52 protein-coding genes and 3 tRNA genes (2 of these 55 running past the window's edge) are annotated in these 57,671 nt (G+C 40.5%); 38 read left to right on the top strand and 17 right to left on the bottom strand.

The window, feature by feature from the left end; all coding sequences use genetic code 11:
* The 14 genes from HNW13_RS13930 to glnS all read left to right on the top strand — a co-directional run.
* Positions 1–82 carry the 3' end of a TonB-dependent receptor gene (locus HNW13_RS13930; RefSeq protein ID WP_124730302.1) on the top strand. The gene continues 2,525 nt to the left of window position 1, outside the view, so 82 of the gene's 2,607 nt are visible here — the last part of the coding sequence; its start codon lies off the left edge, out of view; its stop codon occupies positions 80–82.
* 100 nt (positions 83–182) lie between these two features.
* On the top strand, positions 183–1,169 hold the full coding sequence (locus HNW13_RS13925; protein ID WP_192116008.1) for a class I SAM-dependent methyltransferase: 987 nt from the start codon (positions 183–185) through the stop codon (positions 1,167–1,169).
* 357 nt (positions 1,170–1,526) lie between these two features.
* On the top strand, positions 1,527–2,309 hold the full coding sequence (locus HNW13_RS13920) for a DUF3450 domain-containing protein (protein ID WP_124730304.1): 783 nt from the start codon (positions 1,527–1,529) through the stop codon (positions 2,307–2,309).
* On the top strand, positions 2,309–3,664 hold the full coding sequence (locus HNW13_RS13915; protein WP_192116007.1) for a MotA/TolQ/ExbB proton channel family protein: 1,356 nt from the start codon (positions 2,309–2,311) through the stop codon (positions 3,662–3,664). The genes HNW13_RS13920 and HNW13_RS13915 overlap by 1 nt, the downstream gene beginning before the upstream one ends.
* Entirely contained in the window at positions 3,664–4,191 is a 528-nt protein-coding gene (locus tag HNW13_RS13910; protein ID WP_011638074.1) for a MotA/TolQ/ExbB proton channel family protein, read from the top strand. The genes HNW13_RS13915 and HNW13_RS13910 overlap by 1 nt, the downstream gene beginning before the upstream one ends.
* Before the next feature lie 13 nt (positions 4,192–4,204).
* Positions 4,205–4,609 (top strand): biopolymer transporter ExbD, encoded by a 405-nt coding sequence (locus HNW13_RS13905; protein WP_011638073.1) that lies wholly within the window; start codon positions 4,205–4,207, stop codon positions 4,607–4,609.
* A gap of 1 nt (position 4,610) precedes the next feature.
* Positions 4,611–5,231, top strand: a complete 621-nt coding sequence (locus HNW13_RS13900; protein ID WP_101087814.1) for an energy transducer TonB — start codon at positions 4,611–4,613, stop codon at positions 5,229–5,231.
* Positions 5,231–6,478 (top strand): tetratricopeptide repeat protein, encoded by a 1,248-nt coding sequence (locus HNW13_RS13895; RefSeq protein ID WP_162022715.1) that lies wholly within the window; start codon positions 5,231–5,233, stop codon positions 6,476–6,478. The genes HNW13_RS13900 and HNW13_RS13895 overlap by 1 nt, the downstream gene beginning before the upstream one ends.
* A 789-nt stretch (positions 6,479–7,267) precedes the next feature.
* The gene (locus HNW13_RS13890; protein WP_192116006.1) at positions 7,268–9,097 is read left to right on the top strand and encodes a DUF885 domain-containing protein; all 1,830 of its coding nucleotides are present in this window, start codon (positions 7,268–7,270) and stop codon (positions 9,095–9,097) included.
* A 95-nt stretch (positions 9,098–9,192) separates the two neighbouring features.
* Positions 9,193–9,471 carry a peptidylprolyl isomerase gene (locus HNW13_RS13885; protein WP_101087820.1) on the top strand — a complete coding sequence of 93 codons (279 nt, stop codon included), beginning with the start codon at positions 9,193–9,195 and terminating at the stop codon, positions 9,469–9,471.
* 70 nt (positions 9,472–9,541) lie between these two features.
* Positions 9,542–10,078 (top strand): GNAT family protein, encoded by a 537-nt coding sequence (locus HNW13_RS13880; RefSeq protein ID WP_162022717.1) that lies wholly within the window; start codon positions 9,542–9,544, stop codon positions 10,076–10,078.
* 199 nt (positions 10,079–10,277) lie between these two features.
* Positions 10,278–10,517, top strand: a complete 240-nt coding sequence (locus HNW13_RS13875; RefSeq protein ID WP_011638067.1) for a FeoA family protein — start codon at positions 10,278–10,280, stop codon at positions 10,515–10,517.
* On the top strand, positions 10,510–12,822 hold the full coding sequence (feoB, locus tag HNW13_RS13870; RefSeq protein WP_192116005.1) for a Fe(2+) transporter permease subunit FeoB: 2,313 nt from the start codon (positions 10,510–10,512) through the stop codon (positions 12,820–12,822). The genes HNW13_RS13875 and feoB overlap by 8 nt, the downstream gene beginning before the upstream one ends.
* Before the next feature lie 159 nt (positions 12,823–12,981).
* Positions 12,982–14,652 carry a glutamine--tRNA ligase gene (glnS, locus tag HNW13_RS13865; protein WP_192116004.1) on the top strand — a complete coding sequence of 557 codons (1,671 nt, stop codon included), beginning with the start codon at positions 12,982–12,984 and terminating at the stop codon, positions 14,650–14,652.
* 76 nt (positions 14,653–14,728) lie between these two features.
* On the opposite strand, the gene HNW13_RS13860 is transcribed toward glnS, so the two are convergent.
* Positions 14,729–15,325, bottom strand: a complete 597-nt coding sequence (locus HNW13_RS13860) for a Yip1 family protein (protein WP_011638064.1) — start codon at positions 15,323–15,325, stop codon at positions 14,729–14,731.
* A gap of 359 nt (positions 15,326–15,684) precedes the next feature.
* Here HNW13_RS13860 and miaE point away from each other — a divergent pair, with 359 nt between their 5' ends.
* The gene (gene miaE, locus HNW13_RS13855; protein ID WP_192116003.1) at positions 15,685–16,452 is read left to right on the top strand and encodes a tRNA isopentenyl-2-thiomethyl-A-37 hydroxylase MiaE; all 768 of its coding nucleotides are present in this window, start codon (positions 15,685–15,687) and stop codon (positions 16,450–16,452) included.
* A gap of 65 nt (positions 16,453–16,517) precedes the next feature.
* On the opposite strand, the gene HNW13_RS13850 is transcribed toward miaE, so the two are convergent.
* On the bottom strand, positions 16,518–17,243 hold the full coding sequence (locus HNW13_RS13850; protein ID WP_192116002.1) for a UDP-2,3-diacylglucosamine diphosphatase: 726 nt from the start codon (positions 17,241–17,243) through the stop codon (positions 16,518–16,520).
* A gap of 2 nt (positions 17,244–17,245) precedes the next feature.
* Positions 17,246–17,740 (bottom strand): peptidylprolyl isomerase, encoded by a 495-nt coding sequence (locus HNW13_RS13845; protein ID WP_011638050.1) that lies wholly within the window; start codon positions 17,738–17,740, stop codon positions 17,246–17,248.
* Positions 17,741–17,883: 143 nt separating this feature from the next.
* Between HNW13_RS13845 and cysS the strand changes: the two genes are divergently transcribed.
* A complete protein-coding gene (gene cysS / locus HNW13_RS13840; protein WP_192116001.1) occupies positions 17,884–19,266 on the top strand; it encodes a cysteine--tRNA ligase in 1,383 nt (460 codons plus the stop codon).
* A 98-nt stretch (positions 19,267–19,364) separates the two neighbouring features.
* Here cysS and folD read toward each other — a convergent pair whose 3' ends face one another.
* The gene (gene folD / locus HNW13_RS13835; RefSeq protein ID WP_101087834.1) at positions 19,365–20,219 is read right to left on the bottom strand and encodes a bifunctional methylenetetrahydrofolate dehydrogenase/methenyltetrahydrofolate cyclohydrolase FolD; all 855 of its coding nucleotides are present in this window, start codon (positions 20,217–20,219) and stop codon (positions 19,365–19,367) included.
* 291 nt (positions 20,220–20,510) lie between these two features.
* Between folD and HNW13_RS13830 the strand changes: the two genes are divergently transcribed.
* The 11 genes from HNW13_RS13830 (at position 20,511) to HNW13_RS13780 (ending at position 31,490) form a co-directional block, all read left to right on the top strand.
* A tRNA-Pro gene (locus tag HNW13_RS13830) sits at positions 20,511–20,587 on the top strand.
* Between the two features lie 85 nt (positions 20,588–20,672).
* Positions 20,673–20,749 (top strand) — tRNA-Arg (locus HNW13_RS13825).
* 8 nt (positions 20,750–20,757) lie between these two features.
* Positions 20,758–20,833: transfer RNA gene (locus HNW13_RS13820), tRNA-His, on the top strand.
* 394 nt (positions 20,834–21,227) lie between these two features.
* Entirely contained in the window at positions 21,228–22,532 is a 1,305-nt protein-coding gene (tig, locus tag HNW13_RS13815) for a trigger factor (RefSeq protein WP_101087836.1), read from the top strand.
* Between the two features lie 92 nt (positions 22,533–22,624).
* Positions 22,625–23,236, top strand: coding sequence for an ATP-dependent Clp endopeptidase proteolytic subunit ClpP (clpP, locus tag HNW13_RS13810; RefSeq protein ID WP_101087838.1), 612 nt, complete (start codon positions 22,625–22,627; stop codon positions 23,234–23,236).
* 130 nt (positions 23,237–23,366) lie between these two features.
* Positions 23,367–24,647, top strand: a complete 1,281-nt coding sequence (gene clpX / locus HNW13_RS13805; RefSeq protein WP_101087840.1) for an ATP-dependent protease ATP-binding subunit ClpX — start codon at positions 23,367–23,369, stop codon at positions 24,645–24,647.
* 131 nt (positions 24,648–24,778) lie between these two features.
* Complete coding sequence (gene lon / locus HNW13_RS13800; RefSeq protein ID WP_192116000.1) at positions 24,779–27,130, top strand: endopeptidase La; 2,352 nt, start codon at positions 24,779–24,781, stop codon at positions 27,128–27,130.
* Between the two features lie 261 nt (positions 27,131–27,391).
* Positions 27,392–27,664 carry a nucleoid-associated protein HU-beta gene (gene hupB / locus HNW13_RS13795; protein ID WP_059745462.1) on the top strand — a complete coding sequence of 91 codons (273 nt, stop codon included), beginning with the start codon at positions 27,392–27,394 and terminating at the stop codon, positions 27,662–27,664.
* A 220-nt stretch (positions 27,665–27,884) separates the two neighbouring features.
* Entirely contained in the window at positions 27,885–29,762 is a 1,878-nt protein-coding gene (locus HNW13_RS13790) for a SurA N-terminal domain-containing protein (RefSeq protein WP_192115999.1), read from the top strand.
* Between the two features lie 77 nt (positions 29,763–29,839).
* Positions 29,840–30,463 carry a pentapeptide repeat-containing protein gene (locus HNW13_RS13785; RefSeq protein WP_182743732.1) on the top strand — a complete coding sequence of 208 codons (624 nt, stop codon included), beginning with the start codon at positions 29,840–29,842 and terminating at the stop codon, positions 30,461–30,463.
* Positions 30,464–30,584: 121 nt separating this feature from the next.
* Positions 30,585–31,490, top strand: a complete 906-nt coding sequence (locus HNW13_RS13780) for a GyrI-like domain-containing protein (RefSeq protein ID WP_192115998.1) — start codon at positions 30,585–30,587, stop codon at positions 31,488–31,490.
* A gap of 118 nt (positions 31,491–31,608) precedes the next feature.
* On the opposite strand, the gene HNW13_RS13775 is transcribed toward HNW13_RS13780, so the two are convergent.
* The 3 genes from HNW13_RS13775 to HNW13_RS13765 all read right to left on the bottom strand — a co-directional run bounded on the left by HNW13_RS13775 (position 31,609) and on the right by HNW13_RS13765 (position 35,074).
* The gene (locus HNW13_RS13775; protein WP_101087850.1) at positions 31,609–32,841 is read right to left on the bottom strand and encodes a DUF819 family protein; all 1,233 of its coding nucleotides are present in this window, start codon (positions 32,839–32,841) and stop codon (positions 31,609–31,611) included.
* 77 nt (positions 32,842–32,918) lie between these two features.
* The gene (locus HNW13_RS13770; RefSeq protein WP_101087852.1) at positions 32,919–33,818 is read right to left on the bottom strand and encodes a LysR substrate-binding domain-containing protein; all 900 of its coding nucleotides are present in this window, start codon (positions 33,816–33,818) and stop codon (positions 32,919–32,921) included.
* A 200-nt stretch (positions 33,819–34,018) separates the two neighbouring features.
* Positions 34,019–35,074, bottom strand: a complete 1,056-nt coding sequence (locus HNW13_RS13765; protein ID WP_192115997.1) for a porin — start codon at positions 35,072–35,074, stop codon at positions 34,019–34,021.
* A 270-nt stretch (positions 35,075–35,344) separates the two neighbouring features.
* On the opposite strand from HNW13_RS13765, the gene HNW13_RS13760 reads away from it, so the two are divergent.
* Positions 35,345–37,114 carry a flavocytochrome c gene (locus HNW13_RS13760; RefSeq protein ID WP_192115996.1) on the top strand — a complete coding sequence of 590 codons (1,770 nt, stop codon included), beginning with the start codon at positions 35,345–35,347 and terminating at the stop codon, positions 37,112–37,114.
* 238 nt (positions 37,115–37,352) lie between these two features.
* On the opposite strand, the gene fabV is transcribed toward HNW13_RS13760, so the two are convergent.
* The 7 genes from fabV to pspF all read right to left on the bottom strand — a co-directional run bounded on the left by fabV (position 37,353) and on the right by pspF (position 45,135).
* A complete protein-coding gene (fabV, locus tag HNW13_RS13755; protein ID WP_182743734.1) occupies positions 37,353–38,555 on the bottom strand; it encodes an enoyl-ACP reductase FabV in 1,203 nt (400 codons plus the stop codon).
* 105 nt (positions 38,556–38,660) lie between these two features.
* A complete protein-coding gene (locus HNW13_RS13750) occupies positions 38,661–39,446 on the bottom strand; it encodes an ABC transporter ATP-binding protein (RefSeq protein ID WP_011638034.1) in 786 nt (261 codons plus the stop codon).
* Positions 39,427–40,434: an oligopeptide/dipeptide ABC transporter ATP-binding protein gene (locus tag HNW13_RS13745; RefSeq protein WP_101087861.1), complete on the bottom strand. Its 1,008-nt coding sequence runs from the start codon at positions 40,432–40,434 to the stop codon at positions 39,427–39,429. The genes HNW13_RS13750 and HNW13_RS13745 overlap by 20 nt, the downstream gene beginning before the upstream one ends.
* Positions 40,435–40,437: 3 nt before the next feature.
* The gene (locus HNW13_RS13740) at positions 40,438–41,328 is read right to left on the bottom strand and encodes an ABC transporter permease subunit (RefSeq protein WP_101087863.1); all 891 of its coding nucleotides are present in this window, start codon (positions 41,326–41,328) and stop codon (positions 40,438–40,440) included.
* The gene (locus tag HNW13_RS13735; protein WP_101087865.1) at positions 41,315–42,346 is read right to left on the bottom strand and encodes an ABC transporter permease subunit; all 1,032 of its coding nucleotides are present in this window, start codon (positions 42,344–42,346) and stop codon (positions 41,315–41,317) included. Before HNW13_RS13735 ends, HNW13_RS13740 begins: the two co-directional genes overlap by 14 nt.
* Positions 42,347–43,972: an ABC transporter substrate-binding protein gene (locus HNW13_RS13730; protein WP_192115995.1), complete on the bottom strand. Its 1,626-nt coding sequence runs from the start codon at positions 43,970–43,972 to the stop codon at positions 42,347–42,349. It abuts the gene before it with no gap.
* A gap of 83 nt (positions 43,973–44,055) precedes the next feature.
* The gene (pspF, locus tag HNW13_RS13725; protein ID WP_101087869.1) at positions 44,056–45,135 is read right to left on the bottom strand and encodes a phage shock protein operon transcriptional activator; all 1,080 of its coding nucleotides are present in this window, start codon (positions 45,133–45,135) and stop codon (positions 44,056–44,058) included.
* Between the two features lie 192 nt (positions 45,136–45,327).
* On the opposite strand from pspF, the gene pspA reads away from it, so the two are divergent.
* The 6 genes from pspA (at position 45,328) to HNW13_RS13695 (ending at position 49,751) form a co-directional block, all read left to right on the top strand.
* A complete protein-coding gene (pspA, locus tag HNW13_RS13720) occupies positions 45,328–46,011 on the top strand; it encodes a phage shock protein PspA (protein ID WP_162022729.1) in 684 nt (227 codons plus the stop codon).
* A gap of 19 nt (positions 46,012–46,030) precedes the next feature.
* Entirely contained in the window at positions 46,031–46,270 is a 240-nt protein-coding gene (gene pspB / locus HNW13_RS13715) for an envelope stress response membrane protein PspB (protein WP_086019761.1), read from the top strand.
* Positions 46,257–46,652, top strand: a complete 396-nt coding sequence (gene pspC, locus HNW13_RS13710; protein WP_101087871.1) for an envelope stress response membrane protein PspC — start codon at positions 46,257–46,259, stop codon at positions 46,650–46,652. Before pspB ends, pspC begins: the two co-directional genes overlap by 14 nt.
* Positions 46,653–46,705: 53 nt before the next feature.
* Positions 46,706–48,148, top strand: coding sequence for a YcjX family protein (locus HNW13_RS13705; protein WP_192115994.1), 1,443 nt, complete (start codon positions 46,706–46,708; stop codon positions 48,146–48,148).
* 35 nt (positions 48,149–48,183) lie between these two features.
* Positions 48,184–49,275 (top strand): TIGR01620 family protein, encoded by a 1,092-nt coding sequence (locus HNW13_RS13700; protein ID WP_192115993.1) that lies wholly within the window; start codon positions 48,184–48,186, stop codon positions 49,273–49,275.
* Positions 49,276–49,415: 140 nt separating this feature from the next.
* On the top strand, positions 49,416–49,751 hold the full coding sequence (locus tag HNW13_RS13695) for a helix-hairpin-helix domain-containing protein (RefSeq protein ID WP_101087875.1): 336 nt from the start codon (positions 49,416–49,418) through the stop codon (positions 49,749–49,751).
* A gap of 103 nt (positions 49,752–49,854) precedes the next feature.
* Here the strand turns inward: HNW13_RS13695 and HNW13_RS13690 are convergent, their stop codons facing one another.
* Positions 49,855–50,592, bottom strand: coding sequence for a YciK family oxidoreductase (locus HNW13_RS13690; protein WP_011638022.1), 738 nt, complete (start codon positions 50,590–50,592; stop codon positions 49,855–49,857).
* Between the two features lie 259 nt (positions 50,593–50,851).
* Between HNW13_RS13690 and HNW13_RS13685 the strand changes: the two genes are divergently transcribed.
* Both HNW13_RS13685 and sohB read left to right on the top strand, forming a co-directional pair.
* Complete coding sequence (locus tag HNW13_RS13685) at positions 50,852–53,341, top strand: VolA/Pla-1 family phospholipase (protein ID WP_182743736.1); 2,490 nt, start codon at positions 50,852–50,854, stop codon at positions 53,339–53,341.
* Positions 53,342–53,463: 122 nt separating this feature from the next.
* Positions 53,464–54,474: a protease SohB gene (sohB, locus tag HNW13_RS13680; RefSeq protein WP_162022732.1), complete on the top strand. Its 1,011-nt coding sequence runs from the start codon at positions 53,464–53,466 to the stop codon at positions 54,472–54,474.
* Between the two features lie 87 nt (positions 54,475–54,561).
* Here the strand turns inward: sohB and HNW13_RS13675 are convergent, their stop codons facing one another.
* Positions 54,562–55,629, bottom strand: a complete 1,068-nt coding sequence (locus HNW13_RS13675; RefSeq protein WP_101087882.1) for a DUF3083 family protein — start codon at positions 55,627–55,629, stop codon at positions 54,562–54,564.
* Between the two features lie 175 nt (positions 55,630–55,804).
* Complete coding sequence (locus tag HNW13_RS13670; protein WP_162022733.1) at positions 55,805–56,362, bottom strand: arylesterase; 558 nt, start codon at positions 56,360–56,362, stop codon at positions 55,805–55,807.
* A 61-nt stretch (positions 56,363–56,423) separates the two neighbouring features.
* Between HNW13_RS13670 and HNW13_RS13665 the strand changes: the two genes are divergently transcribed.
* Both HNW13_RS13665 and HNW13_RS13660 read left to right on the top strand, forming a co-directional pair.
* Positions 56,424–57,173, top strand: coding sequence for an ABC transporter ATP-binding protein (locus tag HNW13_RS13665; RefSeq protein WP_162022734.1), 750 nt, complete (start codon positions 56,424–56,426; stop codon positions 57,171–57,173).
* Positions 57,173–57,671 carry the 5' portion of an FtsX-like permease family protein gene (locus tag HNW13_RS13660; RefSeq protein ID WP_192115992.1) on the top strand. 1,985 nt of this gene lie beyond the right edge of the window, so only the first 499 of its 2,484 coding nucleotides appear in the window; its start codon is at positions 57,173–57,175; the stop codon falls past the right edge of the window. Before HNW13_RS13665 ends, HNW13_RS13660 begins: the two co-directional genes overlap by 1 nt.

Below are 57,671 nucleotides of genomic sequence, written 5' to 3'. Positions count from 1 at the left end.
ACCAGATGGTAAGTTTGAGAACCCTGATTTGTATAATAACTACGGTCGTGAATATCGTGCAAGTTATACTCTTAAGTTCTAAATTCTAATTACAAATTAATTAGATATAAGAAAGGCTCCTTCGGGAGCCTTTTTAGTTAGCGAGTATTTAGCAATATATTACAATTAATTGAGGAGATAAGATGAATAATCACTGGAGTGAATATTGGCAACAAGGGCACACTACTTCATTCGGTGAAGCATTATCAGGTAATTATGAAGGTGTCTTAAAAAATGTTTGGCAACCAATATTTAACAGCCTACCTAAAGGTTTTTTAGTCGTCGACGTTGGTACAGGTAATGGCTCATTGCCGCTTTTGTTACGCGATGAATTATCAGCAAGTGAACTAACCGGTAGGATTTTTGGCGTTGATTTAGCCGAAGTTAATTTAATTAGTTCACCAAACCAAACTAGTCATAATATCGATATTACCTTGATGTCAAATACTAGTAGCGAACAACTCCCATTTGAAGCAAGCTCCGTAGACCTCTATATATCCCAGTTTGGCTTTGAGTATTCAAACGTTGAGCAATCCTTTAATGAAGCGGCTAGAGTATTAAAAGACGATGGTCAATTTGTTATTGTTTTCCATCATAGTGGCTCGATGATCCTTAACCGAAATAGAAGCATTTTGACGTTAATTGCTAAAGAAGAAGTTCATTTATTAATTAATTGCTTAGTTAAAATGGCCAATGCTATGGGCTCTGTTAATAGTCAAACTGATGTTGAGCGGATTAAGAAAGACCTTCAATGTGAAAATATCAGAGCAGAAGTTAATCGTCTTATTACATCGCTGGTAATGTTTGATGAAGCGGCAACACAAGATTGTGGATTAATGAGTTTTGTCGCTCAATTTTTTAAGGCTGGATTATTTTGGCCTGTTACAAAAAAGTTAGAATTTATTGAATTTATGGCAATACAAATGGATACGCTGAAAATACGATTGACTGAATTGGTCAATGCAGCATTTGATGAAACTAAATTGGCAACATTTGTCGGTAAGTTTCACCAGAATGATTTTATGTTAAATGAGCTCAAAGTCTTAAAAAGTGAACAAAATGAAGTCTTAGGGTGGTATTTACATGCCTCAAAATTAATTTATAAAATCGAAAAAGCATCAATAAATTAAAAAGCTGAGTTGCCCTCATTTTATAACTAATTGAATAAAAACAAATAATATTTTCCTGTTAAGATTAAATTATTATACATTTATGTTGAACATGTTTAATTATTAACCTTTCGTCAACATTAACCTCTTTAACGACTCTTTCCACACGTTTTTAAACTTTGCAAATGTTGACATAGGTCAACATTTTGTGAAATGATGCCAACGGGTCTACGCTTTAATAGGCGTAGAAAAGGGAAGAAAAACTAACAATCACAAGAAAAAGACGTGCTTAGTTGAAGTAACATTGATTAACAATTTTAGATCATGGTTATTTTGCAGAGTTGAACTTTTTAATTCACTTCAAATTGGTTGGGAACTATGTCCAAGGTAAGCAATAGAACAAAAATCGCTACTGCACTTGTTGGCGCTCTGGCTTTAGCTGGTAGCAACTTCGTTGTTGCAGATCCTTTAGCTGACGTTCAAAAAGCCGATAGCAGCCTTAATGCTGCTTCAGCTGCGTCACAACAGAAAGTCGACAAATATTTTGACCAAGCACAAGACATGCTTTTTGAGTATGGCAGCGTAGCTGATGAACGTGAATCATTGAAAGCATATAATGATTACGTTGCAGGCTTGGTAGCTGATCAACAAAATTCACTTGATTTAATTCAAACTGATATTAACGGCGTAGATAAACTTCGTCAGGGCGTTGTACCATTAATGTTTAAAATGGTTGATGCTTTAGAGCAGTTTGTAAACTTAGATTTACCATTTAACATTGAAACTCGTCAGAATCGTGTTAAAAATTTAAAAGATATTCTTAATACTGCAGAAGTTACATTAGCAGAGAAATATCGTCTAATTCTTGATGCTTATAGCATCGAACGTGAGTACGGTAGTTTCGTTGCTGTTCATACCGGTAAGTTAAATCTAGACGGTAAGGAAGTGTTAGTCGATTTCTTTAATTTAGGCCGAGTTGCACTTTATGCACAAAGCTTAGATCAAAAAATAGCATGGATGTATGATGCTGATGCGAAGTCTTGGAATAAGTTAGACGATAGCTACCTACGTGATATTACTAAAGGTATCCGCATTGCTCGCAAGCAAGGCGCTCTAGACCTATTCGCATTACCAATTCCTGCTGCGGAGACTGCACAATAATGAAGAAGTTAATTACATCAGTGTTAGTGGCTGCAACTTTCTCTTTAACAGCTGGTATGGTTTCTGCTGCAGATGCACCAAAAACTATCGGTCAGTTGTTACAACAAGTTAAAGTCGACCGAGCTAACGAAGGCAAAACCAACGCTAAGCGCGAAAGAGAATTTCAAGCTGAACGTGGTGATAAAGCTGAATTATTAAAGCGTGAAAAAAATGCGCTTTCTGCTGAAAAGCAACGTGGTAAAGATTTAAACCAAGCATTCTTAGACAACGAGCGTAAAATTGCTCAGTTAGAAGAAGACTTAAAAACTGCTCAAGGTGACTTGGGTGAAATGTTTGGTGTTGTTAAAGGTGAAGCCGGTGATTTCGCTGGTAAGTTAGCTGCGTCTAACATCAGTGCTCAGTTTCCTGGTCGTGACACCTTTATTGCTGAATTGGGTGCACGTAAATCACTGCCTAAAATTGAAGAGTTAGAACAATTTTGGGAAGCACAGTTATTTGAAATGGTTGAGTCAGGTAAAGTTGTTAAATTTGATGGTGATGTTACTGCTATCGATGGCAATGTAGTAAATACTGCAATTCACCGTGTAGGTCCTTTCAACTTAACTGCTGAAGGTAAATATGTTGTTTACAAACCTGAACTTGGTTTAATTCAACAATTATCACAGCAACCAGAAGGCTACCAGGTTAGTGCCGTTGATACGTGGGAAAATACTACTTCAGGTGTTGCTCCTTTCTATATCGATCCAGCTCGTGGCGTGTTACTAAACATCTTTACTAACAAAGCTAGTTTAGAAGATCGTTTAGAAGCCGGTGGAACGATTGGTTACATCATTCTTGCATTGTTAGCATTAGGTATGTTGATTGCGGTTGAGCGTTTAGTGACTCTGACTATCATTGGTACTAAAGTTAATAGCCAACGTAAAAACATCGAAAACCCTGGTAACAACGCTTTAGGTCGTATTCTAAAAGTATACCAGTCAAATAAAGATGTTGATGTTGAAACGCTTGAGCTAAAACTTGATGAAGCTATCTTAAAAGAAACACCAGCTCTAGAAGCTCGTATTTCAATCATCAAAGTTATTGCAGCTATCGCTCCTATGATGGGTCTACTGGGTACGGTTACCGGTATGATCGCAACCTTCCAATCTATTCAATTATTCGGTACTGGTGACCCTAAATTGATGGCTGGCGGTATTTCTATGGCGCTTATTACGACTGTTCAAGGTCTTATCGCTGCATTGCCTCTAATGTTATTACATGCAATCGTAGTTGCTCGTAGTAAGTCTATTGTTCAAGTTCTTGAAGAACAAAGTGCCGGTATCATTGCAGAACATGCTGAGAAGAGGGCTGACTAATGATGCTAATCCTGATGGACGTATGGGATTCCGTCAGGGGCTTCATGGCCTCCGGAGGCGATGTCCTCTGGCTGGTTGCAGCAGTGCTATTCCTAATGTGGGTGTTAATGCTTGAACGTTATTGGTATCTAAATTGGATATCTCCAAAACAACATCAAGCCGTTATCGCCTCATGGGAAGCAAGAGAAGAAACAACTTCTTGGCATGCTCACCGTATCCGTGAAGCTTGGGTATCCCAAGCGAAGCAAGATTTGAATGCACGTATGCTGTTAATCAAAACCCTAGTAGCCATTTGTCCAATGATTGGTCTATTAGGTACTGTAACCGGTATGATTTCAGTATTCGATGTGATGGCAGTTCAGGGGACGAGTAATGCTCGTTTAATGGCCGCTGGTATCTCTATGGCCACAATGCCGACAATGGCAGGAATGGTTGCAGCTCTATCGGGTGTTTTCTTTAGCACACGTTTAGACTCAAAAATGAGAATCAGTTTAGAAAAGCTAAAAGACAGCATGCCTCACCACTAGAGAGAGATTGAACATGGCACGTAAGAAGCATTCCACTATGGAAGAGGAAGCGCAAATTGATATGACCCCGATGCTAGACATCGTGTTTATCATGCTGATCTTCTTTATTGTAACAACATCGTTTGTTAAGCCATCAGGCTTAGACTATAACAAGCCTAAAGCGTCACAGGCTACGTCTAAACCTTCGGCGAACATCTTTATTGGTATCAGTAAAACTGGTGTCATTATGATGGAAAACCGTCAGGTTGATATCGAACGTGTAACTGCAAACGTAGAACGTATGTTGGCGGAAGCACCTGAAGCAGCCGTACTGATTCAAGCAGACAAAGACGCTTTACATGGTTTAGTCGTTAAAGTGCTTGATAACGTTAAAGCTGCAGGTATCGATAAAATTTCAGTATCAGCGGGGAATGAGTAATATGCTAAGAGCACTCGTATCAATAATCATTGGTGCTGCAGTGACTTTTGGGCTGTTTGCTTTCATGGCTTTCCTGGTCGGCGGCGGCGCACAACGCAACGGCGACTCAGTGGAATCCCCTGTTATTGAAATTACGATGGATAAACAGGATTCGAAGGCACAGAAAAAACCAAGGGTTACACCTAAGCCACCTCCACCACCGGAGCAGCCACCGAAGCCGGATACTACTCCGCCTGATTCATCATCTAATATTGACACTAATATGGCGTTCAATATGGGTGGAATCGAATCTGGTGGACCAAGTACTGGTTTCAAGCTTGGTAACATGATGACCCGTGATGGTGATGCTACCCCTATCGTTCGTATTGAGCCCCAGTATCCAATTGCTGCTGCTCGTGATGGTAAAGAGGGTTGGGTTCAACTTACCTTTACAATTAACGAACTAGGTGGTGTTGATGACGTTTCTGTTATCAAAGCTGAACCTAAGCGTTTATTCGATCGTGAAGCGATTCGCGCATTGAAAAAATGGAAATACAAACCAAAGATTGTCGATGGCAAGCCATTAAGACAAAGTGGTATGACAGTACAACTGGACTTCACACTAGAGAAGGGAGGTAGATAATGCGTAAAGTTACTAGTATCGCTACAGCGTTATTACTTTCAGTCTGCGGAAGTGCATTATTGTCTAGCTCTGTAGTTGCTGCGGAAAAGTGTGAGATTGACAAACGTCAATCTCGTGCTGTTGGCGAAAGCGCTGCAAAAAAAGTTCAAAAATCTTTTGAAGCATATACCGAAGGGAATTTAGACCAAGCGATTGCAATTTTGCTTGAGGCTAATGCTAAAAACGATTTCGACAAAGCGTATGTCGATCGTATGTTAGGTAACTTCTATGCTGAAAAAGGTCAGATGAAGACAGCAATCAAATATTTAAAGACTGCTGTTGATGCTGACATTCTTGGTGGTACAGATCATGCTGCAACAATGCGTTTGTATGCTGATTTGTTATTACAAGAGAAACAGTTTAAAGAAGCGATTCCATATTATTACAAGTGGATGGATTTTACCTGTAAGGCTGATGCGCAAATGTATCGTCGAATTGGTATTGCCTACACTGAGTTAAAAGATTGGAATAAAGTACTGCAAGTTGCTGACAAAGGTTTAACTTTAGCTGAATCGCCTGATAAAGGCTTGTATCAAATGAAGTTAACCGCTTTCTTCAACCAGAAAAAGTACAAAGAAGCCGTAAAAGTGTTAGAAACTATGGTGCCTTTGTTCCAAGACGATAAACGTCTCTGGGTTCAGTTAGCTCAGTTTTACTTGATGACTGAAGACTATGATAAATCACTAGCAACATATGATTTAGCATATAAAAATGGCTTTTTAGAGACGGACAGTAATATTACTCGTTTGGCTCAATTGTTAGCGCAAAAAGGTTCGCCTTATAAAGCTGCTACCATTTTTGAAAAGCACATGAAGTCTGGTTTAGTTGTTGAAAGCGAGAAGAGTTTAACTACACTCGCTGGTTTTTATCATAATGCTAAAGAGCTAAAAGAAGCTGCTTACTATTATGGCAAAGCTGCTGCAGTTAGTAATAAGGGTGAACTGTATTTAAAACAAGGTCGTATTCTTGCTTTAGAACAAAAATACAATGAAGCTATTCCGGTGCTTAAAAAAGCACTTGATGCTGGTATTGATAACCCGGGTGAAGCTCAATTTGAGCTAGCTTTAGCATACTTGAGCCTTAAAAAGTATAAGTCTGCTTATAACCGTGCAGTTCTTGCCGCTAATGATAAAAAGACTGAACGCAGTGCTAAGAGCTATATTTCTTATATCAAAGAAAAAGCTCGGATTCACAACGTAACGCTTTAATCTAAGCTTGATTTAAAAAGCCCCTTTTTAGGGGCTTTTTTATTTTCTCATGAAAATGCTCTCATCATTCTTATTGTATTTAGGCTATTAATTTTGCTGTATTAATGGCTCGAATCTTATTGAATTAACGTATTGACTGATATTCGAAATCAATAAATTGTTAGATAGTGTGTATTTGATGAAGTTTAGTTTCATGTACCGCCATGCAAAGATACAATAAGTGAAATGATGATGTCTGCTTAGTCATGTATGGCATATAGTAACGATATTACATATTAGAAATACGTTATCCAGAACGAGTAAGCCTGATTGTAAGTGTATTTTATACACTTAAGTAGACAAGGTCGGGCATTGTTAGTGAGAGCTTATGTTGTGCTATCTAATAATATGCTCAGGTGTAGAGTAGTGGTGATTGGGCGTGAGATAAATTCACTTCTAATTAGGATACTCATACGTGGTAATGAAACCCCCATATCCTGTTTTTTTTAAGCGTAATAACTAAATCATATTTTTATCGAGATTAAATAGTTAACCTCGACTCGGGTTAAGAGATTGGATAAGTAAGGCAAAATGACAACATTTGTCCTATGTCATATCAAACTGGTCATTTGTTTTGCTAACAAGGTGTATTGACGCGTCAATAGCTAGTCTATTGCAAGTCGATATAAAACAGTTAGCCAGACAAGGAGCGTTTGATAACTGTTTTTATCCTGAGCTCAGGTGAGTTACATCGAGATAAATCGACACGCTAATAAGGCGTGAGTTAAATTGTGTTAAGGAATAATAAAAATGAATAAAACATTGCTGGCATTGACTGTGTCCTTATTATTGGTCGCTCAAGGTTGTTCTGAAGCGACTACTGTCTCATCTACGCCTGAAACCCCCGCCGAACCTAGTGCTGCCGTTATGCCTCAATCTGCCTCAGAGCAGTATTTGACAATGGTTGATATTTTTTTTAATGATCAATTAAAGCTTGAGCCGATTTACGCCACCTTTGTGGGAGTTAATGACTATAACGACCAATTCGGTGGAGCATTAACTGAAGAGTATTTAAAGGCTCGTCATAATTTAAATAGCCGTTACTTTAGTCAAGCTAAAACGATTGATGTTGATAAGCTTCCTGCATCACTTAAGTTGAGTTACGACATGTTTATTTATGATCGTAATATGGAGCTTATTGGCGAAACTTATCCAGAGTACTTCTTACCTATTAATCAGTTTTATAGCACAGTATTTACTATGGTCCAGTTGGGCAGTGGTGAAAGTGCTCAACCATTTAAGACTGTTGAAGATTATCAAAATTGGTTAGGCCGCTTACGTGGGTTTATTAACTGGACTAAACTTGCACAGCAACGTATGGATGAAGGTATAGCAAGTAAAGTTGTACTACCTCGAGTGCTTGTCGAGCGGATTATTCCTCAGTTAGACGCTCAACTTGTTACAGATGCACAGAGTAGTTTGTTTTATTCCCCAATTAATTTACTGCCAGAAAGCTTTACTGCTGAGCAAAAAACACAATTAACCACTGAATACTCGCAACTTATTGATTCTGAACTATTACCTGCATTGACTCAGTTACGAGACTATGTAAAAGATGTCTATTTACCCAATTCTCGTGCTTCAGATGGTTGGTGGGGACTGCCAAATGGTAAAGATTGGTATCAACATTTAGCTAATAGCCATACAACAACAACTTTGTCAGTGGATGAAATTCATCAAATTGGTCTTTCTGAGGTTGCACGCATTCTATCTGAGATGGACAAGGTCAGAGAACAAGTTGGTTTTAAAGGTGATTTAACTGCATTTTTTGCTTCTTTATCTTCAGAGCCGCAGTACTTTTTTACTGACCGACAAGATTTAATTGATGGCTATATGACGATTAAAGAGCATATAAATCAAGTATTGCCTCGGTATTTTAATGTGATGCCCAAAGCTGATTATATTGTTAAGCCTGTAGAGAGTTTTCGTGAGAAATCTGCCGCTGGCGCATCGTATGAATCACCAGCAGTTGACGGTTCACGCCCAGGTGTTTTTTATATCAATACTTACAACTTAAAAGCACAACCCAAATGGGGTATGACAACCTTGTCATTGCACGAAGCTGCTCCCGGTCATCATTTTCAGATTGCCATTAAGCAAGAGTTAACTGATGTTCCACAGTTTCAGCGCTTCCAGGGTTACACTGCATTTGAAGAAGGTTGGGCGTTGTATGCAGAGTACTTAGGGATTGAGATGGGCGTATTTAACGACCCATATCAGTATTTCGGCAAGTTATCTGATGAAATGTTAAGAGCAATGCGCTTAGTCGTAGATACAGGACTTCATGCGAAAGGCTGGAGTCGTGAACAAGCTATTCAATACATGAAAGACAATTCTCCAATGGCGGAGTCTGATATTGTTGCAGAAGTGGAGCGTTACATGGCCATACCAGGCCAAGCACTATCTTACAAAGTCGGTCAGTTAACTATTTTGCGCTTACGAGCGGATGCAGAAAAGGCCTTGGGTGAAAAATTTGATTTAAAAGGTTTTCATGATCAATTACTCACGTCAGGATCATTACCAATGGCGGTGATGGAAAACAAAATTGCTGATTGGATAAAAGCTGAACTAGCCAAATAAATGCCGTAAAAAGGACGGTGACTTATGTATGTCATCGTTCTGTCATTATGTTAGTGTTACATTTTTATTTTATATTATATTTTAGGAGCCAAATTATGGTACAAGCAACTGCTAGACACTTACTCGTAAGCACTCAGGAACAATGCGAATCACTCAAGCAACAGATCGAAGCTGGTGCTGATTTTGCTGACGTAGCCAAGGCAAATTCTTCTTGCCCATCTGGTGCGCAGGGTGGCGAGTTAGGTTCTTTTGGACCAGGCATGATGGTTAAAGAATTTGACGAAGTGGTATTTAGTGCACCATTAAATGTTGTTCAAGGCCCAGTAAAAACTCAATTTGGTTTTCATTTACTTGAAGTGACCAGTCGCGGCTAGTCATTATTGAGTCCGTGATAAATAATGGCAGCTTAGGCTGCCATTTTTATTGAAAAAAACTAGAGGGTATATGGACATAAATCTTTATAGTGATCGGCTGAAATTACGAAATTTGCACAGTAGAGATTGGGCATTTTTTTTACGTTTACATCTTGATAAAGGTGTTAATCAGCATATTAGAAACATTGAATCTGAATCAGATATTGTCGCTAAATTTGAGCAGCGTAAAGCGGTATGGCTTTTTGAGTCAGGAGATTGGTTAACGCTTGTTATTGAGCGAATTGATAATAGTCAGGCCGTGGGACTTATTGGTTTTAGATGTGATGATGCACAGCTAAGGCGGGCAGAAGTAGGCTATCTCATTGCGCCAGAACAGCAAGGATTAGGGTTCGCTAGTGAAAGCTTACGCGCGGTAACTGATTGGGGTGCTCTACAATTCAGTATGCATAAATACATTGGCCTTTGTGCTCAAGAAAACATTGCTTCACGTAATGTATTAGAGAAGGTGGGGTTTGTTTTGGAAGGGGTGCTAAAACAGAATAACTGTATAGATGGTAAATGGACCGATGATTGTTACATGGGGTTGTTGACCGCACAGAGAACGTGACCAATTTTTAGTCCGTTTAGCCTCAAAACAAAATAAAACCTTTGTCGCACTATATTCTAACGGGCATTTGTCACATAATACGTAATACAACTGAAAACTATTCTCGTTAACAAGTGAAACTTTGATCTAGATTTGAGTTTAACTTGTTTAGTTCCGATAAAATTTTTAACGTTATTAATGTTGTTGAAGGTAGTGTTACATGAAGCTGAGTGAACTTAAGCCTGGTGATCAGGCGATTATCTCTGAAATAGGTCAATTAACGTTACCGCAAACTGTTAAACGTAAATTGTTATCCATGGGCATTACACCCAATACTCGTTTTCATTTTATACGAAGAGCCCCTATGGGCTCGGGTGTTGAATTAGATTTACGTGGCAGTAAATTATGTATGCGTTGTGATTTAGCCGATATCATCGAGGTAGTGCTCAAAAATGACTAAACAATTTCATTGTGTCACCGTGGGTAATCCCAATGCTGGTAAATCGACTCTTTTTAATGCACTTACTGGTGCAAGCCAGCAGGTTGGCAATTGGTCGGGTGTTACCGTCGAAAAGAAAACGGGTAAGATAAATTATTCAGGGACGGATATTTTTCTTACCGATCTCCCTGGCATCTACGATTTACTTCCCGCAGGCAATAGCTGCGATTGTTCATTAGACGAACAAATTGCTCAAGCTTATCTTTCTAATCAACAAGTCGATGCAATCATCAACCTAGTTGATGCCACAAATGTTGAACGTCATCTGTATTTAACCACCCAATTACGTGAGTTAGGTATTCCGATTATTGTTGTTATTAATAAAATTGATGCAGCTAAAAAGCTGGGGATCAACATTAATGTTGATGACATGTCAGTACGTTTAGGTTGTCCTGTTGTTGCAATTTGCTCACGAAATCAAGCAGATGTAGAACAACTACAAGCTGAATTAATGTCACTGTTGGAAAAAGGTGACTCTGTACAATCATTAATGTTGCAGTACCACACTGATATTGAAGCAAGTGTAACTGCACTGCAGATGCAAAATGATAGCCAAGGTCTTACTGAGCTGAGCCGTGGGCAGGCACTTGCTATTTTAGCCAATAGCCATGGAGATGGCTGTGGAACAAGTGAAGTACAATTACACGACACAGTAAAGCAGTGCACTTTACGAGTAGAGCAAGCCGGCGAAGACATCGATATTATGATCGCCACAACCCGATACGATTTTGTGCAACAGGTGTTTGAGGCATCAGTAAATCAAGGTAAACACATAAGCGCCACAGATAGGCTTGATAAAGTAGTGTTACACCCGGTGTTGGGTATTCCTATTTTCTTATTTGTTATGTACCTAATGTTTTTATTCAGTATTAACGTGGGTAATTCTTTTATCGATTTCTTCGATATTACCGCTGGAGCTATTTTTGTTGACCATTTTGGCGCCTTGTTGTCATCAATTGGAGCGCCTGATTGGCTGGTGACTATTTTAGCTGGCGGTGTTGGCCAAGGCATCCAAACTGTCGCGACGTTTATTCCTGTTGTTGCTGCATTATTTCTGGCCCTTTCAGTACTAGAAGCATCTGGATACATGGCTCGTGCAGCATTTGTGGTTGATGGCTTGATGCGCCGTATTGGCTTACCAGGTAAAGCCTTTGTGCCAATGATTGTTGGTTTTGGTTGTTCGGTTCCTGCCATTATGGCAACCAGAACATTAGGCAGTGAGCGTGAACGTATCGTTACCGGTATGATGGCGCCTTTCATGTCTTGTAGTGCTAGATTGCCTGTTTATGCCTTATTTGCAGCGGCCTTTTTCCCTCAATCAGGCCAGAATTTGGTGTTTTTACTGTACATCATTGGTATTTTTGCCGCTATTGGCACCGGTTTGCTACTGCGCAAAACGGTATTGCCGGGCACAAGCAGTGCCGTTGTTATGGAATTGCCAAGCTACGAAATGCCTAAGTCTAAAGCTGTGTTGTCTCGTACGACTAAACGAACTAAAAGCTTTATTATGGGCGCCGGTAAAACCATCATTATTGTGGTGACACTGCTTAACTTTGTTAATGCTATTGGCACAGATGGATCTTTCGGTCATGAAGACAGTAAAGAGTCTTTGCTCAGTGTTGCTAGCCAACAAATCACACCGCTGTTTTCTCCTATGGGAATAGAACAAGACAATTGGGCTGCAACGGTTGGTATTATTACCGGCATTTTTGCTAAAGAAGCCGTAGTCGGTACATTAAACAGTTTATACAGCACCTCAGCAGGTGATGATGAAGAGTTATTGTCTATTTGGGACAGTGTTAAAGTCGGCTTAGCGACAATTCCAACAAACTTATTAGGTATTGAACCTGGTGACCCATTATCAATTGCGATAGCAGGTATCACAGATTTAGATGAAGCAGCAATGGAGTTATCTGTTGATACATCTACCTTCAGTGCGCTTCAAACAGGCTTTAAAAGCCAGATCGCCGCATTCTCATACTTGTTGTTCATCTTGCTTTATACGCCTTGTGTGGCTGCAATGGGAGCTTTGGTACATGAGTTTGGTGCTAAGTGGGCCCGTTTTGCTGCTATTTGGACATTTTCATTAGCCTATGGTTCTGCAACTGTGGTTTATCAGGGGGCTACATTTACTCAGCATCCGGTGCAGTCTGCTGGTTGGATCTGTTTCTTTGCCGCGGCCTTGGTTGTGTTTTATTTCTGGTTGAATAAGAAAGGTCGCAAATCACAACAAATTATTCCTGGAATACGTATTGTCACGGAATAGTTAACCGTATTGATGATTGATTTAAACAATAAACCCGGCTTTGCTGGGTTTATTTGCTTTAACAAGCTAACTTTTTCAGTGCTAGCAGTTGTAACTACTTAAGATCTGTAGGATCATCTATTTTTATTCATATTGCCATTGTGCGCCAAGAGGAATTCCATGAGTCATGTGGACACCGAAGTACGTCCAAGTAACTTCATTCGTAATATCATAGACGAAGACCTAAAAAGCGGTAAGCACAGCCAAGTACATACACGTTTTCCACCAGAACCTAACGGGTATTTACATATTGGCCATGCTAAATCTATTTGCTTAAATTTTGGTATTGCAAAAGATTATCAAGGTCAATGTAACTTACGTTTTGATGATACAAACCCTGAAAAAGAAGACATCAATTATGTTAAGTCTATTCAGGAAGACGTGCGTTGGTTAGGCTTTGAATGGTCTGGCGATATCCGTTATTCATCAAACTATTTTGATCAACTACATCAATATGCAGTTGAGCTCATTACCAAAGGGTTGGCGTACGTTTGTTTCTTAAATGGCGAACAAACCAGAGAGTACCGAGGTTCATTAAAAGAGCCAGGTAAAAACAGCCCATACCGTGACACCAGTGTTGAGGAAAACCTCGCGTTATTTGAGAAAATGCGTAAAGGTGAGTTCAAAGAAGGTGAGTGTGCACTGCGTGCCAAAATTGATATGGCATCACCTTTCATGTGTATGCGCGATCCTATTATTTATCGTATTCGATTTGCTCATCATCATCAAACAGGCGACAAGTGGTGCATTTACCCAATGTACGATTTTACTCATTGTATCTCTGATGCTATTGAGAATATCACTCATTCGATTTGTACTTTAGAGTTTCAAGATAACCGTCGTTTATATGACTGGGTATTAGATCATTTAAATGATTTCCAAGCACCAAATCGCACTCGTCAATATGAGTTTTCACGCTTAAATCTTGAATACACCTTGATGTCTAAGCGTAAACTAAACGATTTAGTCACACGCAAACTGGTTGATGGCTGGGACGATCCCCGTATGCCAACTATCGCTGGGTTACGTCGTCGTGGTTACACATCAGCTTCTATTCGCGAGTTCTGCTTACGTATTGGTGTTACCAAGCAAGAAAACTTAATTGAAGTCGGCATGTTAGATGCGTGTATTCGTGAAGAATTAAACGAACATGCACCTCGTGCGATGGCCGTGTTAAGACCGATAAAAGTTATCATTGAGAACTATTCAGATACTGAAACCGAAACCATTATTGCTGCAGCTCATCCAAACAATGAAGCCATGGGCACTCGTGAGCTGACATTTGGACGTGAGTTATTCATTGATGTTGAAGATTTTAAAGAAGAAGCTAATAAGCACTTTAAACGACTTGTTTTAGGTAAAGAAGTCCGTTTACGTAATGCCTATATCATCAAAGCTGAACGTTGTGACAAAGATGCAGATGGTAATATTACCACCGTCTATTGTACTTACGATGCTGATACATTAGGTAAAAACCCTGCAGATGGACGTAAAGTTAAAGGGGTGATTCATTGGGTTGAAGCCTCAACAGCGAAACCTGCTGAGTTTCGCTTGTATGATCGTTTATTTACCAGTGAAAATCCTGCAGCTTTTGAAACTGTTGATGAAGTGCTAAATTCCAATTCACTCACAGTAGTGAAGGGACTCGTTGAACCTGGCTTAGTCAATGCGCCGGCTGAGAAAGCGTTTCAATTTGAGCGAGAAGGCTATTTCTGTGCTGACAGTAAAGATTCAAGCGCTGAACATTTAGTGTTTAACTTAACGGTACCGTTAAGAGATACCTTTGCGTAATCAGCATTATGAATAACAAAAAGGCGCTGAATGCGCCTTTTTTGTTTTATTTTTTCAATAATCAATAATCAATAAATTATTGCATCATTGGCCCAAAACCAATGCTCCATAAAATAACACTACTGGCCATCAGCGCAACTAATAACACAAGTCCCGCAGTAACCACTGAGCTAGCGTAAATGAAACCCTTTTCTTCCGGGATATTCATAATAATAGGGACACCGGCATACAGCAGGTAAACCGAATAAGACAAGCCAATCAAGCCGACGATCATAATGAACCATAACACGGGGTAGAGTGCTGCCAAACCAACCATAAATAATGGGGTTGCAGTATAAGACGCTAATTCGAGAGCTTGAGTATAAGTTGGATCCGCATCAAATGTTTTGCCCATCCAATATGCTAAATACGCGAGAGCCATAACACCAATAATTAAGCCGAAATACATCCCAACTGACATGAATAGTGCGCTTTTTGAGGTTAGGAATAGAAGTTCTCCAGCTCCGGGATGCCAACCAATGTGTGCGGTTGCAAAATAAGCACAAATTGCAGGGATCAGCGCGATAAGCAATACATGACTCAAGCTGCTCTTTAGCGCTTCGTGATTCTTTTCAATTGTGTGCCACTCTTTTTTTGGATGAGTGTAAAGTCCCATTAAGTGATTCAATACCATTATAGTTATCCTTGTTTAGCATTTTTGACCTAGCTCGCCAAACAACGACGAACTGACTACAGCTTTTTACCAATCGCCTTAATCAGTCCACATCTACTTATCAACAGGGGAATGGTGTTGGCATAACACTGAGATCGTTCTATTGCCAACATCTATGTTGTTAAGTTATGACTCTATCCCAATTTAGAATCATCATTTAAGGTGATCGATGGCATCTGTTATTAAATCGTTAAATTAGATGCTCAGCTTATTTATTGAACATAAATAGACTTTCGTCAAGTTGTATTACGTTTTTGGTTTCAGAAAAGATCGCTCTAAAGGTAAAATGAACATAGATTTTTGAGAGGATTATCCATTTTATGCAGCAATTACTTGTCCCTATTTACGACTTTTTAGGTTGTGAGACACCAAACCGTTGGGTCGAACAAGCTAAACAACCCGAACAACTTACCGCGTTGCTGATTGACCATTGCAACTGTGAGCTTAAAGCTGCGCAAACTGCAATGTTAATGATCCGCAAATATGCGATTGACAAGAGTAGTTCACATCTATTAAAGACCTGGGCCAAGCCTTATGAAGATTTTGTTTATCAACAAGACCGTAATGCCCTCGAGTTTTTAGCTCGCGACAGTAAAAAGAACGACATCACTAGTGAATTAATAACCAATAAAAACCTCACTAACAGCACTGATTTAATGAGTAAAATGGTTCGTTTGATTAAAGAAGAGTTTCATCATTTCGAACAAGTTTTACAGATTATGACTGCGCGTGGTATTGATTACAGTAATATTCGTGCCGGTCGTTACGCCAAACAGTTAATTATTCATATGCGGACTCATGAGCCACTTACGTTAATTGATAAGTTAATAATTGGCGCGTTTATTGAAGCGCGGTCATGTGAACGATTTGCCAAACTTGCGCCGCATTTAGATGATGAACTCGCTAAGTTTTATACTTCATTACTTCGATCAGAAGCGCGACATTTTCAAGATTATTTGGCTCTTGCTGAGGATATTGCCGGTGAAGATATCAGTGAACGCATTGATTATTTTCGCGAAAAAGAAATGGAATTAATTTTGACAGAAGATAGCGAGTTTCGTTTTCACAGTGGTTTACCGCCACAATAGCCAACAATTGCGAGATATAAACCAAGACTCACTGATGATATCAACGTTGATACTGTTTAGTGAGCCTAGTTTGTTTCGGAAAAGGGTAATGTTACTAACTCGCAACCTTTCTCGCTGACGTTTAGCACGCTGCCTTGAGTATACCAATCACCGACCACAACACGTTGTTCTTGTGCAGTTAGTTGATGTATAGCAGGGCGATGAGTATGACCATGGATCATTCTTTGACAATCAGTACGAGCCAGTAGCGCGGTTACCGCACTTGACTCAACATCCATGATTTCATAATGTTTTTGCTGATTACCTTGAACACTTTTTTGACGAATTTTTGCGGCAATGTTTAAGCGTGTCTTTTTAGGTAGGTGAGAGTAAACCCAACGAACTAAATCAAGACTTCTAAAGCGCCTGAATCGCTGGTAAGCAATATCAAGGGTACAAAGGCTATCACCGTGTAAAATCACAGTATTAACACCGTACAAGTTGATACAATAGACTTCAGGTAATATTTTCATGCCTGCTTGTAGGCAAAATTGTTTGCCAACCATAAAATCACGATTACCATGAATAAAATATACAGGTATTGAGTTCGATACTGTTTTGATTGCTTCAGCAATGGCAATGGTAAAGGGTTCTGCAATATCATCACCCATCCAAACTTCGAATAGATCACCGATGATATAAAGCGCTTCAGTATTGTCTAAACCATGGTTTAGAAAATAGATGAAGGCTTGTGTAATATCTGGGCGATCTGCACTTAAGTGCAAATCGCCTACGAAGATTGTTTTCTTCAAAATTACGCTTTAACGCTAACGCTTTTGATCACAATGGCTTCTAATGGTACATCTTGATGCATACCATTATTACCAGTGGCAACATTTTTGATTGTTTCAATAATGTCTAAACCTTCAACCACTTCACCAAATACACAGTAACCCCAGCCCTGTGAAGTTTCTGATTTAAAATCAAGGAAAGTATTGTCTTTCACGTTAACAAAAAACTGTGCTGTCGCTGAATGCGGATCAGAAGTACGTGCCATGGCAACAGTGCCTTTACGGTTAGATAAACCATTGTTGGCTTCATTTTTGATTGATGCTTTAACACTTTTTTGGCTCATATCTTCAGTGAAACCACCACCTTGGATCATAAAGCCGTCAATAACACGGTGAAAAATAGTACCTTCAAAAAAACCATCTTCAACATACTGCATAAAGTTAGCCGCGGTAATTGGCGCTTTTTCTTCATTTAGCTGTAAAGTAATATCGCCCATATTGGTATGTAAAGTAATCATGTTGTCTCACTTGAAAATAATAATTTGCGCGATTCTAACTTATCTTAACTGCCGCATAAAGTGCAGTGTTCAAAACAGGTGACATCATGCTAAACTCAGCATTAACATTTCCCGTTATAAATTAGTGTAAAAGAGAACAATCGATGTTAAAGATTTACAATAGTATTAGCCGTGATAAACAAGAATTTAAACCAATAAATCCAGGTAAAATCGGAATGTACGTCTGTGGCGTGACCATTTACGATTTATGTCATATTGGTCACGGGCGTACCTTTGTTTCGTTTGACATGATAGTGCGTTATTTACGTTATATCGGTTATGAGGTGAATTTTCAGCGTAACATTACCGATGTTGATGACAAAATTATCAAACGGGCCGCTGAAAACAACGAATCTTGTGAGTCGCTTACTGAGCGTTTGATCGCCGAAATGCACCAAGACTTTGATGCCTTGAACATGAAACGTCCAGATTTTGAGCCTCGAGCAACGTTACATATTGAAGAAATTATCGATATGGTTCAGCGTTTACTCGATCGCGACCATGCCTATGTAGCCAGCAATGGCGATGTATTATTCAGTGTTGCCTCATTCCCTGAGTATGGACAGTTGTCAGGTCAAAACCTAGACCAGCTTCAAGCCGGTGCTCGCGTTGAGATAGATAATGCTAAACGCAATCCTATGGACTTTGTGTTATGGAAAATGTCAAAATCGGGTGAACCAACCTGGGAATCACCTTGGGGTCCTGGTCGTCCAGGTTGGCACATTGAATGTTCTGCCATGAACAGTAAGCATTTAGGCTTACATTTTGATATTCATGGTGGCGGCTCTGATTTACAGTTTCCACATCATGAAAATGAAATTGCGCAGTCTTGCTGTGCTCACGATACTCCGTATGTGAATTACTGGATGCACACCGGAATGGTGATGGTTGACCGTGAAAAAATGTCTAAATCATTAGACAACTTTTTTACCATCCGAGATGTGCTTAAGCATTATGATGCTGAAACGGTACGTTACTTCTTATTATCCGGTCATTATCGTAGTCAGTTAAATTATTCTGAAGACAATTTAAAGCAAGCTCGTGCAGCACTAGAGCGTTTATATACAGCACTTAAAGGTTTAGACTTAACTGTTGATGCTGCGCCTGCTGAACCGTTTGTAGCCAAGTTTAAGTCGGCAATGGATGACGACTTTAATACACCTGAAGCCTATTCAGTGTTATTTGAGATGGTACGTGAAATCAATCGTCTTAAAACAACCGATATGGCAGCGGCATCGGCATTAGGTGTCAGCTTGAAGCAATTAGCAGATGTGCTTGGTCTTATCAGCCAAACGCCAGAGGCTTTCTTTAAAGGGGAGGGCAGTGACGATGAAGTGGCAGAGATTGAAGCGCTTATCGTTGAACGTAACCGTGCCCGTACTGAAAAAGATTGGCCTGCTGCGGATGTTGCTCGCGATCGCTTGAATGAGTTAGGCGTTGAGTTAGAAGATGGTGGCCCTAGCGGCACCACATGGCGTAAAAAGTAGTTTATTTAGCGCATAAAAACAAAAGCCTGCAATAGCAGGCTTTTTTGTTATTAATCAGCATAATTTGCTTATCTGAGATTTAGTTATCTGAGATTTAGTTAACTATGATATTGCTCGCATGCGTATAGGGTGTTCTCTAATAAACTTGCAATCGTCATTGGGCCAACTCCACCAGGAACCGGCGTAATAAATGCAGCCTTTTCAGCGGCAACATTAAATTCAACATCACCCACTAAACTGCCGTTCTCCAAACGATTGATACCAACATCAATAACAATCGCGCCTGGCTTGATCCAGTCACCAGGAATAAACCCAGGTTTGCCAACGGCAACGACTAATAAATCTGCTTGACGCACTTTTTGTTCTAAGTTTTTGGTAAAACGATGACAGGTTGTCGTTGTGCAACCTGCTAATAATAATTCTAGTGTCATTGGTCGGCCAACAATGTTTGATGCACCAACCACAGTTGCATCCAGGCCATAGGTATCTATACCGGTTGATTTTATTAACGTCATAATGCCCATCGGCGTGCAAGAACGAAGCACTGGGATACGTTGAGCTAGACGGCCGACATTATAGGGATGAAATCCATCAACATCTTTATCTGGGCGAATATGTTCAATGACTTTGGAGTCATCAATATGGGCGGGCAAAGGCAGCTGCACTAGAATCCCATCAATGCTTGGATTGGCATTACATTCATCGATTAACGCTAAAAGCTCTGCTTCAGTTGTATTGGTGTCAAGGTCAAAAGATTGAGATTCAAAACCGACTTCCTCACAAGCTTTGCGTTTACTGCCAACATAGACTTGAGATGCGGCATCACTGCCCACTAAAATAACTGCAAGTCCTGGCGCGCGAAATCCAGCTTGTCTACGTTGTGTTACTTTTTGTTTTAGTGTGGTGCGAATAGATTGTGCAATGGCTTTACCGTCAATAATTTGAGCAGTCATGGCTATAGAGTTTCCTTTGAGTGACACAGGTGTTGAAGTCAATGGTCGATCGGCCGTTATTCTAGCAGGCGTATTGAAGAGTGTCATTTGCTAGACGTGGAAAATACAGTGAATAAACTATTCGCGCTATGATGCTAATCACGATATTTGCTGCTAAATTCGTCATATAGCAATAAGGGTTAAAAAAATCGTTGACGATAGCTAGGTGACTCGTTAATATGCGCTCCGTTCTCGAGACAACATCGTTATTGTTTATAGATAATTTCTGCCTCGAAAACAAAGCAATATTTTCGGTGATTAGCGCAGCCCGGTAGCGCATCTCGTTTGGGACGAGAGGGTCAGAGGTTCGAATCCTCTATCACCGACCAAATTAATGTTATTTGCTCTTGCAGTGAGTAACGGAACAAGTAAACTTGTTCAGCCAGACAGGATGCAGTATCTAACTGTAACCATGCGCCCGTAGCTCAGTTGGATAGAGCACCCGCCTTCTAAGCGGGTGGTCGCAGGTTCGAATCCTGCCGGGTGTACCATTTCAATGGTGATTGTAGCTCAGTTGGTAGAGTCCCGGATTGTGATTCCGGTTGTCGTGGGTTCGAGCCCCATCAGTCACCCCATTTTCTGATTAAATCAAACTATCGTGTATAACTCTTTTAACGGGTACAGATAAGTTTGATTTGGTCACGATAATTATTTTGCTCCTAGTCCTTTTGAGCGTAAGTCAAAAACTCATTTCGCACATTAAACGTGCAAACACGTCAAAATTGAACATAAGTCGGCGTTTTTATCATGTAAATCGACCTTTTCAGGCTCGACTCTGTTAAAAACGGTAGCTATAATGTCGCGTCTTGATAAATATCAAAAATAAGCTACCTGTACCAACAGCGTCTTCAGCATCAATAATATCGCTGTGCTGGGTTTCAGAGCTAAATCCATGGTCAAGAAACGAATATCTAATGGTTGAGTTGTCGACCATTACAAAGAACGTCAGACATATTTCGAGGTAAAACAATGCAAGTTTCTGTTGAAACAACTCAAGGCCTAGAGCGTCGCCTAACTATTTCTGTACCTGCTGAGCAAATCGAGAAATTGGTTAAAGACAATGTATTGCGCGAAGCTAAGCGTGCTCGTCTTCCAGGTTTCCGCCCAGGCAAAGTGCCTATCGGCGAAATCAACAAGCGTTATGGCAAAGCCATTCGTCAAGACATCACTGGTGAAGTGATGCAACGCAACTTTATTGAAGCAATCGTAGCTGAAAAGTTAAATCCTGCAGGTGCACCAGTATTTACTCCTGGTTCAACTGAAGGTGATTCTTTTGAATTCGTTGCAACATTTGAAATCTACCCAGAAGTTGTTCTAACGGGTTTAGATAGCATTGCAGTTGAACAGCCTAAAGCTGAAGTTAATGATGCTGACGTTGATGTTATGATTGAAACATTACGTAAGCAACATGCCACTTTTGCCGCTGTTGAACGTGCAGCAGTTGCTGACGATAAAGTTAAAATGAACTTTATCGGTTCTATTGACGGCGAAGAATTCGAAGGCGGAAAAGCTGATGATTTCGAACTTCAATTAGGCAGCAACCGTATGATCCCTGGTTTTGAAACCGGTATCGTAGGCCATAAAACAGGTGATGAATTCGAAATCGAAGTGACTTTCCCTGAAGATTACCACGCTGAAAACTTGAAAGGTAAAGCGGCTAAGTTCGTTATTACTTTGACTGAAGTTCAAGCGGCTAATCTGCCAGAAGTGAATGATGAATTTGCTTCATTGTTTGGTATTGCTGAAGGTGGCTTAGATGCACTTAAAGCTGAAATCCGTAAAAACATGACTCGTGAACTAGAGCAAGCGTTAAAAGCGAATGTGAAAGAACAGGTTATTACTGGTTTACTTGCAGCAAACGACATCGCTATTCCTAAAGCGCTTATTGAGGGTGAAGTGAATGTACTTCGTCAACAAGCTATGCAGCGTTTTGGTGGTCAAACTGAAAATATGCCTGAACTTCCGGCTGAACTTTTCACTGAACAAGCTGAACGTCGTGTTAAAATCGGTTTGCTATTAGGCGAAGTGATCAAGACAAACGAACTAAAAGCAGAAGATGATCGTGTTAATACATTGATCGAATCTATGGCTTCAGCGTATGAAGATCCATCTGAAGTTGTTTCATACTACAACTCAAACAAAGAACTCATGCAAAACATGCGCAACGTAGCGCTTGAAGAGCAAGCGGTGGAAGCATTGTTAAAATCATCAAAAGTAACAGTTAAAGACGTCGCTTTTGAAGAATTTATGAACAAGGCTACCGGACGAGCGTAAGCTAAGCTTGACTTAACAAGCCGTTCGCCATTTATAATGGCTCGTATGAGGTTCCTCTCATGCGGGCCATTTTTATTTTAGGGAAATGAATAATGCATAAAGCACCAGAATCAGTACTCAATGCTCTTGTACCTATGGTTGTTGAACAAACAGCTAAAGGTGAACGTTCTTATGATATCTACTCTCGTCTATTAAAAGAGCGAGTCATCTTTCTAGTTGGTCAAGTTGAAGAACACATGGCTAACCTTATTGTTGCTCAATTATTATTCCTTGAGTCAGAAAGCCCAGATAAAGATATTTATTTGTACATTAACTCTCCTGGTGGCTCTGTCACAGCAGGTATGGCTATTTATGACACTATGCAGTTCATTAAGCCTAATGTGAGTACCGTATGTATGGGCCAAGCCGCGAGTATGGGCGCATTCTTGTTAGCCGGTGGCGCTAAAGGTAAACGTCATTGTTTACCGAACTCTCGAGTGATGATCCATCAGCCATTAGGCGGTTTCCAAGGTCAAGCATCCGACATCGCCATTCATGCTCAAGAAATTCTTGGTATTAAGAATAAATTAAACCAAATGTTAGCGGACCATACTGGTCAACCGTTAGAGGTTGTTGAACGTGATACCGACCGTGATAACTTCATGAGTGCTACTCAAGCTGTTGAATATGGTATTGTCGATTCATTACTCACGAGTCGCGGCTAAAACTGGTAGCTGATTTTCTAGATACTTTCAGGTATTCTGTATTGAAAGGCGTTCAGTCATCAATGTGGTTATGATAAGTATCTACAAGCAGAGCTTAGGTTCAACCTAAGTTGTAAACAGAGGTAGAATAATGGGCGATAACAAAAATAACGGTGACAGCGGCAAACTGCTGTACTGCTCTTTTTGCGGAAAAAGTCAGCATGAAGTCAGAAAACTCATTGCTGGTCCATCAGTTTATGTATGTGACGAATGTGTTGATTTATGTAATGACATTATCCGTGAAGAAATCAAAGAGATTTCACCCAAACGTGATGAAGACAAATTGCCGACACCGCATGAATTGCGCAAACATCTTGATGACTACGTAATCGGTCAGGATCAGGCTAAGAAAGTGTTAGCCGTAGCGGTATACAATCATTATAAGCGTTTACGTAATGGCGCTATTAAAGATGGCGTTGAACTAGGTAAAAGTAACATTTTACTATTAGGTCCAACCGGTAGCGGTAAAACTTTATTGGCTGAAACGTTAGCACGCTCACTTAATGTCCCTTTTGCTATGGCAGATGCAACCACATTAACCGAAGCTGGTTATGTGGGTGAAGATGTTGAAAACATCATTCAGAAGCTACTGCAAAAATGTGATTACGACGTTGAGAAAGCGGAACGCGGTATCGTCTATATTGATGAAATTGACAAAATCAGTCGTAAATCTGACAATCCTTCAATTACTCGTGATGTATCGGGTGAAGGTGTTCAGCAAGCGTTGCTTAAGTTAATTGAAGGCACCGTTGCTTCTGTTCCTCCACAGGGCGGACGTAAGCATCCACAACAAGAATTCTTGCAAGTGGATACGTCTAAAATTCTGTTTATCTGTGGTGGTGCGTTTGCTGGACTTGAAAAAGTCATTGAGCAACGTGCACACACCGGAACCGGAATTGGCTTTGGTGCCGAAGTAAAAGGCGAAGCGGATAAAGCGACTATTTCACAAATCCTTAGCCAAGTAGAGCCTGGTGATTTAGTGAAGTTTGGTTTAATTCCTGAGTTTATTGGTCGTTTACCTGTTGTTGCTACGCTAACTGAGTTAGATGAAGCTGCATTAGTACAGATTCTGTCTGAGCCAAAGAATGCATTAACTAAACAATATAGTGCATTATTTGAGATGGAAAATGTCGAACTTGAATTCCGTGATGATGCATTACAAGCCATCGCTCAAAAAGCAATGTCACGTAAAACCGGTGCACGTGGATTACGTTCTATTGTTGAAAGCATCTTGCTCGATACAATGTATGATATTCCGTCGACACAAGGCGTGATTAAAGCCGTTGTTGATGAATCAGTAGTGAAAGGCGAGTCAGCCCCTATTTTGATTTACGAAAACACTGAGACACAGGCTGCTTCAGGCGAGCAATAATTGCACTGATAGTCAGGAAGTTGAAAAATAAGGAGTCCATTGGGCTCCTTTTTTCGTATTAGCCATTGAAACTGATAACATCACCCCAATATACTCAGTAATAAGTCAATTTCATTAAACGGAATCGAGCCATGACTAAAGAGCGTGAAGCGCATATCGAACTCCCCGTGTTACCACTTAGAGACGTGGTAGTTTACCCGCATATGGTAATTCCGCTATTCGTGGGACGGGAAAAATCTATTCGTTGCCTAGAATCGGCAATGGAACAAGACAAGCAAATTTTATTAGTCGCTCAGCGAGATGCAGATCTTGATGAGCCTACCAAAGACGATATTTTCGATATTGGTACTGTTGCCTCTATTTTACAGTTGCTTAAATTACCAGATGGCACGGTAAAAGTATTAGTTGAAGGTGGCCAGCGTGCCAAAATCAAGCAATACACCCAAGAAGAAGAATTCTTTGCCGCAACAGCTGAATACCTCGAGTCTGAAGAATTAAGTGATAAAGAAGAAGAGGTGTTAGTTCGCAGTGCTATCGGTCAATTTGAAGGCTACATCAAGTTAAATAAAAAAATCCCACCTGAAGTATTAACTTCATTGTCGGGGATTGATGAAGCCGCTCGTTTAGCAGATACCATGGCTGCACATATGCCATTGAAGCTTGAAGACAAACAATCTGTCCTTGAGATGATCAATGTCGGTGAGCGTCTGGAATATTTAATGGCGATGATGGAATCGGAAATTGACTTGCTTCATGTCGAAAAACGAATCCGTACTCGTGTTAAAAAACAGATGGAAAAAAGTCAACGCGAATACTATTTGAATGAGCAAATGAAAGCCATTCAAAAAGAGTTAGGCGATATTGACGAAAGCCACGACGAATTTGAAGTATTGGCGCGTAAGATTGAAGAAGCTGGCATGCCAGTTGAAGCCAAAGAAAAAGCCACTGCTGAGTTAAACAAACTCAAAATGATGTCACCTATGTCAGCTGAAGCCACAGTTGTGCGCAGCTATGTTGACTGGATGACTGCGGTACCTTGGAAGCAGCGCTCAAAAATAAAGCGTGACTTAGCCAAGGCGCAAGAAGTACTCGATACCGATCACCATGGGCTTGAAAAAGTCAAAGAACGTATTCTTGAGTATTTAGCGGTTCAAAGCCGAGTTAAGCAGCTTAAAGGGCCTATTTTGTGTTTAGTCGGACCTCCAGGTGTGGGTAAAACCTCATTGGGCCAGTCGATTGCCAAAGCAACCGGCCGTAAGTATGTTCGTGTTTCTTTAGGCGGCGTACGTGATGAAGCGGAAATTCGTGGTCATCGTCGTACCTACATTGGTTCTATGCCAGGTAAAGTCATTCAAAAGATGGCTAAAGTAGGGGTTAAAAACCCATTATTCTTACTCGATGAAATCGATAAGATGAGTTCTGATATGCGTGGCGACCCATCGTCAGCGTTATTAGAAGTGCTCGATCCTGAACAGAATGCGACCTTTAACGATCACTATCTTGAAGTTGATTATGACTTATCAGATGTGATGTTCGTTGCTACGTCAAACTCAATGGATATTCCTGGCCCTTTACTTGACCGTATGGAAGTTATTCGTTTATCGGGTTACACCGAAGATGAAAAGCTCAATATTGCTAAGAAGCATTTACTGACTAAGCAAATTGAGCGTAACGGCCTTAAAGAAAAAGAAATCAAGGTTGATGACAGCGCTATTTTAGGCATTATTCGCTATTACACTCGTGAAGCGGGTGTGCGTTCATTAGAACGTGAATTGTCGAAGATTTGTCGCAAAGTGGTTAAGCATATCTTGCTTGATAAAACGGTCAAAATGGTTGAAGTTAACCAGGAAAATTTAAAGTCATTCCTTGGTGTGCAACGTTTTGACTTCGGTAAAGCTGAATCGAATAACCAAATCGGTCAAGTAACCGGTCTTGCATGGACTCAAGTTGGTGGCGATTTATTAACAATCGAAGCCACCTCAGTAGCAGGTAAAGGTAAATTAACCTATACCGGTTCGCTGGGTGATGTGATGAAAGAGTCGATTCAAGCGGCAATGACCGTAGTACGTGCTCGTGCTGAAAATCTTGGCATTAACAATGATTTTTATGAAAAACGAGATATTCATGTGCATGTACCAGAAGGTGCGACGCCAAAAGATGGTCCATCTGCGGGTGCGGCAATGTGTACAGCGTTAGTGTCTAGTTTAACCGGTAACCCTGTACGTAGTGATGTAGCTATGACAGGTGAAATTACTCTACGTGGCGAAGTATTGCCTATTGGTGGTTTAAAAGAAAAGCTATTAGCAGCCCATCGCGGTGGAATTAAGCATGTATTAATTCCTCAAGAAAATGAACGCGATCTGGAAGAAATTCCTGCAAATGTGATTGCTGATTTAATCATTCATCCAGTGCGTTGGATAGATGAAGTGTTGAAATTGGCGCTTGAGCGACCAGTTGAAGGCTTTGAAGTGGTTAAAAAATAGCTTGTTAGTTAAAAAATTGCTGTAGAGCATGAAAAAAATGAAAAAAGGGGCTTAACAAAACGCTGACCTGTGGTAGCCTAGGTTTGTGGATAGTCAGACGCACCAAGCCCTTGGGGCATCTGGCGTTGAGCAGTATCCAATTTCATTTTTTGGTTTTCGTACTAAGTTTGGTGTGTTATCAAGCTTATAAAATAAAGCCTCCGCAGACCGCTCTAAACATAGATTTGGTTGCGGCGCGACAATAACATTCAAGGGGATGACATGAACAAATCTGAACTAATCGAGAAAATCGCATCTGGTGCTGATATTTCTAAAGCTGCTGCTGGCCGCGCACTAGATTCTTTTATCGCTGCGGTAACGGAAGGTCTTAAAGATGGCGATAAGATTTCTCTAGTTGGTTTTGGTACATTTGAAGTACGTCAACGTGCTGAACGTACTGGCCGTAACCCACAAACGGGTAAAGAAATTAAAATTGCTGCTGCGAACATTCCAGCGTTCAAAGCTGGCAAAGCGCTAAAAGACGCTGTTAACTAAATAGTTAATAACGTGGCCTTTGTAAGGCATTCGTAATACAAGCACTGCTTAGGCGGTGCTTTTTACGAAAAGCAATATTGTTATGCAAAGCATAATACATATTGGGAGTATTGGGTCATACCCGTGGTAGCGTCTGATAACTCCATATAATTTACAATAAGGCGCATCCACAAGGTGATGCGCCTTTTTATTTTATTAATCGCAACAAGCGAGAATTCAGATGTTAGAAAAAATTCGTGAAGGATCACAGGGGATTGTTGCTAAAACAATTCTAGTACTTGTGATACTTTCTTTTGCTTTTGCCGGTGTGAGCAGTTATTTAGGCTCAAACACGGGTGTACCTGCTGCAGTTGTTAATGGTGACGAAATTGGCGCCAACGAACTTGAACAGGCTTTTCAAAATGAACGCTCGCGTATTGAGCAACAGCTAGGCGAAATGTTTACTGCATTAGCGGCTGACGACTCCTACATGAACGGAATTAAGCAAGGTGTATTGGATCGTTTAATTGCCGATAAGCTCATTGATCAAGCTGCCAACAAGTTGGGCTTACGTGTATCAGATGAGCAAATCAAGAAAGCGATTATCGAAGAGCCTGCATTTCAAACCGACGGTCAATTTGATAACGAACGCTACCTAGCAGTATTGCGTCAACTAGGTTATCAAACCACAAGCTTTAGAAACATGATGCGTGTAGATATGACCCGTCGTCAGTTATTAAATGCGCTTGTTGGTAGTGAGTTTGTGCTGGACGGTGAAGCTAAACAGCTTGCAGAAGTTCAAGGCCAAACCCGTGATATTCGCTACTTAGTCGTCGACTCAACACCGTTTTTATCAACTGTTTCTGTCGCTGATGAAGAAGCTCAAACTTATTACGATGCTAATGTTTCGCAATACATGAGCCCTGAAAAAGTCAGCCTTGAGTATGTTGAATTGAATGTTGCCGACATGGCTAAAAACAGCGAAACCTCTGATGAAGAAGTGAAAACTTATTACGAAGAGAATCAAAAGCAATATCAAACGGCTGAAAAACGTCTTGCTGCGCATATTTTTGTCGCCGCAACTGACGATGACAGCGCAGATAAAGCCAAAGCTGATGCTATTGAAGCCAAGTTAACCGCGGGTGAAGATTTTGCTGAGTTAGCAAAAACTGATTCTGACGATCAGCTTAGTGCTCAACAGGGCGGTAAGTTAGATTGGTTTGAACAAGGCGTAATGGACCCTGCATTTGATGAAGCACTTTTTGGATTACAAAAAGATCAAGTCTCGTCAATTGTGAAAAGTGAGTTTGGTTACCACATTATTAAGCTGCTTGATTTACAAGCTAGCCAAGCAACCGCTTTTGAAAACGTTAAAGCGAAAATTGTTGCTCAGCTACAAGAAAAGAAAGCCTTAGATGTGTTTTATAGCTTACAAACTAAGTTGGCTGATACCAGTTATGAAATTCCTGATACTTTAGCTGAAACTGCGCAAGCGGTTAATGCAAAAGTACAATCAACGCAGTTATTCTCGCGTGATGACGTACCGGCTAAATTTAACAATCCTGAATTTATCAAAGCCGCATTTTCTGACCAAGTGTTAGCAAGTGGTTTAAACAGCGATGTGATTGAACTTGCGCCAAACCATGTAGTGGTTATTCGCATGAAAAAACATCAGACAGCTGGCGTTATGGGATTTGCTGAAGTAAAAGCTGGTATTGTTGAACGTTTACAGCAAGATAAAGCGAATGACGGTGCTCGTGACAAAGCTGCGGAATATATGGCACAGTTAAAAGCGGGTAATAACACGCTAACAGGTGCTTCATTGACGACATTAGCTAAACTAGGTCGCTTTAATCAGGATATTGATCAAGCTATCACCAATAAAGCCTTCAAAATTGCCGCTCCTGCTGAAAATAGTGTCACAATTGATACTGCAGCGTTAGCGACAGGTTATGCGGTTATTGTGGTTGATAAAGTCAATAAAGCAGAAGGCATTAATGACAACCTCATCAATACGCTTAAACAACGTATTGCGCCTCAATACAGCGAAGCTGATTATCGAGCAGTGGTTGCCTCACTTAAAACTGATGCTGAAATTGAGTATCCAGTTGCCGACTAGTTAAGTCGTCGCAACAGATGAAATACTAAAAGACCTAGGCTCACGTCTAGGTCTTTTTGTTTATAAGGTATTAAGCCATGAAGACCATCTCTAATATACAACCTAGTGAATTGTTTGGGTTATCAAATTACAGTGATGACTTATTCGAATCGATCAAGGGCGTTGCTTTACAGTTCAAACATATTACTTTTGAACGCTGTCATTTTACCCAATGTGATTTTAGTCAAACTGATTTCTATCATTGCCATTTTATTGAGTGTGTTTTTAGTCAATGTAATTTAAGCGTAATGTCAGTTGTTGCTACAGAGTTTGATGATGTGACTTTTAGCGACAGTAAAGCCATAGGTATTGATTGGACTAAAGCTCAGTGGCCACAGTTTATGGCTCAAACCACAATTAAGTTTGAACGATGTTTGCTCGATGGCAGTAATTTTTATGCGCTGCATTTACCCGAGTTTTCACTTGTTGATTGCCGCGCTCATGATGTCGACTTTAGAGAAGCTAATTTAAACAAAGCAGATTTGCGTATGACCGATTTTAATTTAAGCCAATTTAGTCATACAAATTTAACGAAGGCGAATTTTACCGATGCGTTGAATTACCAAATTGATATTACTGCTAATAACGTTAAGCAAGCCAAATTCAGTCGGTTCGAAGCCTTAAGTTTACTAGAAGGTTTAGATATTCAATTAGTCGACTAGTGTACATTGCCACATTGTTAGCACAAAAGTGTGTTTTATTGCATGTGTACAAATCGTTAATTTACATTGGTTTAGTTATCATAAATAATCGACAGTAACAATTTAATCCAAAGGAGAGGGCATGAGCCACAGACTTGATGACGCATTTGAGCGTGCATTAGCCTATTTAGATCAACACTTAAATGAGCCTTTTGATCGACAAGTGTTGGCCGACATTGCCCACATCCCGTTATGTCATTTCGACCCATTATTTACTGCGCTGTACCATATGTCTATTGACGCTTATGTTGAATTGCTCAAAAGCCTAGAAGCTGCCCATTTATTAGGTTTTGGCAAGCAAGTTTCTCTGGCCACAATAGCGGCTAAATTAGCGTATCGTAACGAACAGCATTTTATCGAATCGTTTACTCGCAGTATAGGTCAAAGCCCTGAATCGTTTCAGCAAGCACCTGATTGGGGCAATTTTTTTGCGAAGCAACAACCGCTTAAATCATTTCGAGTAGATGCTAATCAGCAAGATAAGCAATCTTACTCTGTTGATATTGTATCGTTTGATGCGCAGGCATTAGCGGTGATGGAACATCATGGTGATCCGGCTTTATTACCTCAAACCATTGCGAGATTTATTGAATGGCGTCGACAGTTTGGCTTATTTCCTACAAGTTGCAGAACCTTTAACCTGCTTTACTCAACCCTTGAGTTATCTGTTAAAACGCAATATCGAATTGATATTGGTGTATCGTTAAATGCCGAGACACAAGCTATAGTGTCTGAGTCGAGCCAGATTAAGCTCAAATCAATCCCTCAGGGACGATGTGCGATGATTAAATACAGTGGTGATGACAATGGTCTAACAGCGGCAATAGATTACCTGTATCGCGATTGGGTTAATGCTAATGATATTACACTACGAAATTACCCGGTATATTTAGAACGACTCGATATTGGCAGAACTGCCTCCGTTGAACAACAATCCGGATCACCACTCGATGCGCAACAGGTATTAATTTGTTTACCGATTGTTTAATGACAAACTGAAAAGTTAGGATGTGGACAGTAATCGGTTATTTTTTATCGTGATAAGACGCTACTGCGGTATTCATCTAGATGAAACGTAAGTGCTTTAAACCCTTATATATTGAGTGTTATGGCCTTATGTGTTTCATCATTTCAGCACAAATCCATACCATATAATTTGCCCAAGCATATCCAAAAACTGAAAACATCACTGCAACTGGGGCTAAGTGACGATTAAAAGCCATAGCGACAACCGGCGAAGATGCAGCGCCACCAATACAGCATTGGCTGCTTATCGCCATGTAAGCCACTGGCGCTTTCATCAGCACACCAGCAATAATCACCAATAGTGCATGTATTGTTAACCAAACAAACCCTATTGCAAAGTATATAGGGAAATCATTAATCATGGTTAAGTCCATTTTTAACCCCATGGTAGCAATAAGGAAATACAATAATACCGTAGATATTTTAGAAGCACCCAGTTGTTCCAAATGTCTTATTTTTGTATATGACAAACCAATGCTGGTGCTGGTGACTATTATCACTATCCAAAAAAAATGCGAGGTACAACTCCATTTCCCTGACTCTGGATAATGCAGGCTGAAAAAAGGGACTAACTCGTCAGCCCCCCAATGGGCTAAGCCTGTCACACCAAAAGCAACAGCAAAAATAAAGATATAACCTTTAAGACTGGGTAATGATGTTGGTTTTGTATTACGTAAATGGATCCCATCGACCAATAAACGGATACCATTTACATCAGCGCCTATTTTGTTATCTATTTTTTCAGCATGGGGAGCACACATGAGCAAAAATGCCATCCAAAGTGCTGAGAACACTACATTAACCGATATCATTATGGCGAACACATCATCTTCAACATTGTAGATTTCTTTCATGGCAAATTGGTTTGCAGTCCCGCCAACCCAATTACCTGCTAATGTTGCCATTGCTCGCCAAGTCGAGCCATTACCATCCCAGTTAAGCTGCTCGGGCGAAATGATTGAAAAGAGATATAAAGCCAGTGGTGCACCTAAAATAATCCCCAAAGTACCGATGAAGAATAAAATGATGATCTTAGGGCCGAGTAATAACATTGATTTAATATCAACACTGATAATCAATAATGTTAAACAAGCTGGCATAATATAACGAGAGGCAATGACATTGAGCTGGCTATTTGCCATATCGATAATATGAAAAGTGTTAAATATAGAGGGCACTACATAGCACATCACCATAACAGGTACAAAGTGATATAGGATTTTCCATGGTCTACTTGGTAATTCACTCGTATAGAAAATTAACCCTAAGGTAAGAGCTAATAATCCTAAAATAACAGGATCTTGATCAATCAACTGGTTATTCTCATGTGCTGCCTAATGTCATAAATCAATATTGCTGAAGATCTAAAATGCTTGAAGAACTAAACGAGTTAATCGTTTTCATTTAGCAGTGTAGCCGGCCGGCTAAATTCTAAAAACTCACGCGCGAGCGAACTGAGTGGATTATCGTTTCGGTATATTGCCCAGTAACGACGTGAATAATCCCAGTCTGTTAGTAATAATTCGACTAACTCTCCTCGTGCCACTTCCTCTTCTACCGCTAACAAAGGCAATACACTAATGCCTATTCCAGTACCAACGGCTCTTTTAATTGCGCCCATAGTGTTCATGGATAACTCTTGCTTAATATTTACATGTGCACTTTTTAGTAATTGAGTATTGCGGATTCTCGATACCGAAATCGTTTCATCCATTACCCAAAGTTGTTCAGATAACAACTCGGGAGTAATCATTTCTGTTACTAGTGGGTTGTCTTTGCCAGTAATAATACACAATCGGTCTTGTAACCAAGGTTCATGTAATAGATTCTTATGTCCAGGTTTTGCATCGACAAAGCCGAGATCAAGTTCTTTTTCAGCCACCATTTTCTCAATGCTGAGGCTGTTGTTAATAAATAGTTTGATATCAACAGAAGGGTGTTGTTGTTTAAATAATGGAATTTTGCGAGATAAAACATAGTTGCCCGCTGTTTTACTGCAACCCACTTTTATACTGCCTCTAATGGGGCTACCTTGAGAAAAAACATGTTCTAATTCCATGCCTTTAGACAGCATCTCATTGGCATAAGGTAATATGACAGCGCCATTATCATTAATGGTAAGCCCTGTGCTACTTCTTTCAAAAAGGCGACTGCCAAGCGAATCTTCTAAATCACGTAGGGCCATGCTCACCGCTGGCACTGACATATGTAGTTCTATCGCTGCTTTTGAAATTTGGCCGCAGGTATGAATCGCTTTAAAAATAGATAATTGTTTTAAGGTTATTCGCATAAGTAGATCAACGATGGCTGTTTTATAGAGTATATCGTGCCAAAAGGAAGCCAGCACAAAAGGGTAAGTCTAAATGTTAAAAACGTTAACAAGCGCAACTTTTATCTATATGTTTAACCAGACAAAAGCCAAGTTAGTGTATTGATAACAGCTAACTTGGCTTGGCAGTTGTTGCTTTATACTGTTTGTATAAAGTATTTTTAGAAGTTAAATCTTATGCCGACAGTTGCAATATTATCGTCTTCAAGATCGATAACGACACCTGAGTTAGCGATTTGATATTCGCCGTCATACATAGCGTAATGTGCTTGAAGCATGGTTGATTTTGATAACTGGTAATCAGCACCGAAAACAAGTGAGGTAATGTCAACGTCAGTGGCTTGATTGTAATCACCAGATGATGCTACCGCTGAATTGTATTTGAGGAACTTACCAAAGCCTGCTTCATCCTTACCGTATTCAACTTTTAAGTTTACGCCATTTAAATCATAGTTAACGGCGACAAAATAAGAATTTCCTTCTTTATCATCATAACTTTGGCTTTCAGAATGTTGATAAAGACCACCCACTTCAAATTTGCCCATTTTGATTTGGCCAACACCACGATAGGCATCAACACCACCAATTGTGTTGTATGCGCCTGCTATATAATAACGAGTGTTTTTCAATTTCTTATCACCGGCAACAACAGACAACGCATATTGTGTTTCATCATTACCTTCATAGTTGTCATCCATTAGGTAAGTACCATTAACAGTAATTAAACCGGCAATGGTGGGTGAATAATATGTAATACCGTCTGCTTTTCTGTCTTGACCGGCAATCATACGGTTATAAGCAGCGTTGGTAAGATCAAACGCTTCAACATCCCCTTTAGATGATTTCATGACGGTATCGTTACGACCAACTAACAGAGTACCAGCATCAGACGATACCCCTAAATAGGTACTTCTTGCGCTAAAAAGTTCATCGTCACCTTCGTTTGTTGCCCCATTTACCTGTACTTCCATTTGATAAACTAGTTGAAAATCATCATTGATTTTCTCGCTCCCTTTAACGCCAATTCGACTAAAGTTGTTCTCAAGTACCGTGCCTTCTTTTTTATTTTGGGTGGTGAAACCGTGCTCTGAATTAGTTAATGTGATATCTAAACGGCCATAAGCAGTGGGTGAATCAGCTAATGCATTGAGTGATGTTACCGATAATGCAGAAAGTAATACTATGGAAACTAAGTTTTTATTTGTGTTCATGATCATCTCTTCTCATTAATTATTATTACCTAAATTAGTTGCTTTCTGTATTGGGGTGAAAGCATAAATTAATGTTAATGATTAACTGACAGACGAATATTAACGTGGGTCACAGCACTCAAGTTTTTAGAGCGTTTTAAGAAAGTCTGAATAGGGTTTCACTATAACTTAACCAAAAGACAAGTTTGATATATGTCTAAGTTTTACTATCTCTTTATGAGTAACCTTTCGCTTAACAAAAGTAAGTCAATATTCAAATAAGAAAGGAATGAACAAATGAAACTAAAATATCTGGTATCAGCGATGGCATTAGTGTTGCTCTCTTCTGGTACTGCAATGGCTAAAACTCCTGACATGGGTTCATTCCATGCTGACATGGGTAGTTGCCAGTCTTGTCACACCGATCCTATTAAAGTGAGTGATAGTGAAACTCATGAAAATGCTCAGTGTAAATCATGTCACGGAGATTACGCTGAACTGGCTAATGACAAATTGCAATTTGATCCACATGCTTCACATTTAGGTGATATTAACTGTACTAGTTGCCATAAAGGCCATGAAGCACCTCAATTTTACTGTAATGAATGTCATTCATTTGATATCAAGCCAATGCCATTTTCTGATGCCAAGAAGAAAAAACCTTGGGACAACGGATGGAATCAAGAAAAAATCCAAAAAGCGATCGCTGCTGGTCCACGCGAAACAACACAAGTATTAGTTGTGGGTGCGGGTAGCGCAGGTTTCAATGCTTCTTTATCTGCTAAAAAAGCGGGTGCCAATGTTATTTTGGTAGAAAAAGCGCCATTCAGTGGTGGTAATTCTATGATTTCAGCTGGTGGTATTAATGCTGTTGGGACTCCTCAACAAGCCGCTCATGGTGTTGATGATAAAGTTGAATGGTTTATCGAAGATACGATGAAAGGCGGGCGTCAGAAAAATGATATTAAATTAGTGACAATTCTTGCTGAAGAGTCAGCTAGTGCCGTTAAATGGTTAGAAGACTTAGGCGCGAACTTAGAAGACTTAAAACGCTCCGGTGGTGCTCGTGTTGACCGAACCCACCGTCCACATGGTGGTAAAAGCTCTGGTCCAGAAATTATTGATACTTTACGCCAAGCGGCTAAAGATCAGGGCATTGATACTCGCCTAAACTCTCGGGTTGTGAAACTTGTTATCAATGATGAACGCAATGTTGTCGGTGCGGTTGTTCATGGTAAACATACTGGCTATTACATGATTGGTGCTAAATCAGTTGTGTTAGCAACAGGTGGTTACGGCATGAATAAAGAAATGATTGCTTATTACCGTCCAACAATGAAAGACATGACCAGCTCAAACAACATTACAGCCACTGGTGATGGTGTGTTGATGGCAAAAGATATTGGCGCTAGCATGACAGATATCGATTGGGTTCAAGCTCACCCAACCATAGGTAAAGACAGTCGTATTCTGATTTCAGAAACGGTACGTGGTGTGGGCGCTGTGATGGTGAACAAAGATGGTAACCGTTTTGTTAGCGAGTTAACAACTCGTGATAAAGCATCTGGTGCCATCTTAAAACAACCAGGTAAGTTTGCTTGGATTATTTTTGATAACCAGTTATACAAAAAAGCCAAAATGGTACGCGGCTACGACCATTTAGAAATGCTTTATAAAGGCGATACTATTGAACAGTTAGCTAAGAGCACAGGTATGAAAGTCGCTGATTTAGCGAAAACAGTATCTGACTACAATGGTTATGTCAAAACAGGTGAAGACACTGCGTTTGGTCGTAAGGATATGCCATTAAATATGACACAAAGCCCTTATTACGCTGTAAAAGTAGCTCCAGGTATACATCACACTATGGGCGGAGTTGCTATTGACACTGATGCTTCAGTGCTTGATCTTCAAAGTAAGCCAATTGTTGGTTTGTTTGCTGCAGGTGAAGTTACTGGTGGTGTACATGGGTTTAACCGTTTAGGTGGTAATGCGATAGCTGATACTGTGGTATTTGGTCGAATTGCAGGAGATAACGCCGCCAAACATGCTCTAGAGACAAAATAGTTTAACTACATCTTTTTATCCCTTGCGTTACTTTTGGGTTAAGCCATATGGCTTAACCCTTTTTTTACGCCAAATTTGTACCAGTAGTGACAGTGAGTATCGCAATTATAATCACTATAATGGCAATAACATTAGCTATGATAATAACGCAATAAAAAAGCCGTAATGCTGGGCATTACGGCTTTTACTTGTGTAACTTAGCTTATTGTTTTCTAAAGTTTAAGCTCAGGTTCAATTGTTATAATTCAATTACATCAAATGTCACATTAGGATTCACGTCTGCTTCGTAATCGATACCATCAATACCAAAACCGAACAGCTTTAAAAACTCTTGTTTGTATTCATCATAGTCAGTGAGTTCGCTTAAATTTTCTGTGGTCACTAACGGCCATAAATCACGACAATGCTGCTGGATTTCTTCGCGAAGTTCCCAGTCATCAAGGCGTAAGCGATTTTCGCCATCAACAGCTGGTGCTTGGCCATCAACACGGTATAGGCGTTCACTGAATAAACGGTATATTTGTTCAATACAGTCTTCATGTAAGCCTTCTTGGCGCATTTTCTTAAATACCATGGCGATGTAAAGTGGCATTACTGGAATTGCTGAGCTCGCTTGAGTCACTACACTTTTTAACACTGCAACGTTAGCTGAGCCACCAGTAGCTGATAATTTGCTATCAAGGGCGTGAGCTGCACGATCTAAATCCATTTTGGCTTTGCCTAAAGCGCCATGCCAATAAATAGGCCAAGTCAATTCGGTACCAATGTAACTATAAGCAACCGTTTTGCAATTGTCAGCTAATACGCCAGCGTCGCTTAGCGCACTCATCCATAATTCCCAATCTTGGCCGCCCATTACAGTGACGGTATCAGCAATTTCTTGCTCAGTCGCAGGCTCTACCGAAGTGTCGATAATGGTGTTTTTATTGGTATCAACAGCCGTGGCAGTATACGTTTGGCCAATTGGCTTAAGTGATGAACGGATAACTTCACCGGTGTCAGGCATTTTACGTACTGGAGAAGCCAGTGAGTAAACCACCATGTCGATTTGACCTAAATCTTGCTTGATAAGCTCAATCACCTGTTGCTTTGCTTGATGGCTGAATGCATCACAGTTAATGCTTTTTGAATACAAGCCTTCTGCTTTAGCAAACTTATCAAATGCCGCGGTGTTGTACCAACCCGCTGTACCGGGTTTGGTTTCAGAGCTTGGTTTTTCGAAAAACACACCAATAGTGGCAGCGTCGCTACCAAATGCTGAGGTGATACGAGATGAAAGGCCATAGCCACTTGAAGAACCGACCACTAATACTTTTTTAGGCCCATTAGCAATTTTGCCTTTGGCCTTAATGAGTTGGATTTGTTCTTTAACGTTGGCTTCACAACCTACTGGATGAGTAGTGGTACAAATAAAGCCCCGAATTTTAGGTTTAATAATCATATTTAAGCTTCTTCCTTTAACATTGGCTCTAGGATAAATAGTTCGACGGCCAAATGGCACTGATTTTTTCTAAAACGCCCTCAAAACCACAGTGGTTGGAGCAGTTTAGCGCTTTTGCATAAATTGACTTTGTTCTTGAATGAGCCGTTGGGTGTATTCATGTTGTGGTGAAGTAAATAAGGCCTCAGTAGTTGATTTCTCGACCATATGACCATTTTGCAACACCATAATTTTATCGCTTACATGACGAATAATATTCAGATTATGTGATACAAAAATATACGATAATCCCATCTCTTTTTGCAGCTTTAATAGCAAATTAATAATCTGAGACCGGACCGATAAATCTAAAGCCGTTAGTGCTTCATCTGCAATAATAATTTTAGGGTTAAGCATTAAGGCACGTGCAACAGCGACACGCTGTTTTTGGCCTTCGGAAATCATGTGTGGATAAAACTCTGCGTGTTCAGGTAATAAGCCGACTTTTCTTAAGGTTTCAATCACCAATGTTTTTCGTTCAGTTGAACTTAATTGGGTATTAAACCGTAACGGTTCTTTAAGTAAGTTACCAATCGATAAACGTGGATTAAGCGAGGTTGTCGGATCTTGGAAAATCATCCGGATCAACCGACACCGTTGTTTTAAATTACGTGTTTCTAAAGCTTCACCTTCAAAAAATATGTCGCCGCCACTGCGTTGTTCAGCACCCACTAGAATTCGGGCGAGGGTACTTTTACCCGAGCCGACCGACCCCACAATAGCCAAGGTTTCACCACGACCGAGTTCAAATGAAACCGGAGAGAGAGCCTGATAATATTGAGGTTTAAAATGCTTATAACCGGTTAAGTATTGTTTACTTAAGTCGGTTACTTTAAGCAATGGCATCGTCATCTTCTTGCTCACTTTTATAAGGGAAATGGCAGGCAAAATAGCGGTCTTTAATATGTTCAAGATTAGGCTGTTTTACACATTGGCGTTGGGCTTCTGGGCAACGTGGACCAAGCCGACAACCGGCAGGTAAATGCTGCATCGACGGCGAAGAGCCTTGCAGTGTGGGTAAGTTAGCTTTATGACGCATTTTTTCAGTATGGTCAGGTAGATTTTTTAATAATGCCCGTGTGTAAGGATGATAAGGCATTGCTACCATTTCGCTAACAGGGCCTGATTCCATAACTTGACCACTGTACAAAATCGTTAAGTTATCACACCAGTGCACCATGGTTTCTAGCTCATGGCTAACCAATAAAATAGACACGTTTTGCAGTTGATTGAGTTGCGACAATAGTCTGAAAATTTGCGCTTGGGTGTTGAGCTCCATTGAGTTGGTTGGCTCATCGGCAATCAGCAATTTAGGATGATTCGCCACAGCCATCGCAATCATCACTTTTTGGCATTCGCCCTCAGACAATTCCCATGGATAGCACTTCATCAGTTGTTTTGGTTTTTTTATACCGACTTTGTGGAGCCATTTCTGCGCGTTTAAATAGGTCGCCTTTCCACGTCGCCAAAAAGGAATATTTTTGTTGGGTACCATAGCTTCAATCAATTGACTGCCAATGGTTTTAACCGGATCTAAACTGCCAGAAGGGTCTTGGAAAATCATCGCCATTTCACTGCCCATCAGGCAGCGTCGTTGCTTGGAACTCATTTCTAATAAGTTTTTTCCATCCCACATCATACGGTCAGCAATAATATGCCAATTAGGACCTAGTACGCCTAGAATCGCTTTGGCCAATAAACTGCGCCCAGAGCCAGATTCGCCAACAAGTCCATGGATTTCACCTGGATTAATAGTCAAACTGACTTTTTCGAGCACTTTCACAGTGCCCTCAGGTGTATCTAATTCAATGGTGAGATTACGAATATCGAGTAAAGGCATAGGTTAATTTCTTATCGGTGCAAGCGCAGAACGTAAACCATCGCCGACTAAGTTGACCGATAATACAGTAAACAAAATCGCGACACCTGGGATAGTAACGGTCCAAGGCGCAAGCAGTAAATTATCAAGCCCTTGTGCGACCATTGCACCCCATTCTGGACTCGGTGCTTGTGCACCAAGGTTTAAAAAACCGAGAGCGGCAATATCGAGTATTGCGGCAGATATTGCCATAGTGACCTGAATAATCACCACATCCCATACATTGGGCATGATGACATACCAAAAAACTTGTAACGAGTTGGCACCGTCTAATTTGGCAGCGGTAACATACTCTTTTTGAAGCTCTTCATGAACCGCTAGATGGATAGCACGCACAAATTGTGGAACCATCGCAATCCCAACGCCCCAAAACACATTATTAAGCCCAGGCCCCATAACTGCGACGACTAGAATAGCCATTAATAACGATGGGATAGACAATAATGCATCGAGCAAGTGGCTTAACACACTCGACTTTATGCCGTGCATCATTCCTGAAAGAGAACCAATAATAAAACCAAATATCAGCGATGCAGTAACAATTAATAATGACATGCCAAAGGTCAATTGTACGCCGTGTAAGATTCGACTAAAAATATCTCGTCCTAGATCGTCAGTTCCAAGGAAGTGTTCTACAGTACCTGCTGGATCCCATGATGGCGGTAAAAGTAATACTTGTTGGTCTTGCATCTCTGCTGAATAAGGCGCTATAAACGGGGCGAAAATAGTTAATATTAATAAAAAAATAACTGCCCATAGACCGATCACCGCAAATGGGTTAGCAGAAAATGTTTGCCACATTCGCCACATAGGCGAGGCTATATGGTCTTCTTGGTATATTTTAATTCGAGGCATACAATTCCTTTCTGCTCATAGGATTGATTGCGGTATGCAGTAAATCAATCAAAATGCTTAAGAAAATAATTAATAATGAAACAGATAAGATACCCGCTTGAATAACAGTATAGTCACGCTGGTAAATGCCCGACACTAACCAACTGCCAACCCCTGGCCACGAAAATATCACTTCAACCACAATGCCATAACTTGCAAATGATCCCAGCATTAAACCAATACTTTTTATTACCGGAATTAAGGCATTGGGCAAAACATGACGGAGTAGAATTTTAGCCGTGTGTAAACCGCGAGCTTCAGCTGCGCGGATATAGGTTTGATTCATCACATTTAAAATGGCTTGCCGGGTGATCCTCACTACCAATGTAAAAGGAAGTACCGCTAAAGTGACCGCCGGTAAAATCAAGTGTAATAAAGCATCATGAAACGCCGGAATGCGATAACTAGAATCGGATAATAAAGTGTCGACCAGCATAAAACCTGTCACAGGTTCAATTTCATAAAGTAAATTGATTTGCCCTGAAATAGGCAGCCAGCCGAGATTCACCCCAAACCACATAGATAAGGTCAAGCCGAGCCAAAATACCGGGATAGAATAGCCTGTTAAGGTGATGGCTAAAATACTGCGTTGCAGTGCTTTGTTATTACCTAATGCGGCTAGCACGCCAATGGGCACGCCAAAAAATACGGCAATAAAACCAGAAAACAATGATAATTCAAAAGACGCAGGTAGTACTGCTTCAAGCTCCTCCAATACCTCTTGCTGTGAGTTACTGGAAATACCAAAGTTACCCGATAAGCGCTGGCGCAAGTAGGCGGTAAACTGCAGTAATTGGTTATCATTTAGTTGATAGTCTTGCTCTATTTGCTGTTGTTGTTCAAGCGTGGGATATTGAACCCCAGACAGAGAATATGCTTTACTGACAGGAAACTGTCCTGATGCCATAAAGAGTACGGCCACCATGACTAGCGACGTGGCCATAAACAGGGTTATGCGACTAAAAAGATAACGCCACATTTATTCAGTTCCCTCTATTGCTTGAGTTGTTTTGGCGAAGGAAATACCGCCATAAGGCCTAATTTGCATGGCGGTAATATTACTCTTTTTCAATACCACTTTTTTGGCATGTGCGATTGTTACTAGCGGAACTTGATCGCTAATAATAGCTTCTGCTGATTGATAAAATGCTTTACGTTCAGGTTGAGTCGATACGCTCTGAGCTTGGGTTAACAGATGTTCAAAGTCTTTGTTGCACCAACGAGAGCGATTATTATTAGAAGCTAATGCGGCGCAGCTTAATAGTGGAGTGAAAAAGTTATCAGGATCGCTATTATCCGCATTCCAACCAATAAGCACTGAATCATAATTGGAACTGGCTAACTTCTGAGTGAATACACTCCAATCATAGCTAATGATATTCAGTTTTACGCCAATACGGGCTAGATCGGCTTGAATGAGCTCCGCTGTTTTCAATGCACTCGGATTATAAATTCGCGCCACTGGCATGGCCCACACATTAATGGATAAGTTAGATACACCTGCTTGGTGCAGTAATACTTTGGCTTTTTCAGGGTTATATTCATTTGGAGATAAGTTTTTGCTGTAAGCCCAAGATGCCGGAGGTAAAACGCCTGTCGCCTCCACAGCAGTATCGTTATATACCACGTCTAGAATATTATTTTTATCGATAGCATGCGCAAGTGCGCGTCTTACACGAACATCATCTAATGGCGGTTTTTGAGTGTTAAATGCCCAAAATGCGACGTTCAATCCAGGTTTTGCATCGATAATAATATCTTTATGTTGGTCAAGCACTGCCAGTTCACCAGCTTTAGGTAATGCTGAAACGCTGCAGTCTCCGGTAATTAATTTAGCAATACGTGCGGTGCTTCTGGGGGTGATATCAAACACTAATTGATCAAGCTCGACCTTAGGGCCCCAATAAACTGGATTCTTTTTGTAGCGAATATATTCATTTTTCACATACTGGCTAAGCTGAAAAGGTCCTGTGCCTACCGCGTAATAATCGATATCTTCAGGTGTGCCTTGCGCTAACAGTTGATAACCATATTCTGCTGACAACACTACGGCAAAATCAGTGGCGAGATTAGATAAAAAAGAAGCGTCTTTCCGAGTTAAATGAAACATAACCTGGTAGTCGTTTACTTTTTCAATGTAGCCAATTAAATCAGCAAAACCAATGCTTTGAAAAAATGGATAACCGGTTCTACTGACTAAGTGATAGGGATGCAGTGGATCAATAATCCGATTAAACGAAAACAACACATCATCTGCATTAAAGTCTCTTGCAGGAGTAAAATGGCGGGTCTTATGAAAACTCACATGTTGACGTAAAGTAAATAGATAACTTAAACCATCATCGGACACCTGCCATGATGTCGCCAAACCAGGTGTGATTTCGGCTTTTTCTTGGCTGTAATTGACGAGTCTACTGTAAATTTGATGTGAAGTTGCATCAATAGTGGTGCCTGATGTAACAAGCTGAGGGTTAAAGCTTTCAGGGTTACCTTCACTGCAATACACAAGGCCAGAAGGCAATTGCACTTGTCCGCATGCAGCCAGCATGATGCTGGAGAGACATAAAGACATCTGCTGATACCAGCGTTTTACTATAACAGGCATAGTGTGATCATTTTTTATCGACTTTGAGTGGGTATTTTAACAGTGTTCATTGCATTGGGGCAATGAGCATATCCAAGCTTGATTCAGCTCTTGTCGAGTAAATTGTACTTTTTCAAAATACCTCGAAGCTGATGGTAGCTTAAGCCCAATAAATCGGCGGTTTTTTTCTGATTATATTGGCCTTCAGCTAATGCTCGTTGCAATAGTTCTATTTCGCTGTTTTCGGTGTATTCTTTAAAATCTATCGGGAATTCGATGCTATTAAGCACCACAGATGTTTCCGTTTTAATATTTAACTCAGCCGATTCCGTCACTGGTGTTGGTGCATGTTCTATTTGATTTAATTGACGTTCGCGGGTTTTGACACGATTTACAGGACGATAGGGAGATGCAAAAGGATCTAAAATAATATGATCAATCTCTTGGCCATCAGCGCCTTCACGGTAAACACTTCGCTCGACGACATTCTTTAATTCTCGGATATTTCCTGGCCAGCTGTGCATCATTAATTGTTCTACCGCCAACGGACTAAAGCCACTAAAATATTCCAGTGATAGTTGCCTTGCCATGCTAATCGCAAAATGTTCGGCCAATGGCATAATGTCTTCGGTTCTATGTCTTAATGGTGGCAAGGTGATCACATCAAAGGCTAAACGATCGAGTAAATCCGCTCGGAATTCACCATTGTCAGCCAAGGTAGGTAAATCTTCATTGGCAGCACAAATCAGTCGCACATCAGATTGAACCGTTTTACTGCCACCGACTCGTTCAAATTCACCATATTCGATGACACGTAATAACTTTTCTTGGATTAATCCAGAAGTGTTGGCTAATTCATCTAAAAACAGTGTTCCGCCATCGGCGCGTTCAAAACGGCCTTCGTGTCGTCCTTTCGCACCCGTAAATGCACCAGATTCATGGCCAAAGAGTTCACTTTCGAGTAAGTTTTCACTTAATGAAGAACAATTGAGTTTAATAAAGCTTTGATCCCAACGAGGGGATAAGTAATGTAGTCGTTCGGCAATTAATTCTTTACCCGTACCGCGCTCACCAATAATGAGCACCGGCTTAGATAATGGCGCGACTTTAGACACATGTTCTAATACTTCAAGCAGTGCATTAGATTGGCCGATGAGATTGTCTTGCTGGAATTGTTTGCTCACAGTTAGCTTACTCGCAAAATTGTTAGTGAATTAGACTAATAATTGGTGAAAATCATAATAAATGGCTTGAGTGTTAAAAGAAAGCAAAAGTTAAATATTTGTTTAAGTATATGATGTTGTTGCATTTGTAAATGTTGGCACGTAATGTGTAATACCAACTGCGACATCCACGTTAATTTTGAGGAACACATTATGGGAATTTTCTCTCGCTTCGCAGATATCGTTAATTCAAATATCAGCGCAATACTTGATAAAGCCGAAGATCCAGAAAAAATGGTCCGTCTTATCATTCAAGAAATGGAAGACACACTTGTTGAAGTACGTTCAACCTCCGCTAAAGTATTGGCAGAGAAAAAAGAATTACTTCGCCGGATTGCTCGTGTTCAAGAGCAAGTTCAAGATTGGCAGAATAAAGCTGAGTTAGCGTTATCCAAAGATCGTGAAGACTTAGCCAAAGCCGCGTTGAGTGAAAAGCAAAAAACGGTTGGTTTATTGCAAGCGCTTGAGATGGAACTGCAAGTTGTTGAAGAGCATGTCGCTCGTTTAAAAGATGAAATCGCTCAACTTCAAGAAAAATTGAATGATGCTCGTGCTCGTCAAAAAACCATCATTATGCGTAAGCAAACTGCCACTTCACGTTTAGAAGTCAAAAAGCAGCTTGATTCAAGCAAAATCGATGATGCAATGATGAAGTTTGAACAATACGAGCGCCGAGTTGAAGGACTTGAAGCACAAGTAGAATCATATGATTTAGGTAAAAAGAACGTTCTAGCTGACGAGTTTGCAGCATTAGAAGCAGAAGATTCTGTGAATGATGAATTAGCAGCATTAAAAGCAAAAATGAGTGCGAAAGCACAACCTAAATCTAAAGCGTAAATTTATTCAGAGGTGAGTTATGGATATGGATCTTCTTATTGCACCAATTATCATCTTTATGGTTGTTGTGGCACCTATCTGGTTGGTTCTTCATTATCGCAGTAAGCGACAAGTGAGCCAGGGGCTCACCGAGGAAGAATTTAATCAGCTTAATGGTCTCATTGCGAAAGCTGAAAAAATGAGCGGTCGCATTGAAACATTAGAAGCGATTTTAGATACTGAATCACCAGAATGGAGAGCAAAACATGGTCCCATCTAATGGTCGTACTCTATACCGCAACCCAAAAAATGGTAAAGTGGCTGGGGTGTGTTCAGGTATTGCAGATTACTTTAACTTTGAAACATGGCTAGTGCGAGTCATTGCTGTGTCGATATTCTTACTCGGTGGAACAGGGATTGTGTTTGTTGTTTATATTGCCTTATGGATGATATTAGACATCAAACCACAAAACTTAGACAACAAAGAAAATCACAAAGATATTGAAATTAAAAAGAAAATTTGGCAAGCAGGTGAACCTGCAAAGCAAGCGTTGTTTGATGTTAATCGTCAATTTAACGGATTAGAACTCCGTTTAAGACGACTCGAAGAACATGTCACCTCAGACAACTTTGATCTTAAACGCCAAATCAATAGTCTTTAATCCTTCTAATGGGCGGTTATCCGCCCGTGTTTTTTGGGGAGCCATCAGCCATCATGAGATTTTTAGATCGTTCCTTGTTTAAAGTCAGCCAAACCGCTCAGTCTATTGTTAACCGCAGTACCGATCGTCATGTCAGATTAGCCGTCACTGGGTTATCCGGTGCAGGTAAAACCGCTTTTATTAGTGGCTTAGTAAATCAGTTATTGCATGCAGGAAAAGGCGCCAAGCACAATCCTTTACCATTATGGCAAGTGGCACGCGAAGGTCGGTTAATTGCTGTCAATCGCGCTATGCAACCCGATTTAGACATTGCCAGTTTTGATTATCAAGGTGCAATGAATGCATTATGTTCGTCGCCTCCTTATTGGCCTGCTTCAACCAAAAACATTACCGAATTACGTTTAGCCATTAAGTATCAGCCTCAACAAGGTTTGTTAGCTAAATTAACAGATACCGCAACCTTGTACGTAGATATTGTTGATTATCCTGGTGAGTGGTTACTTGATTTACCGATGCTTAAACAAGATTTTACTCAATGGTGTTTATCACAACAGGTTAATGTGACATGTTTACGTCACTCGCCCTTATTTAGCGCATTCAATCAAGCTGTAGAGACATTAGAGTTAAGCCAATTAGCTGATGAACAGCACCTTAAGTACATTGCTGACTTGTATCAAACTTTATTGGTCGACTTGGTTAGACAACAGGGATTTTATCACGCTCAACCAGGGCGTATGTTGTTACCGGGCGAATACGAAAATACCCCGTTATTGACATTTTTCCCATTGCTTACCTTAAGCCCAATTCAGCACTCAGAATTATCAGCAAGCCCAAGCGATTCAAATTATCATGTCCTTAAGCGCCGTTATGAGCAGTACGTATCACAAGTTGTTAAGCCATTTTACCGCGACTACTTTTCTCGATTTGATCGCCAACTAGTGTTGGTTGATTGTTTAAACGCACTTAATCATGGTCAGGCACAGTTTAATGACATGGGGCGCGCATTAAACAGCATTATGGAAAGTTTTCAGTTTGGCCAGTCGAGCTTAATTAAACGTTTATTTTCACCGCGGATAGACAAAGTGTTATTTGCTGCCAGCCAAGTAGACAGAGTGACCCGTGATCAGCAAAGCCATGTGCTTAGTTTGTTAACCGCAATGCTGCAACAAAGCCAGCATTATGCCAACTTTGAAGGCAGTGAAGTTGAAACCATGGCGATAAGTGCGATTAAGGCTACTCAACACGGGATGGTTAATATAGAGGGTGTTCAACAAGAAGTGGTAAAAGGCACTGGGCTTGATGGTAAGCAAGTCACCGTATACCCAGGAGATGTGCCCACATCATTACCCGATGCAGAGTTTTGGCAACAACAAGGGTTTAGCTTTAGTGCTTTTCTACCGCCCAATTTGAGCCATATCCACGATAATAATCCGCAATTCGAACACATTCGTCTCGACCATCTCTTGGAGTTTCTATTAGGCGATAAATTGTCTTAATGGTTTTATTTTGAGAATAAATGTGAGCATTAGTTATGAATGAACCTACACGTAATTCGCCGATAAAAAAATCGCAAATATTTACCGATTCAGATCTTATTGTGACAGATGAGATTCAATCGGCTGAAGAAGCAATTAAGCCGACTAAATCATTTGAAGAAGTTGACTTTATTTGTGAGCAATCGCTAACAGAATTGCCAGCAGCAATGGAAGACAGCATTAAACCTGCAAAGGCTAAGCGTTGGTCGTTATTGGCTATATTATCGGTAATTGGTTTGGTGTTATTGGTTATCGTACAAACCGTGATGGGGTTACTTGACTCTTTTCAACAAAGTCCGTGGTTATTTGGTTTTTATGCTTCTGTGTTATCCATTGTTAGCTTATGGGCCACGGTCATTACGATTAAAGAATGGCGTAAGTTGGTTAATCTTAAACAAGTCAGTGATCATCAAAGCACAGCTGAACGATTATCCCAAAGCATGCAAATGGGCGAAGCCAAAACGTTTTTGGCACCAATATTAGCCAAATACCCAAATAATCAGGCTAAACAACAATATTTACAAGCCTGTAGCCATGAACATAATGATGCAGAAATCGTGTTGTTATTCGAAGATATCGTGTTATCCGACCGCGATTTACTGGCCAAGAAACGCGTTAACCGCTTTGCTGCTGAGTCGGCATTATTATTAGCCGCAAGCCCTTTAGCTGCGCTGGATATGGCTATTATCTTGTGGCGAAATCAAAAAATGATTAATGAAGTCGCTGCCATTTATGCCGTGGAGCTGGGTTACTGGAGCCGCATAAAACTGATTCGTAGTATTGTGACGAATATTATTTATGCTGGCAGTACCGAGGTGATTACCGATTTAGGTACCCAATTATTATCAGTAGAAATGACCGGCAAGGTGTCTGCTCGGATTGCACAAGGACTTGGTGGTGGTTTACTTACCGCAAGGTTAGGTTATCAAGCCATGAGCTTGTGCCGGCCGATTGCATTTAACAAACACAACAAGCCTAAATTATCCCACGTTCATCAACATTTACTCGGTGAATTAAAGCAGTTTACTTCGTCAATGATGTCTAAAAATAAACAGAAACAAACTCAGTCAGCTGATAATAGCGAATAAATTAGTGTTTTTTTTGTACAATTCAGTTTTGTTGACTACAGTTAGCCTCCGATTCGGAAACGTATAGCGTTCTGAATCGTTCGAGCTTGGTAATGGAGAAGGACGCATACCAGCAAACTAAGGAAGGAAAGGAGAATCTAATGAAATCATTGTCATTAACTGCATTATTAATGGGTTTATGTTGTTTGTTAAGTAGTCATTCTTACGCCGCTGAAACGGTAAAGACAATGGCAGAGCCCACAAAACAAGCCACAAAATCGATGGAGAAAAAGTCAACGGCTATGCAAAAGGTCAATATCAATAAAGCCAGCGCTGAAGAATTACAAGCGCTGAAAGGTATTGGGCAAGCCAAAGCAAAAGCGATTGTTGACTATCGAACCAAAAACGGCAAATTTACCGATCTGAAACAGTTAACCATGGTGACAGGAATTGGTGAAAAGTTAGTCAGCCAGAATACTGAGAATATGAGTTTCTAAATGAGACGCCTGTTTATACAAAAACGGAAGCAATTGCTTCCGTTTTTTATATCAGCGAGCCCAAATGCAGGTTAACTAATGCAGCTTAACTAATACAGGTAAACTATTGTGCATTAAGTGCCTGGCCATTGGTGTCGATAGATTCATTACCCATTAAGAATAAATAAGTCGGCATAATTTGTTCAGCTGTTTTTAGTGTTTGTGGATCTTCAGCAGGATAAGCTTTTGCACGCATTTCTGTACGAGTCGCGCCTGGGTTAATACTATTAACCCTTACAGAGGTATTATCACATTCATCAGCTAACACTTGCATCATGCCTTCAGTGGCAAATTTAGAAAATGCATAAGGTCCCCAATAAGCACGACCTTTACGTCCAACACCGCTAGAAGTAAACACAATTGAAGCATGCTCGGCTTTACGCATAATAGGCAATAATGACTTGGTCATGATGGCTTGAGCCGTGACATTGACCTTTAAAATGGTTTCAAGCGAGGTTAAATCGATATGCTCAAATGGACCTAATGCCCCCAACTGAGATGCGTTATGCAATAAACCATCTAAATGACCAAACTGCTCGGCAATGGTGTCTGCCATATCAATATAATTCTGTTCGGTCGCGCCTTTCATATCTAACGGTACAATGGCTGGCTTTGGATAACCGGCATTAACAATTTCATCGTATACGTTTTCGAGTTTTTTAACGGTCTTACCGAGCAAAATTACCGTTGCGCCGTGTTTGGCAAATTCGATTGATGCTGCACGACCAATACCGTCTCCAGCGCCCGTAACCAAGATTGTTTTGTTATTGAGTAAATCTTTTGCAGCTTGATATTCCAACATGATTGATTATTTCCTCTTAGCGCAATCGCCCGTCAAATCTAGTACCGGATAAAAAATAAACGACCGTTTGAAACAAATGATTAATAATTGTATGAGAATAGGTCATTTGCATGTAACAAACTTGTAGCTAACTCAATAATTTTACGTTAACTTGAGAATAGTTAAGGACTAACATAAGTCCTTATGGTCGCATGATAGGACTATTGTGACCAATTCTTGGGGAAAACAAAATTATTAAAACAAGATTTGGGGAAAAAAGATGAAAAGACTCATTTTGGGTGTTGCAATAACATCTGCTCTTGGCTTGACAGCATGTGGTGGTGACAGTTTTAACGAAGCAGTAGATAATGCTGAGCCGTTAGTGCCTGTTTCACATATGCAGTTTGATCCTGCTAATAGCAAAGTACCATTACCAAACGACTTACTCTTCAGTGGAACCACTGATGGCACATTATCTATCCCTGGCGAAGCCAGCGGTAACTATACTGATCCTCAAATTGCATTAGGTGCATTAGATGGATGGTCAACTAGTTCACCAATTTCAATTACTGTCGAACTTGCTAATGATTTACAGGGCAATGCATTAACGTTAGATGCAGCCTCTGTGTTTCAACCTGGTGCGGTGCGTATGTTTGAAGCGACGGTGGGCGGAGCATTATCAAGTGATGCTGAGTGTAAATCAGCACCTTCAGTTTCAGCTTGTAAAGTAGGTGAAGAGCTTCAATTTGGTGTTGATTTTGTATCAAAAGCATCAGGCAATAAAGTTGCCATAGTACCGATTAAACCATTAAAAGCTGGTCAGTCTTATATCTATGTGACTACCGATCTTATTCAAGACTCGCTAGGCCGTGCTATTGCTCCGTCAACAACTTATGGTCTGTTAAAGTTAGATTTTGAAACACAGCAGCTTGAAACAGAACAACAAAAAATGCTGCAGTATCTGGTCAACAGTTATGAAAAAGGTGTTGCTGAAACACACGGTGTTGATCCTGAATCGATTAGTTTTTCAGGTTTATTTACCACTCAGTCAGTCGCTGATGTGTATGAAACCACTAAATTATTGATGGCTTCTAATCCTGCTTACACACCTTCATTTGTGCAAGCACCTACGCCAACTGGATTGACAGTTGCTCAGGCTGCTGGGTTAACGCCAGCATCGGGTGCAGCCTATGTAGTCGCCGATATGGCTGATCTTTATACTGCCAAAATTAAACTGCCAATCTACGGTGATTGTTCATCAGCTGGCTGTGTGATCCCAATCGTCGATGGTGCTCCAACAGCACCTAATGGCCGTTGGTTTGCTCAAGGTGACAGCCCTGTGTCGGTATTGCTAGCTTTACAGGCGGGTACATTAAGCCAAGCTAACTTTTTTGCACAAGCATCTGATAACGGTGTAGATCCTCAAGCAGCGTTGGGTAATCCTGCATTACTTGCAGGTAAACAGTGGAAACTTGACGATGGTACTGCTGCAGATAAAACGAAACATTTAACCAAGTTTAACCCTATTCCGGCTATCAAAGGTTATGAAACTGTTTCAGTTCAAATTACCTTACCGAATGCGGCTAAGCTTGCAGCATTTACCGCTGCGCAAGGTGGAACTTTTGTGCCTCCAACAAGTGGTTGGCCAACCACAATCGCAATGCATGGTTTAGGTGGTGGTAAAGAAATGGCACTAGCTTATGCGGGTACATACGCTGCAGCTGGTGTTGCCACTATTGCGATTGATATGCCATTGCACGGTGCTCGTTCATTTGATTTAGACAAAGACGGCACTTATGAGATATCTGCAACAGCCCCAGCTTTTGGTCCTGTAGTCGGTAAGCCTAATGCGTTCACCAATGGTAACCCATTAGTGTTTGTTAACATCGCCAGCACATTGACAGTGCGTGACAATTTCCGTCAAGCAACCTTAGACCAATTAGGGTTAAGATTATTATTGACTGGAATGGCGCAACAACTCGCTGCGGCAAATCAACCTCAAGTATTTGATGTGTCTAAAATCAGTGCACAAGGTTTGAGTTTAGGTGGCATTGTTGGCACTACATTCTCTACTTATGCTAGTACAGGATTAGTTAATCCTATGACGGGTGATGCTTTACCTAACGCTTATGCTATTAATGCAACATCGTTAGTGGCGCCTGCTGGTGGTTTAGCTGGTGCATTTGCTGGTTCTGCTGCATTTGGTCCACAGTTATTCGCCAATGTCACCGCGTCTAGTACGTTTGCCGCTCTCGTTACTGCTGCAAATACTGCAGGTTATGAGGAAGGTAGTGCCGAGTATGCTGCTTTAGTTCAAGCAGTGTATGCTGAGTTTATACCAACATTTGCTTTTGCAGTGCAAACAGCTGTCGATTCTGCTGACCCAATTAACCATGGCGAAAAATTAGCGGCTACTGGTTTACCAGTGCATTTAATTGAAGTGGTTGGCGATGGGGCAGGCAACTTAGGTGACCAAACATTACCTAACAGCGTTGAAGGTTTCCCATTATCGGGTACTGAACCGTTAATTACCTCGCTAGCGCTAGGATGTGTTGATACTACAACGCCAGGTTCTGGTGCTGTACGCTTCTCTAAAGGCCATCACAGTTCGATTGTTAGCCCAGGTGAAGTAGATGGTGTAACAGACGGAATGGCTCTTGCTGCGACTGTTGAAATGCAGTCTCAAGTTGCTGGTTTTGCAAAAACAGCAGGTTTAGGACAAGCTACGATTGTTGTGAGTAACAGCGATGTGATCCAAAGCTGTAACTAATGTTTACTATTTAGTACGCAATATCTTAAGAAACCCAGCAATTAGCTGGGTTTTTTATTGTCTACTTGTCGGTTATTACTGTTAAAATACCGCAAGATTGTCATCCCTGTATGGAGCGAGTTTTGGAATTTTTATATGAATACGGCCTGTTTTTAGCAAAAGCGGTAACCATTGTTGTCGCTATTTTAGCGGTAGTAATATTTGTGCTGGCAGCAAGCATGAAAAACAAATCTGATAAAGGTGAGCTAAGACTGACTGATATTTCAGATGAGCTTATGCAGTTAAAGCATCAGTTGAAAGAAGAGTTACTGCCTAAAAAGCAATTTAAAGCCTATGAAAAGCAAGTAAAAGCAGCCGAAAAAGCGGCTGAGAAACAAAACTTAACCAAAGGAAAAGTATTCGTTATTGATTTTAAAGGCAGTATAGATGCCAATGAAGTCGCGTCATTACGCGAAGAAGTGACCGCTATTATAACCATCGCAGATAAAGATGACCAAGTATTGGTCAATGTTGAAAGTGGTGGCGGTATGGTTCATGGGTATGGCCTAGCGTCAAGTCAGTTAGATCGTTTGCGTCAAGCTAATATCCCATTATCGATTTGCGTGGATAAAGTGGCTGCAAGTGGTGGCTATATGATGGCGTGTGTGGCTAATAAGGTTTACGCCGCACCGTTTGCGATAGTGGGCTCAATTGGGGTGATTGCGCAAATACCAAACTTTAATCGTTTGTTAAAAAATCATGATATTGATTATGAACAGCACACCGCAGGTAACTTTAAACGTACTTTAACCGTTTTTGGTGAAAACACTGATGAAGGCAGAGCTAAGTTCCAACAGGAATTAGAAGAAACTCACGTGCTTTTTAAAGAATTTGTCGGCCGTTATCGTCCTAATATGGACATTGCTAAAGTTGCCACTGGCGAACATTGGTATGGCCAGCAAGCAATTGACTTAGGGCTTATCGATGCGGTTTCTACCAGCGATGATGTAATTTTAGACTTGGTTAACACCCATCAAGTGATTAAAATTCAATATCAAATGAAGAAAAAGCTAGCGGATAAAATTGCTCATGGCGTTTCACTATCAGTGACCACTATGATGAATCGTTTTGCGGAGCGTAATCAATCGGTGTAGTACATCAACATCACTACAACGCAATTGATTAAAAACAAAAACGACAGCCTAGGCTGTCGTTTTTTATACTGTAAAGCTTATGAGTGACTAAGCTTTGTAACTGATGTGTTGATGGAAACGTAAAATGACATCGGCGTGTTCTTTATCAATGTCGAACTCATTGGTAAATACACGTATAGCTTCTTCAACTTGATTCATAAAACGACCATAGCCTTCGTCTGTTTCATCGCTTTTACCTGCGACAATCACAAATCGGAAAACGTCTACAAGCTTGTTCGCATCCCAGTGGCAAATCGGCTCTGGTGATTCTGCATGAGGATCAAACCCAACCATCTGAAATTCGTTAGTACTGGTTAATTGCTCATACTTACTGTTACGTACAAGTGGTATTTTGCCGTTGGCAACCACCGCAACACGATTAAGCTGTTTGCTTTTAGTCGCTTCGATAAACTTGTCACATACCTTTTGATAAACACTGGTAAAGTCGGTGGTATCATTTGCGAGTAACTGCTTTTTGATGCGGCGGTCAACTGGAATGTTTATGGTGACATAATTGAGCGTGCTGACATTTTCTGGTAGCTCGCAATGACGTCGGTGATAGCGACTATCAACAGCGCGTAATTTATAACCGTAGGTTTCTTTTAGTCCTTTTGCTTTAGCAAAGAAATCATAAGAAATATGCTGGTGGTCACGGACTTTAATTGGCACATTTTTAACGGGTAATAATGGTTTTAGTTCAGCTATAAATTTTTGTACATGAGAGTGAAACTCAGCTGAATTACTGCGAAGGTCATTGCCAGTGGCTAAAAATACAATTCTAAGTTTTCTAGCTCTAAAGCCTGCAACGCTGTGTAAACGGTTAGCCTCATGGTGGGCTGGGTTATAGAAAAAACGTAATTGCTCATCTGTGGTTAAGCAATAAGCTTCACTGTGGAAGCGTACCATAGGCAATTTATCGGTAGTGACAACGTGCACGTTGTACAATTCTTGCTTTTCGGCTAGTTGATAGACGAGTTTGCTAAATTCATCGTAACAAGTTTCTAAATCACTGTATGCATTAAGATATTCATCAGTTAACGGAAAACCAATGGTAATGTATTGATTTTTACGTGTTGCTGTTGGCAAGTATACTTTTTTTTGACGACTGACGGACATATTATTTCCTTATTGCCTTAGTTGTTGTCTAAAGTTTATCGTTATATGTTTATGCTTATTTAATGCGCTTGCTGAGTGTCCATTTTAAACATTGATGCTTAAATTAAAATGACTTTCGATCACTTTATTAAAATGTTTTTAACATGTCGAACAAAACTTGTTCAAATTTAAGTGTTTACTCGGATAAAACTTGTGTGATCCAAGGTAACATTAACTGCGTAATAGTGTCTTGAGCTTGTTCATTCGGATGAATGCCATCGCGCTGCATAAGCGTTTTGTCGGTGGCAATATCTTGCATGAAAAAAGGGATTAACTTAATAGTATATTGTTCGGCTAACTGATGATAAATCTGAGTAAAAGATTTGGCATACCTCGGGCCGTAATTCGGTGGTACCATAATCTCAGTTAATAACACCTTGGCGCCTTGTTGCTGCGATAGGGTAATGATTTTTGTAAGATTTGATTTCAGTTTATTAGGTGGAAAACCTCTCAACCCATCATTACCACCTAGCTCAATGACAATCAGGTCTGGCTGGCTTGAAGCCAGTAAACTCGGGAGTCTACGTAATCCTCCCGCCGTTGTTTCACCACTAACAGAACCATTAATTATCTGATGCTGAGGCAACTGGTTACGTAATAATTGTACCCATCCCTGATCTTCTGGCATGCCATAGCCTGCACTTAAGCTATCACCTAATATCAAAATCGTGGCAGCATAGGTCGGTACACTCATAACTATCAGTATAAACACGCTGGTAAGCACGCGTTTAAGTGACGAATATAAGAAGGATTGTATGTCTAATAATATCGATCGAAATACCAGTGCCATTACTGTAACTAACCTCAATAAAACTGTCGTGACCCAAGAGGGAGAGTTGACTATCCTCAACGGCATTAATATAGAAGTCAAGCAAGGAGACAGTATCGCCATTTTGGGACCATCAGGTTCAGGTAAGTCGACACTATTGGGTTTACTTGCAGCATTAGATACACCTACCTCTGGTGAGATAGTGTTGGATGGGGTGGCCTTATCCGGATTAAATGAAGAGCAAAAAGCAGCGCTTCGTAAGCAAAAAGTCAGTTTTATCTTTCAGTCATTTATGCTGGTTGATACCTTAACAGCGCTTGAAAACGTTATGCTACCCGCAGAGCTTGCAGGGGTGAAAGATGCCAAGCAGAAAGCCCAAACCATGCTCAATCGCGTTGGTTTATCTCATCGATTAAATCATTTGCCTAAACAGTTATCGGGTGGTGAACAGCAACGTGTGGCTATTGCCAGAGCTTTTATTTGTGAACCCAAAGTGCTGTTTGCAGATGAACCAACAGGCAACTTAGACAGTGTGAATGGTGATAAAATTGCTGATATGTTGTTTGAGTTAAACCAAGAAAGTGACACCACGTTGGTGTTAGTGACGCATGATTTACATTTAGCAAAACGTTGCGCACGCCAATTAGTGATGGAAAATGGCCATTTGTCAGAACCATACGCAGATAATCTTAAGGCTGCCCATGTGAGCGCGGAACCTGTTGCGGAGGTTAATTAATGGAGTGGCAAATTGCGTGGAGATTGTTTAAACGTGAACTCGCTCAAGGACAATTAATTCTTATCGTGTTGGCTATTACGTTAGCGGTGTTATCCGTGACCGGGCTAGCGCGGGTTAGTGAGCGTTTACAAGTAGCCATTAATGGCGAAGCCTCTAACTTTATTGCCGCCGACCGTATTATCGACTCACCGGTTGAACTTGATGCACAAGTCCTTACAGTTGCCAATGAGTTAGGCCTTGCCCACGTCACTAACATGCAATTTAACTCGATGGTGTATTCGGGCGATAAATTTCAATTAGTGACCGTTAAAGCGGTAGGTGATGGCTATCCGTTAAAAGGCGATATAGAGCTGAGTAACGGTGTCACTCGAGCATTACCAAGCAAGGGGCAAGCATGGTTTGAAAATCGTTTAGGTGGTTTGCTTGGCTACCCAAAAAGCATTGAATTGGGCAATAGTGAGTTATCGCTAACCGAAGAGATTAGTCGTTTACCGGATG

This window comes from Shewanella sp. BF02_Schw, assembly GCF_014596695.2.
In the GTDB taxonomy this organism is placed as follows: domain Bacteria; phylum Pseudomonadota; class Gammaproteobacteria; order Enterobacterales; family Shewanellaceae; genus Shewanella.
The sequence above is the reverse complement of the archived record's forward strand: the minus strand, read 5'-3'. Positions and strand labels throughout refer to the sequence as shown.

Excerpts from the sequence above, each read along its gene's own strand:
- pspC (WP_101087871.1), top strand. The coding sequence starts at position 46,257 with ATGGTCCCATCTAATGGTCGTACTCTATACCGCAACCCAAAAAATGGT.
- folD (WP_101087834.1), bottom strand. The coding sequence starts at position 20,219 with ATGACTGCTCAAATTATTGACGGTAAAGCCATTGCACAATCTATTCGC.
- clpP (WP_101087838.1), top strand. The coding sequence starts at position 22,625 with ATGCATAAAGCACCAGAATCAGTACTCAATGCTCTTGTACCTATGGTT.
- fabV (WP_182743734.1), bottom strand. The coding sequence starts at position 38,555 with ATGATTATTAAACCTAAAATTCGGGGCTTTATTTGTACCACTACTCAT.
- glnS (WP_192116004.1), top strand. The coding sequence starts at position 12,982 with ATGAGTCATGTGGACACCGAAGTACGTCCAAGTAACTTCATTCGTAAT.
- HNW13_RS13745 (WP_101087861.1), bottom strand. The coding sequence starts at position 40,434 with ATGCCTTTACTCGATATTCGTAATCTCACCATTGAATTAGATACACCT.
- cysS (WP_192116001.1), top strand. The coding sequence starts at position 17,884 with ATGTTAAAGATTTACAATAGTATTAGCCGTGATAAACAAGAATTTAAA.
- HNW13_RS13705 (WP_192115994.1), top strand. The coding sequence starts at position 46,706 with ATGAGATTTTTAGATCGTTCCTTGTTTAAAGTCAGCCAAACCGCTCAG.
- HNW13_RS13875 (WP_011638067.1), top strand. The coding sequence starts at position 10,278 with ATGAAGCTGAGTGAACTTAAGCCTGGTGATCAGGCGATTATCTCTGAA.
- hupB (WP_059745462.1), top strand. The coding sequence starts at position 27,392 with ATGAACAAATCTGAACTAATCGAGAAAATCGCATCTGGTGCTGATATT.
- HNW13_RS13765 (WP_192115997.1), bottom strand. The coding sequence starts at position 35,074 with ATGATCATGAACACAAATAAAAACTTAGTTTCCATAGTATTACTTTCT.
- HNW13_RS13780 (WP_192115998.1), top strand. The coding sequence starts at position 30,585 with ATGAGCCACAGACTTGATGACGCATTTGAGCGTGCATTAGCCTATTTA.
- HNW13_RS13735 (WP_101087865.1), bottom strand. The coding sequence starts at position 42,346 with ATGTGGCGTTATCTTTTTAGTCGCATAACCCTGTTTATGGCCACGTCG.
- HNW13_RS13900 (WP_101087814.1), top strand. The coding sequence starts at position 4,611 with ATGCTAAGAGCACTCGTATCAATAATCATTGGTGCTGCAGTGACTTTT.
- HNW13_RS13785 (WP_182743732.1), top strand. The coding sequence starts at position 29,840 with ATGAAGACCATCTCTAATATACAACCTAGTGAATTGTTTGGGTTATCA.
- HNW13_RS13890 (WP_192116006.1), top strand. The coding sequence starts at position 7,268 with ATGAATAAAACATTGCTGGCATTGACTGTGTCCTTATTATTGGTCGCT.
- HNW13_RS13925 (WP_192116008.1), top strand. The coding sequence starts at position 183 with ATGAATAATCACTGGAGTGAATATTGGCAACAAGGGCACACTACTTCA.
- HNW13_RS13860 (WP_011638064.1), bottom strand. The coding sequence starts at position 15,325 with ATGGTATTGAATCACTTAATGGGACTTTACACTCATCCAAAAAAAGAG.
- HNW13_RS13915 (WP_192116007.1), top strand. The coding sequence starts at position 2,309 with ATGAAGAAGTTAATTACATCAGTGTTAGTGGCTGCAACTTTCTCTTTA.
- pspB (WP_086019761.1), top strand. The coding sequence starts at position 46,031 with ATGGATATGGATCTTCTTATTGCACCAATTATCATCTTTATGGTTGTT.
- HNW13_RS13740 (WP_101087863.1), bottom strand. The coding sequence starts at position 41,328 with ATGCCTCGAATTAAAATATACCAAGAAGACCATATAGCCTCGCCTATG.
- HNW13_RS13910 (WP_011638074.1), top strand. The coding sequence starts at position 3,664 with ATGATGCTAATCCTGATGGACGTATGGGATTCCGTCAGGGGCTTCATG.
- HNW13_RS13895 (WP_162022715.1), top strand. The coding sequence starts at position 5,231 with ATGCGTAAAGTTACTAGTATCGCTACAGCGTTATTACTTTCAGTCTGC.
- HNW13_RS13690 (WP_011638022.1), bottom strand. The coding sequence starts at position 50,592 with ATGTTGGAATATCAAGCTGCAAAAGATTTACTCAATAACAAAACAATC.
- HNW13_RS13905 (WP_011638073.1), top strand. The coding sequence starts at position 4,205 with ATGGCACGTAAGAAGCATTCCACTATGGAAGAGGAAGCGCAAATTGAT.
- HNW13_RS13675 (WP_101087882.1), bottom strand. The coding sequence starts at position 55,629 with ATGTCCGTCAGTCGTCAAAAAAAAGTATACTTGCCAACAGCAACACGT.
- HNW13_RS13885 (WP_101087820.1), top strand. The coding sequence starts at position 9,193 with ATGGTACAAGCAACTGCTAGACACTTACTCGTAAGCACTCAGGAACAA.
- HNW13_RS13920 (WP_124730304.1), top strand. The coding sequence starts at position 1,527 with ATGTCCAAGGTAAGCAATAGAACAAAAATCGCTACTGCACTTGTTGGC.
- lon (WP_192116000.1), top strand. The coding sequence starts at position 24,779 with ATGACTAAAGAGCGTGAAGCGCATATCGAACTCCCCGTGTTACCACTT.
- HNW13_RS13730 (WP_192115995.1), bottom strand. The coding sequence starts at position 43,972 with ATGCCTGTTATAGTAAAACGCTGGTATCAGCAGATGTCTTTATGTCTC.
- HNW13_RS13880 (WP_162022717.1), top strand. The coding sequence starts at position 9,542 with ATGGACATAAATCTTTATAGTGATCGGCTGAAATTACGAAATTTGCAC.
- tig (WP_101087836.1), top strand. The coding sequence starts at position 21,228 with ATGCAAGTTTCTGTTGAAACAACTCAAGGCCTAGAGCGTCGCCTAACT.
- pspA (WP_162022729.1), top strand. The coding sequence starts at position 45,328 with ATGGGAATTTTCTCTCGCTTCGCAGATATCGTTAATTCAAATATCAGC.
- HNW13_RS13750 (WP_011638034.1), bottom strand. The coding sequence starts at position 39,446 with ATGACGATGCCATTGCTTAAAGTAACCGACTTAAGTAAACAATACTTA.
- HNW13_RS13790 (WP_192115999.1), top strand. The coding sequence starts at position 27,885 with ATGTTAGAAAAAATTCGTGAAGGATCACAGGGGATTGTTGCTAAAACA.
- HNW13_RS13695 (WP_101087875.1), top strand. The coding sequence starts at position 49,416 with ATGAAATCATTGTCATTAACTGCATTATTAATGGGTTTATGTTGTTTG.
- HNW13_RS13685 (WP_182743736.1), top strand. The coding sequence starts at position 50,852 with ATGAAAAGACTCATTTTGGGTGTTGCAATAACATCTGCTCTTGGCTTG.
- clpX (WP_101087840.1), top strand. The coding sequence starts at position 23,367 with ATGGGCGATAACAAAAATAACGGTGACAGCGGCAAACTGCTGTACTGC.
- HNW13_RS13760 (WP_192115996.1), top strand. The coding sequence starts at position 35,345 with ATGAAACTAAAATATCTGGTATCAGCGATGGCATTAGTGTTGCTCTCT.
- HNW13_RS13665 (WP_162022734.1), top strand. The coding sequence starts at position 56,424 with ATGTCTAATAATATCGATCGAAATACCAGTGCCATTACTGTAACTAAC.
- HNW13_RS13845 (WP_011638050.1), bottom strand. The coding sequence starts at position 17,740 with ATGATTACTTTACATACCAATATGGGCGATATTACTTTACAGCTAAAT.
- miaE (WP_192116003.1), top strand. The coding sequence starts at position 15,685 with ATGCAGCAATTACTTGTCCCTATTTACGACTTTTTAGGTTGTGAGACA.
- HNW13_RS13700 (WP_192115993.1), top strand. The coding sequence starts at position 48,184 with ATGAATGAACCTACACGTAATTCGCCGATAAAAAAATCGCAAATATTT.
- HNW13_RS13770 (WP_101087852.1), bottom strand. The coding sequence starts at position 33,818 with ATGCGAATAACCTTAAAACAATTATCTATTTTTAAAGCGATTCATACC.
- HNW13_RS13670 (WP_162022733.1), bottom strand. The coding sequence starts at position 56,362 with ATGAGTGTACCGACCTATGCTGCCACGATTTTGATATTAGGTGATAGC.
- feoB (WP_192116005.1), top strand. The coding sequence starts at position 10,510 with ATGACTAAACAATTTCATTGTGTCACCGTGGGTAATCCCAATGCTGGT.